The following is a 57,671-nucleotide window of genomic DNA, read 5'->3' as shown; positions in this document are numbered from 1 at the left end:
GTAAGCGAGCGCTGGCGCGAGGCCAGCAGCACACTGGAGCACAAATTGATGGCGTTGGCTGCAGCGGCGTTGTTAATCCGCACCATAAGGGTGGCGGCAATCTCATCCACCGCCGGCGCCAGCCAGCTGGGGCGCTGGGCTTCTATCGGGTCGATGGAATCACGCCACTGCGGCACTTGCTGCGACAGCCAGGTCGCCAGGGGCAGGGGGTCGCCAAAGTTGACATAACCCTGGCCGAGATTGCGCAGCTTGCGCAATCCACGCATCATTTGCCAAAGCCCCTCTTTCTCTTTGGCCGCGCCGCGCAATTCTTTGGCATACGTCGCCACTTCCATCACATGTTCATAGCCGACGTAAATCGGCACCAGCGTAATAGGGCGATTGCCGCCGCGCAACATGGCCTGGATGGTCATGGTCAGCGTGCCGGTTTTCGGCTCCAGCAGCCGTCCGGTACGGGAACGGCCGCCTTCGACGAAATATTCCACTGAATAGCCGCGGGTGAATAACTCGCCCAGGTATTCGCGGAAAATCGTGGAATAAAGCTTGTTGCCTTTGAACGTGCGGCGAATAAAAAATGCACCCAGACGGCGGAAAATCGGCCCTGCCGGCCAGAAATTGAGGTTAATGCCGGCGGCGATATGTGGTGGCACCAGCCCCTGATGGTAAAGCACATAGGAAAGCAGCAGATAATCCATATGGCTGCGGTGGCAAGGCACATAGACGATCTCATGGCCCTCTTCGGCCAGCTGACGCACCCGTTCGGCGTTGCGTACGTGCAGCCCTTGATACAGCCTGTTCCAGGTCCAGCTCAGAACCCGGTCGGAGAGGCGGATCGCTTCATACGAGAAGTCGGCGGCGATTTCTTCCATAAGTTCAATCGCGTTCTGTTGCGCCTTTTCTACCGAGATTTTCTTGCTGCGCGCCTCATCCTCCACCGCTTTTTCAATGGCTTTAGACGCCAGCAGCTTATTGAACAAATCCTGGCGCACCGGTAGGCGCGGCCCCGCCGCCACTAGCCGCTGCCGGGCGAAGTGAATGCGCGCCACCCGGGCCAGTTTCTGGGCGATAGACTTGTCGGTGCCGTGCTCGGTGGCCATATAGCGCAACGACAGCGGCCGCGAAAAACGCACGAAACTGTCGCGCCCGAGCCACAGCACCGCGAAGAACTTTTCGATACCGTTCAGCAAGCGCAACTGCGGCGCCGGCTGGGAGGTTTGCGACTCCCTGCCGGGCGAACGGCCAAACATGACCGATACCGGCACCAACTGTACATCCAGCGCAGGATTGGAGCGGTGCAAATCGAGATAGTTATGAAACAGCGAAACGGACTGTGACTTTTCCGCGTACCACGTCAGCACGCGCGGGCCGTCATGAATAAATACATAACGCGGCAGGGTGACGCCGTCGATATCAAGCGGCGTCAGCGGGTCGGGCAAACCCTGTTTCAGGCATTGCATACGCAGGGTGAGCAGGTCCGCTTTGGAGTTATAGGGCAGCATATACATCATGGGCTGCCGGGGATCGAGGCCGGCTTCAGCGCGCGGATCGGCCGGAATAACTTTACTTCTTACCAGCAACTTTAGCGGTAAATCCAACAACGTATAATAAATTCTACGCCAACCTGACATATCTCTGTGAAGCCTCTTGTTAGCAATACGATGCAAGCATACCAGAAACCGCACGGCGGATCTGTGGCGGCGCCACTGTCCGGGGCCACAGCGGCGGCCGCTGCAGTATCGCGCGCAAAAATGATGCCCGCTGGGTTCGAGTTTTCTGATACTTGCCGGTAATCTGCCGGCGGCGGTGAATAATCCAGGGGCATCTGACCACGGCGTAAACGTTGCCACCTCCCGTGCTTGGGTGCCCCGTTGCCAGAAACGCAACGGCAAGGGGCCTATATTATCGTGAATGACACCCTATTTCGCGCGTTTTCGGTTTTCAATTGGCAATGACCTGTATATACTCTCAGAAAAACTGTATAAACAAACAGGGGGCGGAATGAAAGCGCTAACCACCAGACAAAAAGAGGTTTTTGACCTGATCCGCGACCATATCACGCAGACCGGCATGCCCCCCACGCGTGCCGAGATTGCGTCGCGTCTGGGGTTTCGTTCGCCCAATGCGGCGGAAGAGCATTTGAAAGCGCTGGCGCGCAAGGGCGCCATTGAAATTGTCTCCGGCGCGTCGCGCGGCATTCGGCTGATGATAGAAGAAGAAAGCGGTTTGCCGCTGATTGGGCGCGTGGCCGCCGGCGAGCCTTTGCTGGCAACGCAGCACATTGAAAGCCACTATCAGGTGGATCCCGCCCTGTTTAAGCCCCATGCTGACTTCCTGCTGCGGGTAAGCGGCATGTCGATGAAGGATATCGGCATCATGGACGGTGATCTGCTGGCGGTACATAAAACGCAGGATGCCTGCAATGGCCAGGTTGTTGTGGCGCGCATTGATGATGATGTTACCGTTAAGCGGTTGAAACGCCAGGGTAACATTGTTGAACTATTACCGGAAAACAGTGAGTTTGACCCGATCGTGGTGGACCTGCGGCAGCAAGAGCTGACTATTGAAGGGCTGGCGGTTGGCGTGATACGCAACGGCAACTGGCTTTAATCCGAGCACTGCGGGGGGAGCGTAACGCTGTCCCCGCTTGCGTGTTGCCTTATATTCCCTTCCCTTCATCCTCCACGCCTACAGCCTTAATCCTTTTGATGCTGAAACAGGCGCCGTCGGGTTTATATGCGTCCATTTGGTGTGAGTACTTCCTAACCTTATCCTGCTTGCTGCTGTATCCTTTGTTACAACGTGTTGACCCCGCCAGGTTTTCAGGGCGTTCAGACACATTTGTTTACAGACTTACTGGTCAACTGACCGCTGATTTCTCTCTGTTTTCACAGGCGTTATTTCGATATCTCTGCTCACAGAGGCCATTTGCGATGGAATCGTCTGATAAAAGCTACGTTAACCAAATCCACTGCTATAATTTTTATAAACCATAGCTAATACCCTTTTCGCACGGTTTGGCTGAATCTGCGGATTCAGGCTAGGGCACAAGGTAATTCATAAACTACCCTACAAAGGAGTTATAACATGAATAAAGACGAAGCCAGCGGCAATTGAAAACAGTTTAAAGGTAAAATCAAAGAACAATGGGGTAAGCTCACCGATGATAATTTGACCGTTGTGGAAGGGAAACGCGATCAATTAGTCGGCAAGATACAGGAACGTTATGGTTACGGCAAAGGAGCTGCCGAAACAGAAGTAAAAGATTGGGAAACCCGCAACAAATACCGATGGTAAGCGGTTTCCAGCAACAAAGGTAGAGTGAGTTAATGCCATGTCTACCGAGATGTTCCTACCCAAAGGTACAGGGATGTACCAACTTTTTTATCGCAAGGTATGACCCATCTTCCCCGGGCGTTTCATTGACCAAATTTCAATCCTCTGCCAATCATCAGGTGGCTGCCGCATTGGTACGGTACGTCTGCTGTATTTTCTCTGTGGCGAAGTGTCCGTAAGTGAAAATAAGACAAGTCAGATACCCACAGGTAAAATATTGCTTTCAATACACTGCATGAGCCTAATTTTAACCCCAAAATATCCCTCTCCTGCAACGCTCATCAAGATGGTTTTCGCACCTATCGCTACTCTGAGTCTAGGATTTCATTGCTCCATTCTGCGCCATGAAACGCTTTATTTCCCCTTAAAGCATCTTACCCGCAAAATGTCCTTTGGCGCTTAATTCCACAGGCTCAACGCTAAGTATAGGGAAGACGTGGTGTCTCACTTTTTCGTCGCTGACAACGTTATCTGGCCGTTATCGCTAATTCACCTCATGCCAAGCCACTCTTGTGGTTAACGTTAAGGACTCTCCCGTATTGAGCATGACCTCTTTATTGTCGTGGTAAACCGTTGTCTGATAGATGGCGTTAGTGGCAATTTTTAGTGTTTTGTCTACGTCGGTCAATGAAGGAACAAAAACTTTGGGGTGCCCAGCCACCATTAACCATTTTTATCGATATGTGATCATGTTTTTTCAATGCGGCACGTAATGATGCTTCCGTGATGGCTTTACCATTATTTATGGACAGAAAATAAGCGTTTTTTCGCCCAAATAGTCAATCATGTCCTGCCGTAACGCCTCTATACGCTGCCACGTTTCCTCATCATAAATTTTATCAATATTATAATGACTTTGCCCTTGTTGGGTAGCGTTCCCGTCAGGCATATCATCAACATATTTTTTGTTCATTAACATTGATGCTTCGGCAAGCAGATCCTGGCTTTCACTTGCTTCTATCTCCTTGAGTTCTTTGACCAATACCGATAAGGGTGGCAGCTTAATAACCTGGTTATATTCAGCAAGTTTCTTATTGTCATAAAAATCTCATGCTTCAAACACCATTTCATCCTGGCTCGTTTTTATCAACCAGCCGGTACCCGATGATTTAACGCCATTTTCTCTTCTGGTCAAGCTGGGAATTTCAACCAGCGTGCGGCTTTGTTGAATAAATCAGAACTTGTGACTACGCCTCCCTAGCAGATCGATTGTTATGCGATCCGGATGCTGTTCGGCATTCCTAACAGCGTCATTTTGTTAAGCGCTTTGACCATCGCCATTGCCTCACCTACCTGCGCATCATAGCCATACAGACTTAGATGATCGTCCATAAGCGTTTTGAACCGGAATATAGCTGTTTTAGCCACTGAGCGTCGATGATAGCCCACTTGCTTTTTCCATACATCGTTACTGCCGCTTAGACGCTGATTCGCAACGGTGTAGTTACGCTCATGGTATCGGTCTGGCCAATATTGCGCCCCACCTCGTGGAGGAATAAGAGGCCTTATTTTCTTCCTCAGCAGAGCATCATGACAGTAGCGGGTATCGTAAGCGCCATCAGCCAACACTTCCCTGATTTTCCGCAGGGTTTGGTTTATCAGAGCTGGTAGGGCCTGAGTATCCGTCGTACCGCTGAGCGATAAGTAGCACAGATAATCTCATGCGTTACACTGTCTGCGGCCATATGCAGCTTACGCGACACCCTCCGTCTGTCGGCACCATGCTGTCGGACTTTCCATTCGCCTTCGCCAAAGACCTTCAGGCCGGTTCCGTCAATGACTAGAGGTGAGATTTCACCACGGGTCGGCGTTTTTATGCTGATCTTAACTGTCTTTGCTCGCTTGCTGATCAGCGAGTAGTCTGGGCATCTTAGCGGCAGCACCATCAGTTTAAAAATGGTGTCAACGAAGCCCTGTAAAGCGCTTAACGAAAGGCCAAACACGCGTTTCATCATCAGAACAGTGGTGATAGCCATATCTGCGTAGTGAAGCGACCGGCCACGCCGTTCAGGCGTTGTTTTTTCCGTCCATGCAACAATTGCCGACTCATCCAGCCATATCGTCAGAGCCCCGCGCTGCTTGAGAGCTTTGTTGTAAGTGGACCAGTTGGTTATTTTAAACTTTTGCTTTGCCATGGAGTGCAGATGTTGAAATGACGGTAGTGATCTGAGCAGACGATCACCTAAAAGTTATAGTTTATTCAACAAAGCCCTTTATGCCCGTCTATACAGCGCTTGAGCGAGCTTTAGTCGTGGTTTTTGTGTCTTCGTGGTAATATAGATTGAGAAACCGCAACCGGGGAGCATCATGAAAACAACGACTGAAAACCCTCTTCTCAGCCAGGCCGAAGAATTGTGCGAGCAGCGCAATGTCCGTCTGACGCCGCAACGGCTGGAAGTCCTGCGGCTGATGTCTCAACAAAATGGTGCGATAAGTGCTTATGATTTGCTGGATTTATTGCGTCAATCTGAACCGCAGGCAAAACCCCCGACCGTTTACCGTGCGCTGGATTTTTTACTTGAGCAAGGTTTTGTTCATCGCGTCGAGTCCACCAACAGCTTTGTACTGTGCCATCATTTCGCGGAACCATCCCATGCTTCCGCTTTCTTTATCTGCGACCGCTGTGGTCAGGTGACAGAGCAGACCACGCAGGGGATAGACGAAATTTTACAGCGTATGGCGGCGGCGGCCGGTTTTACTCTCTCCTATAACGTGGTAGAGGCGCATGGCTTTTGTCCACAATGTAGTGAGGTGCAGGCATGTCAACATCCTGACGCCTGTGAACATGACCACAGCGTGGCAATAAAAAAACGCTAGCATCCTCTTGCCGAATTTCTCTTTCCTGTAAAACAGCATGGCTATCCGGGCCATTAGGCTGCTCAATAGCCCGCAAAATGACACAAACTTGTTGCGCATGAATCCTGAGTGGCCGTCTCTTTGACCACGGTGCTTTATCATCGGTTCCAGGCTCTGCCAGCTCTGCTCAATCCAGTGCTTATATTTCCGATGGTAAGTATATAGCTAAAAAAGGGTTAACGCCAGATAAAGTAATTTGGGAAAATGAAACCCTCTAATACTAATCTATTGACGGCTTGTCTTGGCGGCAATTGATTCCTTAACAAGCAAAGTCATCTGCGTTGATTTCACGGGGTTATCTCCGACGTTTGCCATAATGAACCTAAAGAGTGTATTTACAACACAGGTGACAGGTCGCCCCCTATCAGCCGTACTGCGGCGTAATCTACTTTATTCAATCCTGCATCACAAAACAGACTGTTGAAACAACAAGCGATAAAACCGTTATATTTATAATCCATGGCATTCATATTAATGTTAATGCATGACTGTAAGTTCCACTCGACATTAGTTGAAAATCGGCAATCGTAAAGGAGCGAAAAAATGATTATTGGAGTCATCAGTGACATTCATCATGACGGTCAACACGAGAATGACGTGTTAACCACATCATTAAACAATATGGTGAAGAATGGCGCCACAGCATTGATTATGGCAGGGGATATCAGGGATGTGCATGCTAAAAGAGATAAAGCACTATCGATCATAACATGTTGTTTTACAGCATAATTCCATGATGCTTATGTTGGGGAATCACGATGTACGAACAGGTGCCGGAGAAGGTTTTTCTTTAGACCCGGATTTGGTTAACTTATATCATGACTATTTGGATAAATTCGGCATCAAGTATTATGATAATACTATGTGTATTGATGCTTGGTTTAATGACTATCACGTCTTGTGTTTGAATACCGATCTCGGCCTTAAAGACATGATGCATTTGAATGATGATTCAGTAAAATGGTTGAAGGAAAAACTGGCTGAAAACAGCTATATCCATAAACCCATTTTTATAGTCACGCACCAAGCTTTTAACGATTCGCATTGGCGAGCGGGCCTATATGGCGGTTTTGGCGATCAAGATGGAATGTTAAAGAAATTGTTTAGCGATTATCCGCAAATTGTCATGCTTAACGGTCATATACACAATGGCTTTAGCGTGATTGAATTTATTCAACGGCCTTATGGCAAGCTAAGGCTTTGTTGAATAAATATAACTTTTAGGTGATCGTCTGCTCAGATCACTACCGTCATTTCAACATCTGCACTCCATGGCAAAGCAAAAGTTTAAAATAACCAACTGGTCCACTTACAACAAAGCTCTCAAGCAGCGCGGGGCTCTGACGATATGGCTGTTGTTGCATGGACGGAAAAAACAACGCCTGAACGGCGTGGCCGGTCGCTTCACTACGCAGATATGGCTATCACCACTGTTCTGATGATGAAACACGTGTTTGGCCTTTCGTTAAGGGCTTTACAAGGCTTCGTTGACGCCATTTTTAAACTGATGGTGCTGCTGCTAAGATGCCCAGACTACTCGCTGATCAGTACGACGGATGCTCAGGCCCTACCAGCTCTGATAAACCAGACCAGCGGAAAATCAGGGAAGCGTTGGCTGATGGCGCTTACGATACCCGCTACTGTCATGATGCTCTGCTGAGGAAGAAAATAAGGCCTCTTATTTCTCCACGAGGTGGGGCACAATATTGGCCAGACCGATACCATGAGCGTAACTACGCCGTTGCGAATCAGCGTCTAAGCGGCAGTAACGATGTATGGAAAAAGCAAGTGGGCTATCATCGACGCTCAGTGGCTAAAACAGCTATATTCCGGTTCAAAACGCTTAACAAAATGACGCTGTTAGGAATGCCGAACAGCATCCGGATCGCATAACAATCGATCTGCTAGGGGGGCATAGTCACAAGTTCTGATTTATTCAACAAAGCCGCATAAAGATCATCGGTAACGCTTTCAGCAATCTTCAGAATATAATAAATAATCTGTTTATTATCGGCGTTCGTTTTTCGCTTTATATTAATCTTATGTGACGACAGCGTTTTATCCTTAATATTCAGGTGCGCGCAGATGGCTTTCGTGTTCTCGCCAGCCATCCACATGGCCAAGATTTGTCTTTCAGTCTTGCTGAACCGCAGCGGTGCACATCGTTTTACCGTAGGGGCAAGAGGATACTTTTCTTGACCGGAAAAATGGCGCAGCAGTTTACTAAAATCATCAACGGCAAGAAACTTGGAGGTTACGATAACATTACTCTTGATGGGGATAATCGCTTTATAGACAATGTTCTCGTTACCGATGAAAATGATGAAAAACGTGCGCGGCAGCCGTTCGATTAATGCCTTGAGAATACGATCATTATCCTGCATATGCATATACCGCTGACTGATAATGACAATGTCAGGCGTTAATTTTTGGCATAGCATATCTAATTTCAAAACATCATTGAGAGTATAGATATTTTCTCCCAAATCACCTTCATTTAATAATGATCGCATGGCGCTACGGGTAAAAACACAATGATCAAGGATAAAGGCTGTCATAATGCTCAGTCTGGTAACTTTTTCACCATCGGGAAAAAGAGATTATTAGTTGGCTACCATGTCAGACTACTCGTCAGTGCGCGTTGTCATCAATATCGAAAGCGCGCAAAGCGGTGGCGATGATATGAATCGGCCGTTATTAGCAGTCAAAAGTCCTCACAGTGTTGCAAATAGGGTTTCACAATTGACGCATTGGATGGGGTTCTTTGCCCTAGACAACATCGACATGCATTTTCAATGCCCAGCTTTCTTTTGATAGAACAGACTTAGCATTTTGTAAATCCGTCCATTGGGTATTGGGACGCCATGTAAGCAATTTGGGACAAAATGATCTCATCAGCCCCCTGGCCATGGTTAGCCGAAGTTGATGTATACATGCCTTGACCGCGTGATTCCGTAGGGGGGCAGCAACGGTGATAAGGGATGCAGGGCGGCTGTATTACTGACGCTTTGGCCTTACAGGCACTGGATCAAAGTAAACTTTCCCGGGTGAAAAAAGGGAGCATCCGGTTAGCGTGGGTACATATCAGCGTGAGTCGTCAATGATAACTGTTCTAAAAAGACATCCTCTGCAAAGCCATTTCCTTAGCATTGGGTTTTAGGCTCACTGGCCGCAGGTTATCGCCCGTGTCCGTTTTAATACCCATGCATGAGTACAGGTATGAATAAAGGGCGCCGAATGCCTTTCCGCTACATTACACATTAACTGATATCGTTGCCTGACCGAGGCGGGCGCTATGATACCGCGGTGCACTGGCGCCGGGAACTGAGGGCTGTCGTACCCGGAGTGAGCAGCTTAACCGGCGTGAACAATCACTTCATTTCACATCGAGCGCACCGGCGCGCTGCCTGTTTGGCAAAGAGCGTGGCTCATACGGGGCAGTCTTTGCCGCGATTTGAGTCTGCATCCCTATTTGGTAAAGGTTCACCCTCCAGCGGGGACTAAACCCCGGCGATCGCTTTTCTGTGTTAGAATCTAGCGGAAGTTTCCCTGCCGGTGCCCTCTTTCACTGTGCTGAACGGGGATTTAGTTGCTTGAACAGACGTGAAACTATCAGCCATGCTTGAAAACCGCTTTCAACAGAACAGCCAGCCGTCCACTTTAATCTCGGCAGGGCCTATAACGCTTGCACCAGGCCGATTCAGCGTTGCACCTATGCTGGATTGGACCGATAGTCATTGCCGTTTTTTTCTGCGCCAGCTAAGTCGCCGCGCGCTGTTGTACACGGAAATGGTGACCACCGGAGCTTTATTGTTTGGCAAAGGCGATTATTTGGCCTACCACGACGCGGAACACCCCCTGGCGCTGCAACTGGGCGGTAGCGAACCTGATGCGCTGGCGCGTTGTGCCAAGTTGGCACAAGAGCGAGGCTATGATGAAATCAACCTCAATGTAGGCTGCCCCTCCGATCGGGTGCAGAACGGTCGTTTCGGCGCTTGCCTGATGGCTGAAAAGGACCGGGTGGCGGCCTGTATTGCCGCTATGCGCGAGGCGGTGACGCTGCCGATTACGGTTAAAACCCGCATCGGTATTGACGAGCAGGACAGCTACGCGTTTTTGTGTGAATTTATCGATACCGTCGCCACGCACGGCGGATGCGAAACATTCATAATTCACGCCCGTAAGGCATGGCTCAATGGCCTGAGCCCCAAAGAGAACCGCGAAATTCCGCCGCTGGATTATGATCGCGTGTATCAGCTGAAACGGGATTTTCCCGCGCTCCGATTGATGCTTAATGGCGGGATTAAAACGCTGCACGACGCACGGGAACATTTGCAAAAGCTTGATGGTGTGATGATGGGGCGGGAAGCCTACCAAAACCCGGGCATCCTGGCGCGGGTCGACAGTGAACTGTTTGGCGATGCCGATACGTTGCCGAATCAGGCGGCAGTGATTGATGTGATGTTGCCTTATATCGAGCGCGAGCTGTCCCAAGGCGCAGCGCTGGGTCACATTACCCGTCACATGCTTGGACTGTTTCAGGGAATGCCGGGCGCCCGGCAGTGGCGCCGCTATTTGAGCGAGCACGCTCACCGACCTGGCGCAGGTATCGATGTGGTTATTAAAGCGCTATCTTGCATCCAGCATTAATAACTGGCTTAGCGGTTTCAGAAATTTTTGCGGCACATAACGGTCAAAACCGGTGTGCCTACTGTATTCGCTGAACTGCCGTAAACAGTGTACGCCCGCTTTCTGATAAATACCTTGGAGCTTGTTCTCCACTGTGCGGTGCGACAGGCCAAGATGACGGCCAATGACTTTGCTGCTCATGTTTTGCAGAACAAAAAAAATGACGTCCAATTCCCCTTCGGTAAAGATCGGTTCCGGCGGATAAAACAGAAAATAGCCGGGGCTTTTACCGCATAGCTGCTTCTGCAGCGAGACGTCCTCGACTTTGCGCGCATGGAAAATGGAGCCGATACACTCTCGGCTAATCTGGTGATAAAGTGGATATTTATCAAAAAAATAAGGTTGAATAAGCTTTTCCCGGCCGTAACAGTGAATTTCGATGGAACAGAGGCGATCCTGTTGCTTGATAGTGCAGCGGTCGTGGAGTTGAAAATGTGAGGCAAAATCCGCCACCGGTGACGGTAATTCATGATCGAAACGACCAGGAATGGTGAAGAGTGCTGGGTTAATATTCAGCAGATCGTAATAAGCATGGTTGGCATAAAGATAGCGCGAATCAAGATCCTTGACGCCCCAGGGCTCACGGGAAGATTCCCATAGCATTAGCAGCTGCGGTGCTATGACGCTATCTTGAGTATCGCGAGATAGGCAATCGCTGTTCATATAAAGTCCTTTTTGCAAATACCGCATGTCCATTCTATTTTTTACCGCAAATGTTATTTCTGATCCAGCCTGATTTCATGTCAATTTATGTTTAATAGCGTGAAAATATTGCCCAAACTTCTCATTGTGTAATATTACCTCGGCTTAGGTTATTAGTTATTAATGAGGTGATAAATAATTGGTTTTACTACCTGCATTCCACCTTCTTTCGATTATTTATGCGCCGGTAAGTAATATTCCAATAACCAAAAATTGGCAATGTGGATTAAATACTTTATCGACGGAAACTGACTATTAGATTAAATACCGGGTTGACAGCCGCGAAATGAATCAGGTGAGCTTCGTTAAATTGGCAGTGGATAAGGTGTCAGGTGGTTCCAGCCGGAGGAGACATCAATCGATAATCCGGATCGATAAGCTTATAGGGGGTTAAGCTAAGCGCCGACAGGATGTCCTGTCGTGGGCCGTTAAGTTGCTAGGCGGATTATTGGCTGAGTCGCTCAGGCCGGTATTAGAGTGTAGCGGCAAAGGGAAAAAGGGAGCCGTCAGCCCGCAAAGTAAGGGGCATTCGAGGGGGGGGGATTACGTTGAGTGCGTGTGAATACGACTGGTCGCAAATGACGCGAAAGGTTCAAGCCTTGGTAGGATACCCCCTAATTGATGAGTAAGCGGGGAGGCTGAATGAAGGGCGGTGTAACAAGTTACATCGCGGTCGAATTTGTCATACGCTAAGAATGACAGCCGTCGATCGGTAAGGGCCAGGCCAATAATCAGTCATCGTGAGGTGTGGGAAATAATCGGTTGAGCAATAGTATAATTTTGATGACAGACTATGATTATGATATATACAATATTAACATAATATTTATTAATATAAATATTAAATTTTCATTCGTGGATTTATTGCAAAAACTTTGTGAGGTCGAATATATTTATGGTTTAATTTCTCTGTCTTGGAAGGGATTATCAAAGGTGAGAGGGGTTATAGTATGTCTAATATTTATATCATGCCTATTATACGCGCGATGTCGTATATTAACACTATATGTATTTCACCGGAGAATTGGGCGTCGGCGCCTGTGCAGATAATGGGGAGGTCGTGAGATGAAATGGCTGGATCATGAAGCAATTGAGCACATCAGTTACGGCGCCGCTATTCTTGCCAGCGGCGGTGGCGGCGATCCCTATATCGGCAAAATCATGGCTCAGCGGGCCATTGCCCAACACGGCCCCATCCAATTAGTGACACTAGACGAGCTTCAGCCTGAGGCATTGCTGCTGGCGACGGGCATGATAGGTTCGCCGACAATCATGATGGAAAAGTTACCGAGCGGACAGGAATCGCTGCTGGCCTGCCGGTATATCGCTGAGCATATGGGCTGCTCTTTATCTGCCATCTACCCGATCGAAACCGGCGGTATCAATTCACTATTGCCGCTGGCCTCGGCCTGTATTCTCGGGCTGCCGGTAGCGGATGTCGACGCCATGGGCCGGGCTTTTCCCGAATTTCAAATGACCACGTTTTATCTGGATGGCATCAATGCGTCGCCGTTCGCCGTCGTGGATGAAAATGCGAATGCCGCACTGTTCGAGGCACAAGACAGTCTCAAGGCAGAGAAGCTGGCCCGCGCCGTCGCGGTGAAAATGGGCGGCTCCGCCGCCTTTGCCGGTTATCCGGTGACGGTTGACCAAGCGCGCGTTTCGGGAATTACGGGCACGTTGAGGTTGATGTGGCGCATTGGCGTCGAGGTTCAGCAGGCGCGTGATGCCCGCCGCAACGTTATTGAAACCCTGACGACGCTTTTGCAAGGCATCGTGTTGTTTCGCGGGAAAGCCAACCGGGTCAACCAGCGTAGTGAGGGCGGTTTCAACTACGGTACTGCCTGTTTTGTCGGCGTTGATGACGATAAGGGCAGCCGCTTTGACGTACTTTTTCAAAATGAATATCTCTTGGCGCGGCGAGAGGACCAGGCGCTGTGTATGACGCCGGACTTGATTATTCTTCTTGATGAAGAAACGGGGTTGCCGATTCTGGGCGAGAGGCTTTGTTACGGGATGCGTGTGGTGGCGCTCGGCGTTCCCGCTAATGAAAAATGGCGTACGCCGCGGGGAATTGAGGTGTGCGGGCCGAGGTATTTTCACTATCTGGATGACTATACGCCGGTCGAAACGCTGGCGGCCCGCTGCAGTGAGGAGCGCGTATGAGTTGGTCGTTGGGAATTGATGTCGGCGGCACCCATACGGATGCGGTGTTGCTTGATGCGCAGCAAAGAATTATCGCTCATAGCAAACAGCCGACCAGCGCTGATGTCATGCAGGGGATTGATCAGGCGATCGCGGCTGTGTTGGCGCAGGTTGAAGTGGATCGCGGCGCCATACGCCGGGCAATGCTCGGCACCACGCAGTGCACTAATGCTATTGTTGAACATAAAGGCTTGCAGCCGGTGGCGCATTTCCGTCTCGGCGCGCCGGCCTCGCTGGCGGTGCCGCCGTTAACCGATATGCCGGCCGATTTTCGCGCGCGTCTGCCGGTACGGCTCTTTACCCTTGCCGGCGGCTATCAATATAACGGCGAGAAATTATCGGCGTTGGATGAACAGGCCGTACGCCGGCAACTGTTGGCGGTAAGGGGGCAGGTTCGTGCCGTCTCGGTATGCGGTATATTTTCGCCCGTCGTCGCCGAGCAGGAGCAGCGGGTTGCAGCCCTGGCGCGGGAGATACTGGGGGTGAAAACACCGGTGTCCCTGTCATCTGAAATCGGTTCCATCGGTCTCCTGGAGCGGGAAAATGCCACTGTGCTTAACGCGGTGCTAAGTGGAGTGGTGCATACCCTTACCGATGGTTTTCGCCAGACGCTGGCGCGGCAGGGAATTATTGCCGAGCTGTTTTTCGGTCAAAATGACGGTACTCTGATGCCGCTGCATCAGGCGCAGATGTTCCCGATCCTGACTATCGCCTCCGGTCCGACGAATAGCCTGCGGGGCGCAGCCAGACTCTCCAATTTACAAGAGGCCCTGGTGGTCGATGTGGGCGGCACGACTACCGACGTTGGTGCTTTGTGCGGGGGATTTCCCCGGCAATCTGCCATGGCGGCTGAGATAGGCGGAGTGCGTACTAACTTCCGCATGCCGGATATTGCGTCTATCGGCCTTGGCGGCGGATCGGTGGTAACCGTTAACGCCGACGGTGCTATCAGCGTCGGACCCGAGAGCGTGGGTTATGACTTACCGCAGCGGGCGCTGGTGTTTGGCGGTGATGCCCTGACGGTCACCGATATCGCGGTGGCCCGTGGCTGGGCGGACATTGGCGATGCCGCTCTGGTTGCCCATCTGTGTCCTGCAATGGTAACCCGGGCGGCGGAACATTATGTGGCCATGGTTGAAAAATGCCTCGCGCGTATGAATACCAGCCAGAATGATATGCCGGTTATTCTGGTGGGCGGCGGCGCGGCATTACTTCCCATGCACCTCAAAGGCGCTTCTGAAGTCATACGCCCGCCCTACGCTGGCGTCGCCAACGCCACCGGTGTCGCCATTGCTCAGGTCAGCGGCAGCGTAGACACCATTATTTTACCCGGCGATGAATCTCTGGAGTCCTGCCTGCAGCGGGCGGAACATCAGGCACGGGAGGCGGCTATTGCCGCCGGGGCGCTGCCTGATACGGTGGCCGTTATTGAGCTGGATTCGTTGCCGCTGGGGTATATGCCCGCAAATGCGGTCAGGATCCGGGCTCGGGCGGTGGGGACGCTCGCGCCGGAGGGCTAGTCGGCGTCCGCTGACCGGGAGAATTCGTGGCGAATATGGCTAAACAGTGGTTAAAAACGCTAAGTATTAACATCCTGTGGCTGGGCCTAGTTAGTGAAATCAGTGGGTTAGCCGCATTGCAACCTGGCGTGCTTCTTGTATTAACTGATGAGAGCCATTATCACCGCCGCGGTGGGCGCTACCCTGCCATTTGCCATTGAGGAGTCCTTCATGCTGGAAATTTTCTTCGTCGTCAGGTTTTTTCTGATGCTGGTATTGAACGGTATTTCCGTGCTGGTGGCCCTGGGTCTGGCGTGTGCTGAAGAAACCGGCGCCGCCGCGCTCGCGGTTTGATTCCCGCCTGCGCTGCTGACCCAGTGAGCTAGCGATGCAAAAATGGGGAGTGGATCACAGCTTGGAGTTTTCCTGCCCCGGATGATATTTTTTTCTTATGGCGGCTGCTAGGATAAACGCGTTTAGGCTCATTGATTTCATCATTACCGGATAACAATAGCGGTAGTTAGCTGCATGGTCCAGTAATTTCTGCTCTGCCCCTACATTTTTACAGTGTGTAGTGCTATAGCGGTCTGTGACGGGCTTCCTTCGGGAAGCCCATTGTTTATTCAGCAGAAAATCATAGCGGCGATAGGTGTCGGCCCGCGGTCCCGGCGGCGCTTTTCCTCATAGGATCAGCAGCAGCGACCCATTGGTCTGCCGGTTCTCCAGCGCCTGATGCGCCTGCTGTACTTCAGACAGAGCGAATTTTTGCTCTGCCGGCACGTCGACTTTGATCACCCCTCTGGCTATCATGCTGAACAATTCATCGGCGGCGTGTTTCAGGCTGGCGCCATCGGTGATATAGCCATTGATCGACGGACGCGTGACGAACAGCGAGCCCTTTTGATTCAATATCCCCAAGTTCACCCCGGTGACCGGTCCCGAAGAGTTGCCAAAACTGACCATTAATCCGCGGCGGCGCAGGCAGTCGAGAGAGGCTTCCCAAGTGTGTTTGCCCACTGAATCGTACACTACGTTCACTTTATTTTCATCGGTCAGGGTTGCGACGTGTTCAGGCACATTTTCCTCGCGGTAATTAATTGTTTCCCAGGAGCCGGCCTGTTTTGCCAACGCCGCCGGCGGCCGCATGAAACAGGAAAATCTCGTTCGGCTTGATTTCATAGATTTGGCGCAGCAAATAAAACACCGTCAGGCCTTTTAAAAATGCGGCGGCCGCCTGTTCAAAGGAGATAGCGTTAGGTAATTGGGCCAGTTTATCCGCCGGCACATTGTGCACGGTGGCATAGGCGCCCTGTGGGGATTGGGAGTAGACCACCCGGTCGCCGGGCTGAAGATGTTCTACGCCGGGGCCGAGTTTGCTCACCACGCCAGCCGCCTCGGTTCCAAGACCAGAGGGCAGCGATGGCGTGGGGTAAAGGCCGGAACGGACATAGGTGTCGATATAATTGATAGCGATGGCTTTATTTTCTACCTGCACCTCGCCCGGACCGGGATCCGACGGCGTGAAATCCACATACTCCATAACTTCCGGTCCGCCGTGGGCGGCAAACTGTATACGCTTAGCCATCACTCTTCCTCCTGTTGAGATATCTTTAATAACCATAAGCCCTGCGGCGTGGTTTGCAAAGCGCATAGGATCTCGACACGAGAGAGGATACAATGCGCCTTTATTCGAGGACTTCTAGATAGGTAAAGTACTCTTTCATGTCAGAAAAAAAGCCGTCTAACAAAGCAAATTTTACCCGCGACCGCCAGGTTGAAGGTCTGAAGATGCCGCCCCATTCGCTGGAAGCGGAGCAGTCGGTGCTGGGCGGTTTGATGTTGGATAACGAACGCTGGGACAATGTCGCCGAACGAGTAACCGGCAACGATTTCTTTAATCGTCCTCACCGCCTTATCTTCGGCGAGATGCAGCGTCTGTTGGAGCTGAACAAGCCTATTGACCTGATCACGCTTTCGGAATCCCTGGAGCAAAAAGGGGAGCTGGACGCGGTCGGCGGGTTTGCTTATCTGGCGGAGCTATCGAAAAATACTCCTAGCGCCGCCAACATTTCCGCTTATGCCGATATCGTGCGCGAACGGGCCGTAGTACGAGAAATGATAAGCGTCGCCCATGAGATCGCGGATGCCGGTTACGATCCTCAGGGACGCAGCAGCGAGGATCTGCTGGATCTGGCGGAGTCGCGGGTGTTCCAGATAGCTGAGAATCGCGCCAGTAAGGATGAAGGTCCGAAAAGCATCGACCGTATTCTTGAGGATACGGTGGCGCGCATCGAACAGCTTTACCAGAAGCCGCACGACGGCGTGACCGGCGTGTCCAGCGGTTATCTCGATCTGGATAAAAAGACCGCCGGACTGCAAAAGTCGGATTTGATCATCGTGGCCGCCCGCCCCTCCATGGGGAAAACCACCTTTGCTATGAACCTGTGTGAAAACGCCGCTATGACCGAGGCCAAACCGGTGCTGATCTTCAGCCTGGAGATGCCCGGCGAACAGATCATGATGCGTATGCTGGCGTCGCTGTCGCGCGTCGATCAAACCCGGATTCGTACCGGTCAGCTTGACGATGAGGACTGGGCACGGATATCCAGCACCATGGGGATTCTGCTGGAAAAGCGCAATATGTACATCGATGACTCATCGGGCCTGACCCCGACAGAAGTGCGTTCCCGCGCGCGACGGGTATTCTGCGAACATGATGGCCTGAGTCTGATTATGATCGACTATCTGCAACTGATGCGGGTGCCATCGTTGTCCGACAACCGCACGCTGGAAATCGCCGAAATCTCCCGTTCGCTGAAGGCGCTGGCTAAAGAGCTGCAGGTGCCGGTGGTGGCGTTATCGCAGCTAAACCGCAGCCTGGAACAACGCGCCGACAAGCGCCCTGTCAACTCCGACCTGCGCGAGTCCGGCTCTATCGAGCAGGACGCCGATCTAATTATGTTTATCTACCGTGATGAGGTCTATCACGAGAATAGCGACATGAAAGGTATCGCTGAAATTATTCTTGGCAAGCAGCGAAACGGCCCGATTGGCACCGTGCGGCTGACCTTCAACGGACAGTGGTCACGATTCGATAATTATGCTGGTCCGCAATATGACGATGAGTGATTGCACCCGATGCGCTATTTTCCTATAGTGCTTCCATTTTTGACGCTTTTTGTTAACTTATTCGCCCTTCAAATCTCTTTATTTGATGTTGTGATGAAGTGGGTGCACTTTTGCACCCGTAAATCCAGGAGAGCTGCACCGTGTTCCGAAATGTTGATGCTTATGCGGGAGATCCTATCCTTACGCTGATGGAAACCTATAAACAGGATCCGCGACCTGACAGGGTCAATTTAAGCATCGGCCTTTATTATAATGAACAGGCGATCATTCCCCAACTGCAGGCCGTCGCCGAGGCGCAAGCCATGCTGCTCGCCCGGGCGACGTCAAGTTCGTCGTCCTATCTGCCGATAGAAGGCTTGTCAACCTACCGCAGCGCCACCCAGGCGTTGCTATTTGGTGAAGATCATCCGATGCGCAATGCGTTGCGTATCGCCACGATTCAGACCGTGGGCGGGTCAGGGGCGTTGAAAGTCGGGGCGGATTTTCTCAAATGTTATTTCCCGGATTCGCAGGTCTGGGTCAGCGACCCGACCTGGGAAAACCATGTGGCGATTTTTTCCGGCGCCGGATTCCAAGTGAACCGGTACCCTTATTTCGATGATGAGAAGCTGGGTGTTAACTTCAGCGCGATGCTGGCCTGTTTCCAGCAATTGCCGCCGCGCAGCATTGTGTTGCTGCATCAGTGTTGCCATAACCCGACCGGCTCGGACCTGACACGTTCCGAATGGGAGCAGATTATCGCGGTGGTGGCAGAAAGGCAGCTCATCCCCTTTCTGGATATCGCCTACCAGGGGTTTGGCGACGGGTTGGAGGAAGACGCCTTTGCGGTGCGCGAAATGGCGCGGCTGGGCCTGCCTTGCATGGTAACTCATTCTTTATCAAAGATTTTCTCTCTTTATAGTGAACGTGTGGGAGAGCTATCGATAGTTTGCGATAGCGCGAGCGAAGCCGAGCGGGTGCTGAGTCAGCTGAAGGCGACCGTGCGCCGCAACTATTCCAGTCCGCCAAACTTTGGCGCTCAGGTTGTGGCGCAAGTTCTGAACGAACCGGCGTTGAATACCCTGTGGCGTGAGGAAGTCGCGGCAATGCGCCAGCGTATTCTGGCAATGCGCCATAGCCTGGTGGCGGCATTGAAAGTCGCGCTGCCGGACCATCAATTCGATTATCTCCTGCGTCAGCGCGGCATGTTCAGCTACACCGGTCTCAGCCCGGCGCAGGTGGCGGATTTGCGCGATACCTTCGGCGTGTATTTAATCGACAGTGGCCGGATGTGTCTGGCCGGCCTGAATACCGCCAATGTCGCTAAAGTGGCCGAGGCCTTCGCGGCAGTGCAGTAATCGCCCTGCCGTGACCGGTTTTCACCTGTTCCCGCGTTGCCACTATACTAAGTGATCAACAAAGGAGCAGGATTACGTGGCACCAACAGACCCTGAAAGCCCGCCGTGCACGTGCAGCTTTCATTTGGTCACGGATGAAATCGTTTCTCAACTGACGTCGCTAAGCGCAGTCCGCACCGGGTTGCTGCATTTATTGCTGCAGCATACTTCCGCATCTTTGACGCTCAATGAAAATTGCGATCCCACCGTCAGAACCGATATGGAAAACCATTTTTTACGTCAGGTTCCGGAATCGGCCCCCTATCTGCACGATGATGAAGGGGCGGATGATATGCCGGCGCATATCAAATCTTCTCTGCTTGGCAGCTCACTGTTATTGCCCGTCGGGCATGGCACGCTGTTGTTGGGTACCTGGAAAGGTATTTGGCTGGACGAACATCGTAACCGTGGCGGCCGCCGCCGTATTGTCTCCACTTTACAGGGAGAATAATTCATGGACCAATCGACGCTATTGAGTTACTGCATGACAAAACCGGGCGCTGTGCAGAGCGTTCGTCAAGAGTGGCAGGCTAACCAGGTGAAAGTCGGGGAAGTGATGTTTGCCATGACTCATACCGTGGACGGCAGACCGGCGGTGTCATTGAAAAGCAGCGCCGAAATGGCTGAGGTATTACGCAGCGCGTTTGCTGCGGGGCGGTATCGGGCGAACGGCTGAATAAAGCCCATTGGAGCACGTTGTTTCTCGATGGTGATATCCCCGATTCCCAGTTGTATCAACTGGTAGACGCTTCCTGGCAATGGGCGGTGGCCGGTCTGCCTGAAGCGACGCGTCAGACGCTGAATATCTGAGGGGCGGTGTCTGACGGCAGAGGGATGCAGACGCGCAATGGCGTCCGGGCGCCGAGAGTTGAGTAATGGTCTGGCAGCGTCATGCCGGCGTCGCGTCAGCGTCTGGTGGCACATCAGTGCCGATAAGGCTGGCGAGTGCCCGCAGCGTCTCGCCATGAAGTGTGCCGCACTCTGACCTGCCAGCTTTCCTATGCTTTTTGTAGCGCGCGTTCCAGGATCGGCCGCAGGAAGCGCGCGGTATGGGAAGCTTTGCAGGCCGCCACCGTTTCCGGCGTGCCGGCGACCAGAATTTCGCCGCCGCCGTTACCGCCTTCCGGGCCGAGATCGACGATCCAATCCGCGGTTTTGATGACATCCAGATTATGTTCAATGACCACGATGGTATTGCCCTGATCCCGCAGCTGATGTAGCACAGCCAGCAATTGCTGAATATCGGCGAAATGCAGACCGGTCGTCGGTTCGTCGAGGATATACAGCGTTTGCCCGTTGCCGCGTTTGGACAGCTCCCGCGCCAGTTTCACCCGCTGCGCCTCACCCCCGGACAGCGTGGTGGCGGACTGGCCCAAACGGATGTAGGATAGTCCGACATCTATCAGCGTTTGCAGCTTACGCGCCAGGGCGGGAACGGCGTCGAAAAACTCGCGCGCTTCCTCGATGGTCATCTCCAGCACCTGATGGATATTCTTGCCTTTATATTTCACTTCCAGCGTTTCACGGTTATAGCGTTGGCCCTTACAGTGATCGCAGGGGACATAGATATCCGGCAAAAAATGCATTTCCACCTTGATGACGCCATCGCCCTGACAAGCCTCGCAACGTCCGCCGCGTACGTTGAAGCTAAAACGGCCCGGCGTATAACCGCGGGCGCGGGATTCCGGCACGCCGGCGAACAGCTCGCGTACCGGCGTAAAAACGCCGGTGTAAGTCGCGGGATTGGAACGCGGCGTCCGGCCGATCGGACTCTGGTCGATATCGATGACCTTATCGAAATGCTCCAGGCCCTGCACATCGCGATAGGGCGCCACTTCGGTAGTGGTGGCGCCGTTAAGCTGGCGCTGCGCCACCGGGAAGAGTGTGTCGTTAATCAGCGTCGATTTGCCCGAGCCGGAAACGCCGGTGATACAGGTAAACAGCCCCACCGGCAGGGTCAGTGTCACGTCCTTGAGATTATTACCGCGCGCGCCGACCAGCTTCAACACCCGTGTGGGATACGCCGGAATACGCGCCTGCGGAATGGCTATTTCCTGCTTGCCGCTGAGGAACTGGCCGGTGAGCGACGCCGGGTGAGCCATGATTTCCTCGGCGGTACCTTCGGCTACTACCTCACCGCCGTGGACGCCGGCGCCAGGACCGATATCGATAATGTGATCGGCGGCGCGGATGGCGTCTTCGTCATGCTCTACCACGATGACCGTATTGCCCAAATCGCGCAAATGTATCAGCGTTTCCAGTAACCGCTCGTTATCGCGCTGGTGCAAACCAATGGACGGCTCATCCAGCACATACATGACCCCGACCAGACCGGCGCCGATCTGGCTGGCTAAACGGATACGCTGCGCCTCGCCGCCGGACAAGGTTTCCGCCGAGCGGGACAAGGAGAGGTAATTCAGCCCGACGTTGACCAAAAATTTGAGCCGGTCGCGAATCTCTTTGAGCACTTTTTCCGCAATCTTGGCGCGCTGACCGCTCAGTTTCATGTCGTCGAAAAACGACAGCGCGTGGCCGATGCCCATTTCGGAAATCTCCGGCAGGGTGGTGTGCTCCACGAAGACGTGGCGGGCTTCACGCCGAAGACGGGTGCCGCCGCAATGGGTGCAGGGACGGTTGCTGATATATTTGGCTAGCTCTTCGCGCACCGCGGTGGATTCGGTTTCCTTATAGCGGCGCTCCATGTTCGGCAGCACCCCCTCAAACGGATGACGGCGCACCGAGGTGTCACCTCGATCGTTGATATACTTGAATTCGATATTTTCCTTGCCGGACCCGAACAGAATTTTTTGCTGCACCGTCGGACTCAGCGCGTGGAACGGCGCCTCGACGTCGAATTTATAGTGCTCGGCCAGCGAGCGCAGCATTTGGAAATAGTAGAAATTACGGCGATCCCAACCGCGAATGGCGCCGCCGGCGAGGGATATATCCTGATTTTGCAACACCCGGTCGGGATCGAAGTACTGCTGCACGCCGAGGCCGTCGCAGGTGGGGCAGGCGCCGGCCGGATTGTTAAAGGAAAAAAGCCGGGGCTCCAGCTCGGGCATACTGTAGCCGCAAACGGGGCAGGCAAAGTTGGCGGAAAACAGCAACTCTTCCGCTTTCTCGTCATCCATATCTGCCACCACCGCGGTGCCGCCCGAGAGGCCGAGAGCGGTTTCAAAGGATTCTGCCAGGCGTTGCGCAAGATCCTCGCGCACTTTGAAACGATCAACAACCACTTCAATGGTATGCTTTTTTTGCAGCTCGAGTTTCGGCGGATCCGACAGATCGCAGACCTCCCCGTCGATACGCGCCCGGATATAGCCCTGCGCCGCCAGGTTTTCCAGCGTTTTGCTGTGCTCCCCTTTGCGCTCTTTAACAATGGGTGCCAGCAGCATAAGCCGCTTGCCCTCCGGCTGCGACAGCACATTGTCTACCATCTGGCTAACGGTCTGCGCCGCCAGCGGCACATCATGATCCGGACAGCGCGGCTTGCCGACGCGGGCGAACAGAAGACGGAGATAATCGTGGATTTCGGTTATCGTTCCCACCGTTGAACGCGGATTATGGGACGTGGATTTTTGTTCAATCGAAATGGCGGGCGACAGCCCTTCGATATGATCAACATCCGGTTTTTCCATCAACGACAGAAACTGCCGGGCATAGGCGGAAAGCGATTCAACATAGCGACGCTGGCCCTCGGCATAGAGCGTATCGAACGCCAGCGATGATTTTCCGGAGCCTGATAGGCCGGTAATGACTATCAATTTATCGCGGGGTATTACTAGGCTGATGTTTTTCAGGTTATGGGTACGAGCACCACGAACTTCAATCTTATCCATTCAACTAATCCCAACACCGGATGAACGAGGGTGGCCTGCGCGATTGACAAAACCGCTGCGGCGCGAAATGGTCAATTATGGCACAAAAAAATCTGAATGAATATCCAGTATTGATTGTAACAAACAATTCTGCTTCACAGGCTTTCTTGATGGACAGTCCAAGTTTCAAAACATGTTCTTTAAGCGTTGGCAATGGTAAACTTGAGCGATTAAACTTAGTCATTCATCTTATCATTATCAGGAGACCCCCATGGCCAGCAGAGGCGTTAATAAAGTGATTCTAGTCGGAAACCTGGGCCAGGATCCAGAAGTCCGCCATATGCCTAATGGTGGTGCGGTAGCCAACATTACGCTGGCCACCTCGGAGAGCTGGCGCGACAAGCAGACCGGCGAGACCAAGGAGAAAACGGAATGGCACCGCGTGGTGCTGTTTGGCAAACTGGCCGAGGTGGCGGGCGAATATCTGCGTAAAGGCTCCCAGGTGTATATCGAGGGATCGCTGCAAACTCGCAAGTGGCAGGACCAGAGCGGTCAGGATCGCTACACCACCGAAGTCGTGGTCAATGTGGGCGGCACCATGCAAATGCTCGGGGGCCGTCAGGGCGGCGCGGCGGCCAGCGGCGGCCAGCAGAGCGGCTGGGGCCTGCCTCAGCAGCCGCAGGGCAATAATGCGCAGTTCAGCGGCGGTAATGCACCGGCGTCGCGCCGCGCGCAGAACAGCGCTCCGGCGCCCAGCAATGAGCCGCCGATGGACTTTGATGACGATATTCCATTCTGAGGTTAACCTTAGACAACCTTGTCAAAGCTGCGAAAAAAAACCTCCTATGAGCATGAGGTTTTTTTGACGAAAGAGCCTCCGTATGTAGACGCGGACGTTGATTCAGATCTATGGCCTGAAGAAGGATGTGACCTGCCTGCGGCGTGTGTCTGCAACGTTCATGGTATTATTGGAGCGCGAAAAAGCGTCATGCCTGGTTGCGTTTAGAAGAGGATGCGTTAATTGATGAGTGGCGGTGTTTCGTCAGTATTCGCTGCGCCTACGTCTTTCGGGGTTGAAGCTACAATGTTTAATGTGCCGCTGGAGCGTTAAATACGGGTTTTCAGCACGGCATTTGTATTATTACCGCACCAATTAAGTTGGAATAATGTCCATACCGATTGATTAATGGCAGCGTTTGATTTTTCTCGCGGTTGGCGCCGATAGTTGCATGATGAATAGCGTTATGAAAAGATGTTATGCATGTTAAATATTTACCTTATTAAAACGTTACAGAGCGATTGATGATAGGAAATGGCTATAAATCAGGGTAACCAATATTTTTACATTCAGTCAGTAAATTCCTGCCGCCTAAACTGACTTTAGGCGATTTATTTATTTTTAATTTACCCCATGTTCAGAATTTTTTATTTATTGCGCCATGGAAGCTTATTGATTCTGGATGAGCATTCTATAAAATTTCGATACCGTATAAATTTGGCCTTTGCATCTCAAACACGTACAATCCTTGCATATATGATTGCCTATGCTCGTGTACACGTTATTTCCGTCGAGGGGCTCACAATGATGAAGGTATTTAATCCCTCGCGCTGTGCACCTGATTAAGCTACTCAGTTCAAGAAAAAGTGAAGGGTGGCATATTGACGATGCCATTTACCTGGTTGCAGGTTGTTAACGGGTGTGAAATGGGGCCATTCATCGCTTGATGTCATTGGCAACCATTTTAGTGGAGCAGGGCCCTGTGATTACAGGCGAGGTACGCGGGCAGAACAGGTGCTTTTGCCCGCGTTTTGACGTCATCAGCCCGGTCTGAAATCCACGGGCTGATGACGTGCGCCACCGACTAAGGCAACAACAAGCGTCCTTTTCTCCGGGCTAAACTTGGCGGGTTATGATAAGGCCTGTTCCGTTGCCGCGATGCGCGCGCGCAATAACGGGATCAGTTGTTCACCATAGCGGTGTGCGTCTTCGGCGATATCCCAGCCTCGCAGATACCAGGCACAGACCCCCAGTTGACGGTAACGCATAAACGCTTCTGCGACCTGCTCCGCCGTGCCGACCAGGTCCGCCCACTTTCAATACGCGGGCATATTTCATCCATAATCGTTCATCATAGATATCTCGCCGGGCGGCGAGTTCGTTTGCCAGCACGGCCGGGCCGCCAATTGTTCATCGCTCGTGGGGGATGAAACCTGCACGGTGTAGCGGACATTTTGCGGCCATACCGGTAAGTGTTAGAAGGCTTCCTGCGTGGCGCGATGATCTATTTCCGCCGTGACGTGTACCGATAGGGAATCCAGCAGTACCGATTGTAGCGCCGCCTGGGTCAGGTAGACATGGGTGAGGTAGCTGCCTAGGACGCCGAGCTGCACTTCCTGCGAGCCCGGGCCGAGGCCGTAGCCTGCCAGTTCGGGCGGGCTGGCTGTCGAGGATAATTTGATGATCCTTGATACGAATACGCCGGACGCCGCTGCGACCTTCGGCCGTCACCTGCGCGGAAATCGTGCTGGGCTGACTGCCGTCCTCGCTGATTTTTTTGCGCCAGGCAACATTTTTTCGCGTTTAACCTGCAAATATTCACGTAAACCGGACATTATTTCTTCTCCTGGAGCTGTTGCTGCAAAAAGGCGGAGTAACGCGCGTCAAACACCGGGCTGACGTCGGTGGCATGATCAATGATCCCCAGTCGGTAAAAGTTATCGGCGATGGGGTCTGTCGCGTTGTCCAGAGCAGCGTCGACCGGTACAAATTGCCCGCCGACCCGTGAGGCCGCGAGGCGCGCCACGTCGGGGCTGATATTGGCCTCTTTGGCCTGCAGTTCGGCCCACCGTTGCGGGTGCGCGCGCAACCAGGCGGTGGCGCGGTAGCTGCGTAATAAAAAGTCCTGCAGAGTCTGTGATTTTGCTTTATCCGCCAGGGTTTTCTGCGAGGCAAACTGTAAACCGAGGCTGAAGGACGCGGTATCGCCAGAATGCGGGTGCCGAAGGTTTTCTCGGCGATGGCCGCGTTAGGTCCCAGATGCCCCAGGCATCTACGCGGCCTTGAGTCAGCGCGGCCAGTCCTTCCGCCGGCGCCAGATAGCGCAACTGCACGTCGTCAACGGACAAACCGTGATCGCGCAAGATGGACAACAGGCTATTATGGAAACCTGAATCGCGATAAACGGCGATTTTTTTCCCTTTTAATTGCTCGACCGTCGTGATGGGGGAGTTTTTCGCCACAAGTAATGCGCCAAACAGGCCCTTTTCGCTGGCCGCCACGACTTTTGCATCGCGCTGATTTTAGGAGAGGAACACGGCAGGGGTATCACCGCCCCAGAAGGTATCGATAGAATCCGCCAGCAGGGCATCCATCGCCGGTGGCGCGGCATCGAAATTGACCCATTGCAAGGTGTAGGGTAAGTGCTGGTCCTCTCCGGAAACGCGGAACCACAAATCCTGACCCAGCCGGCTGGCTACGCCGACGCGGAGTACCGTCTGCGGCTCTGCGGCCACCGGTGCGGTGGCGAACATGGACGTCATGCAAAGCAGACTTATCCCTAGCAGCCACGCGCTGCGCCAGTAGGATGGAGAACGCAAATAAGCCAATAACCTCATGGAGCACATCCCCTGTAAAAAAGATCAACGTAACCGGCCTGTTGATTGAAAAAAACAACTTTTTTGCGTATGCTTAGCGAATAATGTGCTTTTGCACGGGCAGCAGGGCACGGGGTTGTGATACTCGTGTCGCTGACGGCAAGCGTGACGCGTTTACTACGCCGGGGGCTGGGGGACGCGCAGGACGGGACGTTGCTGCGGCGCTTATTGGGACAATGGCCTATCGGTAACACAATAGGTTATCGGTAACAAAAGACCGCGTGACGCTAGCTGTCGCCCGTGGCCGTCCTGTGTCATACTATGGCAGCGAGACCGGCAGCAAGCTTATGCCCGTGTCGCCGCTGCCGGCTATCTTCAAGCGGCAGTAAAGGTGCGCACTGTCTGGCAAGTCGCTGCGTCGACCGTTAACTTTATCTCTTGGATGGTCATGGAATAACGGCCGCCGCCCCGGACGGCGCGGCAAACGAAGCGGCTCCCCCTGATGCCGGCGGCGCCAATGGATATGCCAATGCGCCAGGAAGTGGGGGATGAGGTTAGCGTGTACACCGGCCCCGACGGGATAGATGTCCTGGTGTTGCGTTATGGGTCGACACGGGTCAGTGAAGCGCTGGTGCAATTCAGCGGCACTAAGCATGCCTGGGACGGCAAGATCCAAAAGCTTGAAGTAAAAAAAACGCCTCAGAAAACCTTTACTGGCTCAACTTGCAGGGCAAACGATTTGTCGCGCTGACGCTTGCCAAAGACGGCTTAGGACGCATCACCCTGCCGGGTGAGCCACAGGCCTATCCTGTCACCTATGATGCGGCACTGTCGGCGCAGCTTAACCCGCAATACTTCTTGGCCGATTACCTAAGCCGCAATTAACGTTGCCCGGCACGGCGGGTGGTCGCCGCGGCGCTGAAGGTCACTGCGCTGCATTGGGTGATACCGGGCAAACGCACGGGGCAATCAGGTCCGCCAGCCAGTCTATAAACACCTTTACCCGCGGAGGTAGATGGCGCCGGTGGGCATAGAGCAGGGTGATATCCATAGGGGGAGGCAGGTAATAGGGCAAAATTTCCACTAATTGACCGCTGGTGAAAAGCCCGATATATCGGGCAACCGGCACCTGAATAATTCCCAATCCGTTTAGGCAGGCCGCTTCATAGGCATCGGCATTATTCACCGTGACCCGGACGGGCATTTGGCGGCTGACCATGCGGCCGTGTTGCTGATAAACGAACCCTTCCGATTGGGAGCCTAGTACCTGCACGTAATCAATCAACACATGGCGATCAAGATCGGCGGGGGTGACGGGCACGCCATACGCCCGCAGGTAGGCCGGACTGGCGTAGTTGATCATGCGCAGTTTTCCCAGGCGGCGCGCGACCAGATTATCGTCGTTTAATTGCCCGATACGTACCACGCAATCAAATCCCTTACGAACCACATCGCCCCGTCTGTCGGTACAGCTTATCTCTACTTGAATCGCCGGATGTGCCTGCAAAAACTCGCCCAGGCGCGGGAACACCTCCAGCCGGGCGAAGGCGGTTGGCATATCGACGCGCAGCCTGCCGTCTGGTACCGGTCCTTGCTGACGGAATAAGCCGTCCAGTTCTTCCATGGAAGCGAGCACGTCTCGCGCCCGGTCATAGAGGACCAGACCATCCTGAGTCGGCGTAACCCTGCGGGTAGTACGATGCAGCAAGCAAGCGCCAAGCACGCCCTCCAACGTTTGAATATGCTCGGCCACGGTAGATTTAGGCAGACCAAGCGTGTTGCCCGCCTGAGTAAAACTTGCCAGTTCCACCACCCAAACAAAGCTTTGTAGCAGCGCCAGTTTATTCATCGTCGCTCTTATGATTGTTTGCTGATAGTGAACAGTCTTTCCGGTTTAACGCTTTTTATACAATTGGCACCTATCACTCCCACAAAGAGGAAGCGCAGGCGCTGGTAAAGGAGATTGAATGGAGCGGCGGCAACGCGGCCATGCTGCAACTGGATACCGGCGATAGTCGCCGTTTTGGCGATTTCGCCAGCGATTTGCAGCAGTTGTTGAGTGATAAGTTCAACCAGACGCAGTTTCACCATCTGGTCAACAATGCCGGGATTGGTATTCATGCTCCTTTTACCGCAACCGACGAAGAGCAATTCGACCAATTGATGCGCATCAATTTCAAGGGCCCGTTTTTTCTGACCCGGGCGTTACTGCCGCTACTGGCCGACGGCGGCAGTATTTTGAATATGTCGAGCGTGCTTACTCGATTCACCACGCCTGGTTTTGCCGCCTATGCGGCGACGAAAGGGGCGATGGAAGTGTTGACGCGTTATCAGGTCAAAGAGCTGGGGGGCCGCGGGATTCGGGTCAATATTCTGGCGCCCGGCGCGATAGAATCGGATTTCGCCGGTGGCACGGTACGGGATAACAAGCAGGTAAATCAGGTCATCGCCGACAATACCGTTCTCGGACGTGTCGGGTTGCCCGATGATATCGGCGCGACGCTCGTCGCGCTGCTGAGCGATAACTGTCACTGGATGACCGCTCAGCGCGTTGAAGCGTCGGGCGGGATGTACCTATGATGGGGTGCGGTCGGTAGCGCCAGAGTGAGCCGTCAGGCCGCACGGCTCAGTCAGGGCGGTGCGTCGCTCTGATCTTCGCAATGCATGCCGGGTCAATGCCAGCCTTATCAAGTCCAACCTAGGCGATATCCATCATGGTGATACCAATCTTGGCAATACCCGTCGGTGCTCACCCCCGACATTCACGGGCCCGCGCAACCCCTTTGTACCTTAGGCCGGCGCCTGTCCCTGTCGATATCTGCCAGCGTGCCTATCGCGACGCGGGCATGCTCGTACTGAAGCGATACCGTCCCGGTCCCTTTGGCCGGGACGTCTGCACCGGCCCGCTTTACGCTTTATTAACGCCTTTCCTTTTCCCGCAGTAAAACTTTTTATTAAAAATAGTTAATAACCTCTTGCAATGTTGACCTAAATTTACATAATAAATAACTATAATAACTATAATAACTATAATAACTATAATAACTATAATAACTATAATAACTATAATAACTATAATAACTCACATTTGACCTGGTAATAAATATATGTGCACCGCGCGTCTCGTTTTTCCTGCGGCCAAGGTCTCCTCGCCGCGCCTGCTGGCGTTATTCATCAGCGCCTGCTGTGGTTCTGTGGCCGTACCGGTTTATGCCGCGACCACCGCTGCGAACACCAGCACGACTGCAGCTCCGGCGGCTACCGGCGGCGCTCCCGCTGCTGCGACCGGTAACGGCACGGAAACCATTACCGTCGTGGCGAAACCGGACAACGGCTTCACGCCAGGCGGCGATCGGCTGGTGCCGGCCTATCTGGATGGTCAAATCGCCAACGGTGGCCGGTTGGGTCTGCTGGGTGAGCAGTCGGCGCAAGATGTGCCGTTCAACGTCGTCGGCTATACCTCCAAGCTGATGCAGGATCAGCAGACGCGCTCTCTGACCGATGTATTGCGAAACGACGCCTCGGTGCAGACCACCTGCAGCTACGGCAGCACCCAGGAGTCTTTCCGGGTACGTGGGTTTGATCTTTAATAGCGAAGATATTGCCTACGGCGGCCTCTATGGCGTTCTGCCGCGCCAGTTTGTCGCCACCGAGCTGGCGGAACGCGTGGAATTGCTCAAAGGTTCCAGCGCCTTCCTGAACGGGGTACCCCCCGGCGGTACCGGCGTGGGGGGCACCGTTAATATTGAACCGAAACGGGCCGGCGACGAGCCGCTGAACTGTGTTTCTGTTGACTATACCTCTAAATCCCAGGTCGGCGGCGCCTTTGACGTTGCGCGCCGTTTCGGCGACAACAACCAATGGGACGTGCGGGTGAGTGGCGTGCATCGCTAGGGCGAGACGGCGGTCGAAAATCAAAAGCGCCGTTTGACGCTTTGTACCATTGGCCTGGATTACCGCGGCGACCGTTTCCGCGCCTCACTGGATGCGGGCGCCGAGAAACAAACGGTGCATGGTGCGCGTTCGGTGGTCTATACCTCCGGCATGGATAAAATCCTCGAGGCACCTTCCGCAACGAACCAACTAGGGTAAAAGTAGGCGTTTACTAACATTAAAAGCCAGTTTGGCGCGCTGCGTGGCGAATACGACCTGACCGATGACTGGACGGTCTATGGTGCGGTCGGCGGCAACCATACCCATGAATACGGTTCCTACTCCAACGCCACCCCTTTAACGATTATGGCGACGCCACCATGGGCCAGATGCAGGTACCTTACTTTTCCGACAGCATCTCCAGCCAGGCGGGCATTCGCGGTAAATTTGACACCGGTTTTATCGACCACAGTGTCAATCTTGGTTATTCTAGCACCTACCGTCGTGTACGTACCGCCTATCAAATCTCGTCCAGCAGCCTCGCCACCAATATCTACGATCCGAGCTATTCCGATGAGCCAACGGACGCGACCTATGCTGGCGGTAAGATGGGCAACCCCGGCGTCACCAATGCACCTACAACAGCGGCGTGAGCCTGTCGGATACCTTGTCGATGCTTGACGATCGCCTGAAGCTGATAGCCGGTCTGCGTCGCCATAGCGTCAATGTGACCAACTACGCCTACACCGGCGAAGAGACCACCAAGTTTGAGCGCACCAAAGTGACGCCGGCCTTCGGTCTGATGGTCAAGCCTTGTGAGCACATCTCCCTTTACGCCAACCATATCGAAGCTCTACAGGCAGGGGAAACCGTTGGCAGTACCTATAATTCCGGCACCGTGGTCAACGGCGGCCAGGTTACCGGTGTCGAAACCTCGAAGCAAAATGAAGTGGGTGTGAAAGCGGATTACGGTCGTATCGCCGGCTCGCTGGCGGTCTTTGAAATTAAAAAACCGGTGGCCGCCTATCGCTATTTGGGCACCAGCAACGGCAACGCGCAGTATGAATACGGCAACTACGCCGAGGAACGCAACCGCGGCATTAAGCTTAACCTGTTCGGTGAGCCGGTGGTCGGCGTGCGCCTGAACGGCAGCGCGACATGGATGGATCCGGAGTTGACTAAAACCCAGGACGGCACCAATGACGGTAACGACTCCATCGGCGTGCCGCGCTATCAATTCGTGCTGGGCGGCGAATGAGATCTGCCGGGGCTCAGCGGTATCGCCGCCACCGGACGTGTCATTCGCACCGGCTTGCCGGTGCGTTTTTTTTGCCTGATCAACGGCGAGGCGACGGTTGTTATCTTTAACGGTTAAAAATTCTGTTACGCAGGCCGATAGTTGATAACGGATTTTTAACTGCCGGGAAAATGATCTACTATCATCTCGGGGTTCGCGTTTGCGGGGAGCTATTCTCGCGCGTCCTGCACATTGCTGCAAAAGCTAGAGACTAAGGAAAGCATGGAAATCTTTTTTACGATTCTTATCCTCACTCTTATCGTGTCCCTTTCCGGGGTAGTGACACGTATCTTACCGTTTCAAATACCGCTGCCGCTGATGCAGATAGCGCTCGGAGCGCTGCTTGCCTGGCCAAAGTTCGGCCTGCACGTGGATTTTAATCCTGAGCTTTTCCTGGTGCTGTTTATCCCGCCGCTGTTGTTTTCCGATGGCTGGAAGACACCCACGCGCGAATTTTTGCGCCACGGCGGCGAGATTGTGGCGCTGGCGTTGGTGTTGGTGATTATCACGGTGGTCGGTATCGGTTATCTGATTTACTGGATGGTGCCGGGTATCCCGCTGGTGGCGTCGCTGGCGCTGGCGGCCGTGCTATCGCCCACCGATGCGGTCGCGCTGTCGGGGATTGTTGGCGAAGGGCACATCCCGAAAAAGTTGATGGACATTTTGCAGGGCGAAGCACTGATGAATGACGCCTCCGGTCTGGTGTCGCTTAAATTTGCCATCGCGGTGGCGATGGGGACGATGGTGTTTTCCGTCGGCGGCGCTTCGCTCGAGTTTGTCAAAGTGGCGGCGGGCGGTCTGCTGGCCGGCGTGGCGGTGACCTGGGGTTACAGCAAGTCCCTGCGGCTGATTACCCGCTGGAGCGGCGACGACGCCGCGACGCAGACGGTATTGCTGCTGCTGCTGCCGTTCGTCGCCTATCTGATCGCCGAGCATATCGGCGTTTCCGGCATCCTGGCCGCGGTAGCCTCCGGCATGACCATCGGTCAGTCGGGCATTATCCGCAATGCGCCGCTGGCAATGCGGCTGCGCGGCAATAGCGTCTGGGCGATGCTGGAGTTTGTCTTCAACGGTATGGTCTTTATCATGCTGGGACTACAACTGCCGGACATTCTGGAGACCTCCATTACCCAGGCGGAACTGGATCCCACCATCCAGACCTGGATGCTGTTTACCGATGTCATTCTTATCTATGCCGCCCTGATGGTGCTGCGTTTCGGCTGGCTGTGGCTGATGAAACGCATAAGTTTGCGCTTTATGACCAAGCGGCCAATGGTCTTCGGCGACTATAGCACGCGCGAAATTCTGATAGCCTCTTTCGCCGGCGTGCGCGGCGCCATTACGCTTGCGGGCGTGTTGTCGATTCCCTTGCTGCTCAGCGACGGTTCAGCGTTTCCCTCGCGTTACCAACTGGTGTTTATCGCCACAGGCGTGATCCTGTTTTCCCTTATCTGTGGCGTGATTGTTCTGCCGCTGCTGCTGCGCGGTATTCAGGTGTCTGACAAAGCGCAGCACCGTCAGGAAGAACGTATGGCCCGTGCGGCGGCGGAAGTGGCCATTGAAAGTCTGCATAAAATGGAAGAGCGGCTGGTCAATAGCCAGGAAGAGAATATCGACAGTCAAATTCTCAACGAAGTCAGCGCCCGGGTTATCGGCAATTTACGCCGCCGCATTGACGGCAATGACGACGCGGACAGCGCCCTGTTGATTGAGAATCTGGAGCGGCGCATGCGGCTTAACGCGTTGCGCGCCGAGCGCGGCGAATATTATCATTTGCGCGCGCAGCAAAAAATCAGCAATGAAACGCTGATGAAGTTACTGCACGATTTGGATCTGCTGGAAGCGCTGCTGGTTGAGCACGAATAGGCCGCGCCGCCGGCACGTGCCTGGGGAGCCCTTCGCGCGGGTCCTCAATCGCGCGGCAGGGACGTAACCACGTTGGTAAGGCGAGGGCGGTTAGGTACTAAAGGGGGAGTCGCTCTCCAGGAGCAACGCTTGCGGTTGGGGGATGAACCGCATCCACGTGACTAGGGCGCTTTTGGCGCGATGACTCGTTGGCGCTCGCCTGGGAGCCAGCGTTCGCGGCAGGCGACGATCCACGCCTGCGCGCCATGGGACAGATAACTGTTCTGGCGCCAGATAAGCTCCAATTGCCACAGCATTTGCGGCATCAGCGGCAACCACAGCAGACGTTGGCCATCCAGCCTTCGGCAAAGTGGTTCCGGCAGCACCGCTATACCAATGCCCGTCGCCGCCATCGCCGCCAGAAAATCCCACTGGCCGCTGCGGACCGCAATTTGCGGTTCAATCCCGGCCACTCGCCCAACAGCGTAAACGGGACTTCCCGCCGCGTTAACCAGGGCGCGCGCCGCGGCACGACTGCACACAACGGGTGGCTAAATAGCGGCAGCGCGGCCAGCTCGGGGTCGACCTCGGCAGTCAGCGCGGTCAGCGCCAGATACAAATCGCCGGCCAGCACCGCCTGTTTCATGGTGACGCCGCCAAATTCCGCTATCTCCAGCGCGATACCCGGGTAGTGCTGGCGGAAATCGCCGATAAGCTCCGCCATTTGTATCCCCACCATAGGGGGTATACCCAGCCGCAGCCGCCCCCTTGCGCAGGGCGTTAATATCCTCAAGTTCCGCCTGTAATTGCCCGAACTTATTGAGGATCGTCAAACCGCGCTGATAAACCGCCCGGCCGCTATCGGTCATCTTTAGCGTGCGCCCTTCACGTACGATCAGCCGGCAATCCAGCTCCTCTTCCAGATGTTTGAGCATTTTGCTGATGGTGGGTTGGGTCACATAGAGTTTGGCGGCCGCCCGGGTAAAGCTTTGTTGCCGGATTACCTCAACAAAATAGCGCAGCGTACGAATGTCCATGAACTATTCCTACAGGGCATGATTCTCATGATATTAATTCATTTTCAGCAATATTTACCAGCCGCCTATACTGTGAGAAATCTCACATTATTAGGGTAGTGCCATGTCGCTAACCGGGCGCCGCGTTGGTCTTGCGTGCAGGTACCGCTGCAGGTCGCGCTATACGTCGGATTATTTTTGTTGCCGCAGTAACTGGTGCTGCGCTTCCATTTACCGCTGCCGGCTAATATCGTCGGCATGTTCCTGTTGCTAGCCTTGATTTTACTGCGCATTCTTCCCCTCGGCTGGGTGCGCGACGGCGCACGCTGGTTACTGGCGGAAATGTTGTTGTTCTTTGTGTCGGCGGTGGTGGCGGTGGTGAATTACAGCCAATTATTGCGCGTGGAGGGCTGGAGTATCTTTCTGGTTATCGCGTTGAGCACCGCGCTGGTAGTGGATCGGGTCTACCGTTTTGAGCTGTGGCTGGCGCGCAGGAAACGACATGAACAGTGATTTCATGCTGGGCGCGCTGTGTCTGCTGGTGACGCTACTGCTGTATTTCTTCAATAAACCCCGGTTTATGAAAATATGGCCATTATCCGCCTCCACTGGCTTTCGTTAAGCCCCGGCGTCATTACCTCGACCGTGGTAGCAGTGGCGAGTTCGGTATGGCTGGCGCTGCCGGAAGTGGTGCAACGCAGTTTGTCGGTGCGCTCGATTACCATGCCGTTTGCGCTGGCCGCGGCGGAGCAAGTGGGCGGTCAACCGGATCTGGTGGTGCTGTTCGTGGTGATAACCGGCGTATTCGGCATGGCGGTTGGCGATATCTTGTTTTTGCGTCTGGCGGTACGGGCCGGCGTGGCGCGGGGAGCGGGGTTAGGTGCGTCGTCCCACGGAGCCGGTACCGCCCGCGCTTATGAGATGGGGCAACGGGAAGGGGTAGTGTCCAGCCTGGTGATGATGCTGGCTGGGGTAGTTACGGTGCTGTTGGCGCCGTTGATCGGCCATATCATGTAGTAGTGGTCGATTGAGTCATTCCGGTGCGGGTACCGATACGCTACGGTGTTATCTATCATCCTCCAGCCCATCCCCCGCTATGATCCCGAGTGACGCATCGCCAGCCATCGCGCCTTCCTCAACGAACGTGACCCTTACGCTACTCCGCCAGACAGAGTAAACGCTGCCAAGCTCCTTATCGAGGCCGCGCCGGTGGAAATGCCGATACCGGTCTGGGAACGTATAAATTGCGGTATAAACAACTCACGCTCCCTGGCACCCTGCGCCGAATGATCGGTAATGGAAAACAGCCAGGTCCCGATAAACGCCACCAGCATTGAGAATAATGCCGGGTATTCATAAGGGTAAATCTGTTTGGCATGACCCAACACCTGCACCCAGATGGTCGGACCGATGATCATCAGCACCACCGCGGTGATGAGCCCCAGCCAGCCGCCGATCACCAATACATCGACAGCAAAATGATGGGGAAATTACAGATGGAAAACGCCAGACCGACCATAAAGGCGATGTTTTGATTCTCAAACAAAATGCCGAGACCGATAGCTACAAAACCCAGCACCACGACGGTAATTTTCGACACCCTCAGCTCGTCGCGCCCCGTTGCTTTCCCCGCTTTTATTACGCTGGCGTACAGATCGTGCGACACCGCCGAGACGCCGGCCAGCGTCAACCCCGCCACTACCGCCAAAATAGTGGCAAAAGCCACCGCCGAGATAAAGCCCAGGAAGAAATTGCCGCCGACCGCGTTAGCCAGATGCACCGACGCCATATTGTTGCCGCCGAGCAGCGCGCCGGCGCTGTCTTTGAAGGCGGTGTTGGCAACCACTAACAAAATTGCACCGAAGCCGATGATAAACGTCAGAAAGTAGAAGTAGCCCATAAACCCGGTGGCATAAAACACGCTTTTACGCGCCTCGCGGGCATCACTGACGGTGAAAAATCGCATCAGAATATGCGGGCCCGCCGTGCCGAACATCAGCGCAGCCCCAGCGACAGCGCCGAGACGGGATCGGCCACCAGGCTGCCGGGGCGCATAATTGCCGCGCCTTTGCCGTATACCGCCATGGCGTCGGCAAACAGCCGGTTAAAGCTGAAACCGACGGTCTTCATCACCATCAGCGCCATGAAACTCGCCCCGGCCAGCAGCAGCCCCGCCTTGATGATTTGTACCCAGGTCGTGGCCAGCATGCCGCCGAACAGGACATACAACACCATCAGGATGCCCAACAGTACCACGGTGATGTGATAATTGAGGCCGAACAGCAGTTGTATCAGCTTGCCGGCGCCTACCATCTGGGCTATCAGGTACAGCGCCACCACCAGCGAGCCGCAGGCGGACAGGGTGCGGATCGGTTTCTGCTGCAACCGGTATTAGGCGACGTCGGCGAAGGTATAACGCCCCAAATTGCGCAGATGTTCGGCTATCAAAAACAAAATGATTGGCCAGCCCACTAGAAAGCCGAGGGAATAAATCAGCCCGTCATAGCCGGACGTATACACCAGCGCCGAAATGCCTAGGAACGACGCGGCGGACATAAAATCGCCGGAGATGGCCAGGCCGTTTTGCAGCCCGGCAATATTGCCGCAGGCGTTGTAATAATCGCTTCCGCGAGCGGGTGCGTTTTGACGCCCAATAGGTGATATAAAGCGTGGCGGCGACGAACAGTACAAACAGAATGATGGCCTGAATGTTCAGCGGCTGGCGATCGACCGCGCCATTAACCGTTTCCGCCTGGATCAGCAGCGGACAGGCCGCCAGCGGCGGCGTCAATGTCCAATGGGCGTTATTGATCATGCTGCACCTCGCGCAAAAGCTGTTGGGTCAGACGGTCGAACTCGCCGTTGGCGTGAATGACGTAAACACCGGTCAGAACGAAGGAGGCCACAATCAACCCGATGCCGAGCGGTATACTGGGGGTTACGCTGGTGCCCGGATGCAACGGCGTTCCCAGCCAATCTGGCGCGAAAGCAATAAGCAGGATGAAACCGTAATACAGCACCAGCATGATAAGGGCAAGCAACAAGGCGAAACGCTGGCGTTTGCTCACCAGTTTCTTGAAAAAGCGGATTGCTCTGTATCCGTTGATAAATGATCGCATTCATCAGGGATTCTCCAGTAGGGTCAGAGGTACGGTAGAAAAAGCCACCCGAAGGTGGCGGAGGATTACGAAGGCAAGGTCAGAGTGTGTTTTTCTTCCAGCAGTTTTTCGACCACGCCAGGATCGGCCAGCGTGGAGGTGTCACCGAGATTGCCGGTGTCGCCGGCGGCAATTTTACGCAAGATGCGGCGCATTATCTTGCCGGAGCGGGTTTTCGGCAGCGAATCGGTCCAATGCAGAACATCGGGGGTGGCGATTGCGCCGATTTCTTTACGCATCCAGGCGCGGACTTCGTTATACAGCTCAGGCGTCGGGGTTTCGCCCGCGTTGAGCGTAATATAAGCGTAGATCGCCTGGCCTTTGATGTTGTGCGGCATCCCCACCACCGCCGCTTCGGCAATTTTCGGATGGGCCACCAAAGCCGATTCGATCTCGGAGGTGCCGAGGCGGTGGCCGGAAACGTTGAGTACATCATCGACGCGGCCGGTTATCCAATAATAGCCGTCCTCATCGCGCCGGGCGCCGTCGCCGCTGAAATACATGCCTTTAAAGGTGTAGAAATAGGTCTGCTTGAACCGATCGTGATCGCCATAGAGGGTACGCGCTTGACCGGGCCAGGAGTCGGTGATGACAAGATTGCCTTCCCCGGCGCCGTCGACAGGCGTGCCGACGTTATCTACCAGAGCGGGCTGGACGCCGAAAAACGGCAGCGCCGCCGAGCCGGGTTTTAACGCCATGGCGCCCGGTAGCGGAGTGATCATGAAGCCGCCCGTTTCGGTCTGCCACCAGGTATCGACGATCGGGCAGCGGCCGTTGCCGATCTTATGGTAATACCACTCCCAGGCTTCAGGGTTGATGGGTTCGCCCACAGAGCCCATGATCCGCAGCGACGAACGATGCGTACCGGTTATCGCCTTGTCACCTTCGGCCATCAGCGCGCGAATGGCGGTGGGCGCGGTGTAGAGAATATTCACCTGATGTTTGTCCACCACCTGCGCCATGCGGCTGGCGGCTGGCCAGTTGGGCACGCCCTCAAACATCAGGGTAATGGCGCAGCAGGCCAGCGGGCCGTACAGCAGATAGCTGTGCCCCGTTACCCAGCCGACGTCAGCGGTACACCAATAAACATCGCCGGGGTGATAGTCGAATACATATTTAAAGGTCGTGGCGGCGTAAACCAGATAGCCGCCGGTAGTGTGCAGCACCCCCTTGGGAGTGCCGGTGGAGCCGGAGGTATAGAGAATGAACAGCGGATCTTCCGCCCCCATCGCCTCGGGCGGGCAGGTATCGTCGGCGCCGTCGATGGCGTCGTGCCACCACACATCCCGCTCAGGTTGCCAGTCAATTGCATTGCCGGTACGGCGGAAGACGATGACCCGGTTGACGCTTTTCACCTCCGGATGATTTAACGCATCGTCGATGTTTTTCTTCAGGGGGATTTTGCGTCCAGCGCGAAGCCCCTCGTCGGCGGTTACCACCAATTTGGCGCTGGAATCGATGATGCGGCCGGCGATCGCCTCCGGCGAAAAACCGGCGAAAATGACCGAGTGAACGGCGCCGATGCGTGCGCAGGCAAGCATCGCCACCGCGGCTTCCGGCACCATGGGCATGTAAAGGGCCACCACATCCCCTTTGCCGATACCCTGCGCCTTCAGGACATTGGCGAAGCGGCACACCGCCTGATGTAATTGCCGGTAGGTCAGGGTTTTGCTTTGACTGGCGTCATCCCCCTCCCAGATAATGGCAGTCTGGTCGCCCCGCTCCTGCAAATGCCGATCGAGACAGTTGGCGGCCACATTCAGCGTGCCGTCTTCAAACCAGCGAATATTGACATGGCCAGGATCGAAGGTCGTATTTTTCACCGTCTGGAAAGGGGTTATCCATTCCACAATCTGGGCGTATTCCCGCCAAAAGGAATCGGGATCGTTGATGGACTGCTCATACAATTTCCGATATTGCTCCGCAGAAACCAGCGTACGTTCCGCGAGGCTAGCGGGAATCGGGTAACGATGGGGTTGGCTCATAGTTTCCTCCTTCTATTTGTTAATTATGTGTTAACCCTTAGTTAATTACACCTCCTTGAATTGGCTTTGTTTCTTTTTTGCGCGACAGATCACGCATCACCTTTAGGATCACTCCGCCAGCGAAAAAAACATACCCCCGTCAGCACTGGGATAACAGGCGCTAATGACCTTCTCAAGACATTTTCAGCGATATTTATCATTTTCTTCTGTTTAAAAAGCGTATATAAAGACGGGTAGCGCAGCTGATGGCTGAGTTTTCAGCGCGTTTTCTATTACTTAACCCTTTAATAAAAAAGAGTTAAAGTTAATCTCTTGTAAAATGCAGGAAATAACAAATTAAATTGTCGAAAGCTCTTATAAATCAAGTCTTAAGCAGACACGTGCAGGTACGGCGTTTTTGAGATTTTCGATTTATACCAACTTTTTTGAGCGCCCCCGCTTCGCATGATCATAAGAGGTGAATAAGTGAAGCCGGTGACGGAGATGGACAGGTGTTCGTCACGGTGGGGCCAACTATGGAAAGCACTATTGTTATGAAAAAGTTAAAAGTAACGCTCGCCTGGCAAATTCTTTTTGCCTTGATACTCGGCATTCTCCTTGGCGCGGTACTCCATAACCAGGGCGAATTACGTGATTGGATGATGGCCAATATACTTTCGCCGGCCGGGGATATTTTTATCCGCATGATTAAAATGATCGTGGTGCCCATTGTGGTGGCTACGCTGGTTGTCGGCATTGCAGGAATTGGCGATGCTAAAAAGCTCGGCAGTATCGGATTCAAAACTATCTTGTATTTCGAGATAATCACGACCCTGGCGATTATTCTGGGGATTACCCTTGCCAACGTGTTCCATCCCGGCTACGGGATCGATATGTCAACGCTGGCGGTAGTTGATATCTCAAAATATGAACAGACCACTGTCGCAGTGCAATCGGGTGGCCATAGTCTGGTCGACACGATCTTATCGCTTATTCCGGCGAATATTTTTGCCTCGATGGCAAAGGGCGATATGCTACCGATCATCTTCTTCTCCGTGTTATTCGGCCTGGGCCTGGCCTCATTGCCGGAAAATACCCGCGCGCCATTACTCAATGTGTTTAATGCGGTGGCGGAAACGATGTTCAAAGTCACACATATGGTGATGCGCTATGCGCCGGTAGGGGTATTTGCGCTAATTTCGGTCACCGTGGCGACCTTTGGTTTCGCCTCGCTGCTGCCTTTGGCCAAGCTGGTGCTGCTGGTGTATGGCGCCATTATCTTTTTTGCTCTGGTGGTGCTGGGCGCCGTGGCGCGGCTTTGCCGATTGCGTATCTGGACATTGATTTGCATCTTGAAGGAAGAGTTGATTCTGGCCTTTTCCACCGCCAGTTCGGAAAGCGTATTGCCGCGTATTATCGAAAAAATGGAGGCCTACGGCGTTCCGGCGGCCATTACCGGCTTCGTGGTACCGACCGGCTATTCGTTCAATCTGGACGGCTCGACGCTGTATCAGAGCATTGCCGCCATCTTCATTGCCCAGCTCTACGGCATTGAACTGTCTTTGGGGCAGGAAGTGGTGCTGGTGCTGACGCTGATGGTGACCTCCAAAGGGATCGCGGGGGTACCAGGCGTGTCCTTTGTGGTGCTGCTGGCGACCCTGGGTAGCGTGGGTATTCCGCTGGAGGGGCTGGCGTTTATCGCTGGTGTCGACCGTATTCTGGATATGGCGCGCACAGCGCTTAACGTGGTAGGGAATGCGCTGGCGGTATTGGTGATAGCCAAATGGGAAAATCAATACGATAGTGTGCAGGCGCTGGCGTATGAAAAAGAGATGCTGGAATCCCGGGACTGACCCTTAAGCTCCGGCAAACGACCCTTGCGCTTCGGCAAACGGGGGCGATGATCCCCCCCTGTCAGCCGGACGCGGAGCCGGGGCCTGCGTGAGAGACCCCATGGCGCGACGCGGTGCAGTGCTGCGGCCGAGAAGCAGAGGCCTGCGGTAGAAGGGTTGCTGTGTCGGCCTGGCGACGCGAACGCGGCACCGACAAGCCTGATGTTGATGACATCAGGCTTTTTTCGCTGCGCCGCCGGTGAAGATGTACGGCGGTAGGGGCTTTCACAGCGGATGTTTCACCCGCCGGCCTGCAAGCTTCCATCGCGTCTTTCAGCCATGGCGATGCAACAGCTTATACAGCGCGAGAATGACCAGCATCGACAGCAGCGGCGCGCTGACCATCCCACCGACCATCGGTGCGGCGATGCGCTGCATGGCCTACGAGCCCACGCCGCCGCCTCACATGATCGGCAACAGACCGGCCATGATGGTCGCCACGGTCATCACTTTCGGCCGCACGCGCAGTACCGCGCCCTCGCGGATAGCCGTCAGCAAAGCCTGCTCGTCCAGCCGCCCGTTTTCATCTCGGTACTTGACCAGCGCATGGTTAAGATACAGAACCATGATCACGCCAAATTCCGCCGCCACGCCCGCCAGCGCAATAAAGCCCACCGCGGCAGCCACCGACAGATTATAGTGCAGCAAATAGAGCAACCACACGCTTTCTATCAACGCAAACGGCGGCGTGCCCATGATAAGCAGCACATCGCGTACCCGGCTAAAGGTGATATACAGCAGAACAAAGATGATCGCCAAAGTGAAGGGCAGCACAATTTTCAGTTTAGCGCTGGCGCGCTCCAGATACTCAAACTGCCCGGACCAACTTAGCGACACGCCCTCGGGCAGCTTAACCTATTGCGCTACCACGTTTTGCATCTCCAGGACGGCCGATTTTAAATCCCGGCCGCGTAGATCCAGTTCGAGAGCCGGGCATTCTCGCTTTTCAACATCGGCGGCCCGTCATTGACGCGGATAGAGGCCAAATCACCCAAGGTTACCTGTGCGCCGGCGGTGGTAATCACGGGAAGATCGCGCAGCTTTTGCACCGAGTCCCGCAGCTCGCGCGGATAACGCTCGCGCCCCTCGATCGTTTGGCCGATATTCTCCCCGCCGACGACCGCGGCGACCAACGATTGCAGCGCCTGCACCGTCACGCCATAGTGTGCCGCGTTCACCCGGTCGATATCCACATCAATATAGCGGCCGCCCTTCAATCGTTCAGCCAGGGCTGAAGTGATGCCCGGCATCTGGTGTACTCGCTCGGTTTGCTGTGCCACCGCTTCTATCTGGTCAATGTTATTGCCGTTGACCTTGATGCCGACCGGGCTATTTATACCGGTGGCAAGCATGTTCAACCGGTTGCGGATGAGTGGCACCCACACGCTGGAAATGCCGGGCAGTGAGACGGTGTTATCCAGTCCGCGCACCAGTTTTTCCATGGTCATTCCCGGGCGCCACTGATCTTTGGGTTTGAAATTGATCGTTGTTTCCAGCATGGTCAGCTGCGCCGGATCGGTAGCGGTGTCGGCCCGCTTTGCCGAACACTGTCTCCACTTCTGGCACGGTTTTGATAAGCCGGTTGGTTTGCTGCAACAGCCGCGCGGCTTCGCGCGCCGAGATGCCGGGAAGGGTCGAGGGCATATACAGCAGATCCCCTTCGTCCAGCGGCGGCATGAACTCGCTGCCGAGCCGACTGAGTGGAAAGAGGGTAATGATCAGCAGCGCCAGCGACAGGCCGAGCGTGGCCCAGGGCCAGGTCAGCGCCAGATTGAGCACGGGACGATAAAGTGCTATCAGCCAGCGGTTGAGCGGATTGGCCCCCTCGTCGGGAATACGGCCGCGGATAAAATACCCCATCAGTACCGGTACCAGAGTAATGCCGAGCCCGGCGGCGATTGCCATGGAGTAGGTTTTGGTGAACGCCAGCGGGCTGAACATCCGGCCCTCTTGTGCCTCCAGCGAGAAAACCGGTATGAAAGATAACGTGATGATAAGCAGGCTACTGAACAACGCCGGACCCACTTCGGTAGCGGCTCGGGCGGAGATCTGCTAATAGTCCTCGTTTGATGGCGTCTTACCGGGATGGTTATGGCGCCATTGCTCCAGCACCTTATGCATATTCTCGATCATCACGATGGTGGCGTCGACCATGGAGCCGATGGCAATAGCAATACCGCCGAGCGACATGATATTGGCGTTGATCCCCTGATAGCGCATGACGATGAATGCGCCAAGTATGCCGAGTGGGAGCGTGATTATCGCTACCAGCGCCGAGCGGAAGTGGAACAGAAACAGGCTGCACACCAGCGCCACGACAATAAACTCTCCCAGCAGTTTATGTGATAAAGAGTCAATCGCCTGCTCAATCAAGTGGGCGCGGTCATAGACCGGCACAATCTTGACGCCCGGCGGCAGGCTGCGGCGGATTTCCGCCAGCTTGTTTTTGACTCCGTTGATGGTATCGAGGGCGTTTTTGCCATAGCGCATAACCACGATACCGCCGGCGACCTCTCCTTCGCTGTTCAGCTCCGCGACGCCGCGTCGCATCTCCGGCCCGAGCCGGACCTGCACGACATCGGATAGCAATACCGGCACACCGCCGCGGGCGTCAATGACAATGTGGTTAAAATCATTCAGCGTTTTGAGATAGCCGGAGGTGCGCACCATATACTCGGCTTCGCTCATCTCAAGCACCGAGCCGCCGCCTCTGGTTGGCCTGCTGAACCGCCTCGATGATTTGCTAGTGGCTGATATTCAGCGCACGCATTCTGTCCTGCAGCAACACGATTTGATACTGCCGCACCATCCCGCCCAGGCTGGCGACTTCCGCCACGTTGGGCACGGTTTTAGCTCAAATTTTATTACCCAATCCTGTAATGCGCGCAGCTCTGCCAGATTATGCCGGCCGCTGCGGTCCACCAGCGCGTATTCATAAACCCAACCGACGCCCGTGGCATCAGGCCCAGGCCGGCACGGGCCTCCGCCGGCAGCGTCGCTTGCGTCTGACTCAGGTATTCCAGCGCCCGCGAGCGCGCCCAGTAGGGGTCGGTTCTATCGGCGAATAGCATGTAGATATAGGCGTCGCCAAACATGGAAAAGCCGCGCAAGGTGGTCGCGCCCAGGCACCGACAGCATGGTGGTCGTCAACGGCCAGGTAACCTAATCCTCGACGATCTGCGGCGCTTTGCCGGGATAATTGACCCGGACGATGACCTGGACATCGGACAAGTTCGGCAGCGCGTCCACCGGTGTCCGTTGCAAAGACCAGATGTCTCAGACCGCCAGCAGTAGCGCCGCCAAGATGACCAGGAGCCGATTACGCAGTGACCAGCTAATGATAAAGGCGATCATTGGCCGCTCCTTACCTGTACGATGTCGGTAAGTTGTGCGCCGTTGTCGTCCAGCATAAATGCGAATTGCACCGGCTACCGGCGTGGATTGCCGGCGGCATATCGCTCTTGGGCAAAATAAAATCCATGGTCATCGCCGGCCAGCCCAGCGCCGCGATGGCGCCGTGGGCGAGGGTAACCCGTTGGCCGTGCTGCGCTTTCAGGGTGCCCTCCCCCCGGTAGATTTGCGGCGTCGCCGCGGCCTGGTAGTCCGCCTATTGTGGCGTGGTTATGCCACTGTGGCCGTCGTCGCCGGAGGACTCTGCTGGCGCCGCTGCGCCGTGGCTGCCGGCCTGGTGGTCTGCCTGCTGTGGTGTGGCTATGCCACCGTGGCCGTCGTCGCCGGAGGGCTCTGTTGGCGCCGCCGTGCCGTCATTGGCGGCCGTCGGGCCTGCCAGCTGCGGTAAAGCGCCACGCAGACTGGCTTCGGAGTCAATCAGGAATTGCCCGGCGGTGACCTCGATTGGCCGGAAATAACCGTTACCCTCGGCCAGCAGCACGGTATTACGGCTGCCGATTTGCACCAGCGTGTCCTGCGGAATCGTCAGTACGGTTTCCCCTTGACCGCGGCCGTCGGCCCGCTATACCCGCATGTACATACCCGGCTGCAGGCGAGCGTCATGATTATCGATGGCGATGCATGCCCGGTAGGTACGGGGACTGTTCTCCACGAGCGGTAGCAACTCCTCGACGCGTCCGTGAAAACGCCTGCCCGGCGCGACGGCGCTGGCCTGCGCCTGCGGAAAATCGGCCACCAGCCACAGCGGATCCAAAGACGCCAGCTCAAACATCGGCTGCGCGGCGGTGACCTGGCTGCCTTCGCGAACCGACAATTTGTTGATGAAGCCGCTGGCCGGTGCGCGCAGCGTGAGGTAGATCTGAGGTTATCCGCTGCGCTCAACCGCGCGGACGACATCTTCTGGCGGCTCTGTTGAATAAATCAGAACTTGTGACTACGCCCCCCTAGCAGATCGATTGTTATGCGATCCGGATGCTGTTCGGCATTCCTAACAGCGTCATTTTGTTAAGCGCTTTGACCATCGCCATTGCCTCACCTACCTGCGCATCATAGTCACGCAGACTTAGATGATCGCCCATAAGCGTTTTGAACCGGAATATCGCTGTTTCAGCCACTGAGCGTCAATGATAGCCCACTTGCTTTTTCCATACATTGTTACTGCTGCTTAGACGCTGATTCGCAACGGTGTAGTTACGCTCATGGTATCGGTCTGGCCAATATTGCGCCCCACCTCGTGGAGGAATAAGAGGCCTTATTTTCTTCCTCAGCAGAGCATCATGACAGTAGCGGGTATCGTAAGCGCCATCAGCCAACGCTTCCCTGATTTTCCGCTGGGTCTGGTTTATCAGAGCTGGTAGGGCCTGAGCATCCGTCGTACCGCTGAGCGATAAGTCAGCACAGATAATCTCATGCGTTACACTGTCTGCGGCCATATGCAGCTTACGCCACACCCTCCGTCTGTCGGCACCATGCTGTCGGACTTTCCATTCAAGACCTTCAGGCCGGTTCCGTCAATGACTAGAGGTGAGATTTCACCCCGGGTCGGCGTTTTTATGCTGATCTTAACTGTCTTTGCTCGCTTGCTGATCAGCGAGTAGTCTGGGCATCTTAGCGGCAGCACCATCAGTTTAAAAATGGCGTCAACGAAGCCCTGTAAAGCGCTTAACGAAAGGCCAAACACGCGTTTCATCATCAGAACAGTGGTGATAGCCATATCTGCGTAGTGAAGCGGCCGGCCACGCCGTTCAGGCGTTGTTTTTTCCGTCCATGCAACAATTGCCGACTCATCCAGCCATATCGTCAGAGCCCCGCGCTGCTTGAGAGCTTTGTTTAAGTGGACCAGTTGGTTATTTTAAACTTTTGCTTTGCCATGGAGTGCAGATGTTGAAATGACGGTAGTGATCTGAGCAGACGATCACCTAAAAGTTATATTTATTCAACAAAGCCGTGAAAAAGTTGCGCTGCTAAGTTTAGAACTGCCATGAATAAATAAATTCAAACATGTGTTTTTATCTATTACCCATAGTCCATTTATTTTTCCATAATTAGTCGTATAGGTTGTGAAGTGGTCCTCTCTCCCTTTCTCTGGGTACCAAGTTTCTTGAGATTTATTTACAACAAAAGCTTTGTCATTTATTTTTCTCATAAAATCAGCCATATGATCGTCTTCATCAAATTCTAAATGGAATCTGAATGAAGAATAATCAGTAAGCATAACCTGCCTTCCTATATCACAATACCCAGATGTCCGCCATCTATATCGAAACCATTTTTCAGCCTCCTTTTCATCGCCATCTTATAAAAATAAATAAGCGCTAAGTTCAGATACCATCAAGCATAAATCAATTAATCCCAATGATGCATAATGTAAAATATCATCCGTTTTGCAATTTAGAAAATCTGCGGCTCGTTGGATTCTGCAATATTTAAAATAAATATTGGGATTCATTTTCCCTCCTTATTTAAAGATAGTTGGCGATCTAAAAAATCAGAATACCACTGCATCATTTCTCGATGCTGTTCTAAATAAAGTGCATGATTGTATATTCCTCTTATTGCATTCTTATCAACGTGAGCCAACTGTAACTCAATATGACGAGAATCAAAATTATTCTAATGTAAAATCGTGCTCATTGTATGTCATAAAACTATGACCACATATTCTTCCTGTGTAACCAATATAATTTATTACTTAGTTAATGCTTGTCCTTGCCATTGGTTTTTTTAATGTATTTCTGCTTTAATATTTATAATAATATTAATTATATGCCTTGATAGCGGAACAGTGTGTATTCTTCTTTTTTTCATTCTTTCTGCTGGTATCGTCCATGTTTTCTTTTCAAAGTCTATGTCACTCCAAAGAGAATCCACTAATTCATCGGGTCGTAGGCCTGTATGCATAATTAACATAACTGCACTTTTGGTAATTGGACTCCCCTTGTAAGAAAAAAGAGCTTGAATGAAATGAGGTAACTCCTCTGCTGACAGAAATGAATAATGATTGCCTACCTTTGTGTTAAGTATTTCTCCAAGTTCAGAGGCTGGATTAACTTCCGCTCTTCCTGTAGAAATGGCATATCTGAAGATATTATTACACCATTGACGTGTTTTTTTGCTGGCTGAGCAGCCCCCTTTTTTCTTGTTTTTGCAAGATTCTTAAAATATCTAGCGGCTTAATTTCAGACAAGTTTTTCTTACCAATGACGGAAAAAACATCTGAACGTATATAAAGAACAATAGCCTTTCTGTAACTGAGGCTCCATTCACTTTTGTTAGAGTCGAACCATTCTTTTGCTATCTTTTCAACATTCTCTCTGGAGTTTTTCTTTTTTTCTTGCTGTTTTAATACACAGGGATCTTTACCTTGAGATAAAAACCATTTTGCTTTATTGTGCGCTTCTCCGGCTTGTTTGAGCGATACATGAGGATATTTACCAATAGATAAACTCTTCTCTTTTCCCATAAATCTAAAATTGAAACGCCACAGTTTTGATCCAGAAGGCGTAACCATTATAAGAAGCCCTCCTCCATCACTGCGCCTATAGCAACGTCCACACGCCTCTAACCTTATGATTTCTAAGTCAGTTAATGCCATTTTTAAACCTCAAGTGGGGTATTTTCTAAATGTAGTAAAGTTGGCGACTGCTAACTTTACTAAAATACCCCATAAAAGCATCAAGATTTAATTATACTATTTTATACTTATTAATATATTAATATTAACTAAGTTTTTATTTTATTGTTATTTTTAAAATAATGTGTTATTTTACATCAACTGTCACTCTGCATGATGCCCACGCGCTTCATGGTCATGCCTTCCCGAGTAAAGCGGCGATCGTTACTGCCGCCCCGCCTACCGGGACATTTTCAATACCGAATTTGAGCTTCGGATCCGGCAATTGTTGGCTGGCGGTGTCGGCCTGCTTCTCCAGCGCCTGACGTTGATAAACGGTGGCGGATAAATCCGCTGAGTAGCGTTCGGCACTGACCAGTGACTCAGACAACCCCATCTCTTCGGTGTCGGCAGCCGTCGAGAACAGGAGCGCGAGAACCAGCCATGCCCGAGAGTATCGGCACGGTAATAGCATGATTTTCCTCGTTCAGGGCTGGACAGGCTGAATAGCGCTAACGGTATAGGTACCGTCCTGCAGGCGGAAACTGAAGTTCACCGCGGTACCCTTGGCGAGCGGCCTGGACGCCAGCGCGTCCGGCAGCGCAAAGGTCATGGTCATCGGTGGCCATTTGAGGGCGGGGATCGCGTGGTGGGCGATGGCGACTTCGTGATCTCCCCAGCGCGCGATAGCGCCCTAGGCGCTATAGGTGGCAGCAGCGGTATCGACATCGGCCTGTTGCATCGCTCGGGCGTCGGCGGTGGTCATGGGAGGAGTGGTGAGGGTAGCGGGGTGGTCGTGCATCATCTGCGCCATGTCGGAGGGGTGGTTGTGCACCGTCTGCCCGGCAGCATTATCGGCGCAGGCGGGTGTAATGGCTGCGGCTACGGTCAGCGGTGAAAAAACAAAAAACAGGCTTACAACAGCGTTAGCGCTGAGCAATAAAATACGCATGAGAATAATTCCTGAGCAAAAGTCATTTCCTGCCGGCGCAAAGTTTGCGACGGCAACCCGTGGCGTTTTGTCAGGTGGTTATTCCCGGTAACGGCAGAATTTCTCTTCCGCCGGCGGTCCTGCAATGGGAGGCATTAGCCAGGCAACGGTATGCAGCTGCGGCGGCCCATGCCGATCGATAAGACTGAGTCTGGCGCTGTTCGGCAATGTGATCAGCGGGGCGTGTTGATTATCCTGCTGCACCGAATCCGGTACGCAGTGTTTATCACAGATCGGTTCGGAGGTCAGGGTGTGGCCCGGCTGCGGAATGACACTGTGTATCATGCCTTCGCTATGCTGAATACTGGGCGGCAGCGAGATGGGTTTCAGATTGCAATCGTGGCTGGACAGCGCCAGTTGCGCGTTCATCCACAGCCAGATAAACAGCATGCACTGCCAGGCAATCCGCCGGCGGCGGCTGCGAAGCAGGTGGCTGAATCGGTTGGGACGAACTAAAGCGAGCATAAGGTTCCTGTTTCAGGTGACCAACATCAGGCTGGGCAGACTTCAGTGAACGCGAAAAGTACGCCTGGATTATTGATGTGTATAAATGTTATCGTGATAAACATATTCTGCGGGAGCAAATTTGCGCAAATTGACAATTTGCGGCGCAGGCGGCAAATCGGGGTGCCGGCGCACGCGCTGCAATAACCGGCTAACCGGTGCAAGATTCGCCGGGTGCCGCGGATCGCCGCCCGACAGGGAAAGTCCCTGCCGCCTGACGCGTGTGTCCTGCAAATGGCAAATAATGAGATCCTCCATTTGCGTGGTAAACGGCTGACCGGAATTAAGCCGCCAGGTGATTTTGTTGTAACACCCCGGACACTGATGTTCGCAGCCGGAGACAAACAGCGTACAGCGCGTACCGGAGCCGTTGATGACATCCACCGGGTAGTACTAGTGATAATTCATTGCCGCTTAGCCCAGCTCACCGGTCGAAAGATGCTTAACGCGCCGTTTGACTTCCTCCTGCTTACCGGCATTGAAGGGGCGCGCATCCGGGCTGCCCAGATAGCTGCAGACCCGCCGGGTTATGATTGCCGCATTTTGGACAGGTAAAGCCCTTGCTGGTACAGGCGAATTCCCCGGTAAAACCGCACTCGTAACATTCATCGATAGGTGTATTGGTACTGTAGTAAGGCACGCGCTGATAGCTGTAATCCCAGACATCTTCCAGCGCCCGCAGATTGTGCTGCAAATTGGGATACTCGCCATAACAGATGAAACCGCCGCTCGCCAAAGGGGGATGGGGCGCCTCAAAGTCCAGTTTGTCATAAGGGTTGACCTTCTTTTCCACATCCAAATGGAAACTGTTGGTGTAGTACCCTTTATCGGTCACCCCGTCGATAATACCGAACTGGGCGGCGTCCAGCCGGCAGAAGCGGTCGCACAGGTTTTCGCTCGGGGTGCTGTACAGGCTGAAACCATAATAGGTTTCCTTCTTCCAATTGTCGGTCGCCGCCTGCAACCGTGCGACGATCGCCAGCGCTTTTACCCCGTCCAGGCGGGCGATGCGTGTCATTAACGCGTTTTAGCAGCTCGGTGGTAATGGGCCGTTTTTCGTCGTTGAAGACCATCGCGCCAAGAAGTGCCGTAAAGGCGGATGAGCGCACCAGGGCCATAATGAAATCCGCCTCCGCTTCCTCACGGCAAGGCAGGAAATAGAGAGTGTCGTCCAACACCACAGGTTTGTTATTCATCGGTCCGACTTTCATGAAATTGAGCGATTTATAGAAACCGGAGATGGCGACTTTCCAGGGCGCAAAGGTATAGGCACCGACGCCAAAGACCGAAAAGCGTGGCTTGCCCCGATAAATAACGCTGCACCGGGCATCGAATCTGTCCGCGTGATCCAGAAGGTAGCGCCACGTTTTCGGCACGGTGTCGGCAAGTAGGGCGGTGTTTTCCCCGATCTGTTTTTGGGTGACAATCATGAAGCGATCCGCTCTCGTCCTCCCTTTCGCCACATCCGAGCTTTTTAGCAGCGGGAACAGGAGGTCAGGCTCGAGGTGTATCTGCTCCCCAAGCCCATTGGTCAGCCAGTCGTCAGCCGTTATTGCTAGCTCCATTACTTTTGAGCAATCGTGCTTTACCCCCGAGCGCCAGACGTAATGCGCGTTGATGGCAATCAGGTCGCGGTGCGGGTGTACGACTGCACATTGGATACCAGGAAACCGTCGTGGAAACCAATGGTGGATTCAGGATCCGCAGCCTGCAGGCTGGCGAATACATCGCAATCTTGCGAGGGGTTCACTTGGGCTACCGGCAAAATAAAAAGGCATGCCTCGACGGCCGCGCCAAAATGCTGCATGGCGTCGATCTTGTAGATAGCGGCTCATCCCACCGGATCAGCCCGCCGCCACGCCTGGCGTAGAAGCTTGCGCGCTACCGACGTCTTGACGAGCATCGCGATCCAGCCGGCACGTTCGCGAAGCCATTCAAGCTGATTAAGCAGCATCCATTCGGAAATATCGAATTCGCCTTACCCGTAAGTGCTTCCAGTCCCTTATGGCCCTGGAAATTGCTTTTGGTGGGCAGGTTGGTGCTCTTGAGCAGACCCAGTTCGGCGTTGGTAACCCAAGGCGGGTTGCCCAGCACCAGCTAGGGTCCCGGATCGCTAGCCAGCAAAGCGTCCCAGTCGACGCTGAAGAAGTCGTCTTGCTCCACCCGGGCGGCATTCTTCAGGCGCAGCCGGGCATCCATTACGTGCGCCGCGTTAATCTCCACGCCCAGCATGTGCCGCGCTGCGGTGAAATGCTCGGCGGCGGCCTGCAGGAAAGCGCCCTGACCGCAAGTGGGTTCCACGATCGCCCCCGGTGAGATACCGCGGCGAGTTAGAACGGCACAAACGTCGCGCGCCAGGTCAAGCGAGGTTTGAAAATCCCCAAATTGCAAGACGTTTTGCTCCTTTCTCCGGCCATCGTCAGCGCACCCGTTCCAGGCTGTCCACGGCGCCCGCCTGTGAGATAATCTGGCCCGCCATTGCAGCGCGTTTGAAATGGTGAGATAGCCTTGCAGAGGGGGCTCGTGCAGTACCGCTTCCACGATGTTGCGCGCCTCTATTTCGTCAACGGGCAGGTTCTTATCCTGGATGAAAGCGACGATATCGTCCGCATTGCCGTCATTCTCAATAATTTGACGTAGCCCCCGTGTCATCTGGAAGTCAGCGGTACGGTGCTTATCGACGAAAATCGTGTGCAGCATATTTAGCCGGCCGGTGCGCGCGTCAGGATCGTCTGTTTTCTCATAGACGAACACAATGAGATGATAGCCGAGCCCGTATATCTTCTGGAGCGCTGACTTATCGGGGCAGGAGGATTGCGGTTGCCGGATACTCGTAACCTTGATGTCGACGTTCAGGCTCAGGAGATCGATGCCGTTGGCCGAATTACCCGCCCCAAAGCGATAGCGTTCCATAAGATGGAAGGTGAATTTGTGCTCAAAATAAGTGCTGACCGCCTTACCGTCCGTCACCCCGAATAGCGCCGGTTCGTCGTACATGCTTTCCACCGCCGTGAAGTTGGCAGTTTCTGCCCACAGATGTTCAAGTATCAGTTCTATTTTCTCGGCGAACACGGATTTTCCATTAATATTGTCGCATGTGGCGTTCAACCACCGCAGAGCGTGCTGCCGCTCCATCTTGTTTCAGGGGCTAACCGTGGCTGCTGTTCGGGGAGCGTTAGGCGCGCGCCGCCTGACGCCTAACGCCCATCGCCAGGGCAAACGGCCCGGGGGGTGTCCTGGCCGGGCATATAGCAAAGCGTGGCGGCATTGACGCTGTGGCTGAAATGCGCATTGGGTGCCCAGGTGAAGAAAGCGAGCAGGCGCTGATACTCTCTAAAAACGATCGTTAACGCCGGGCGGGCATCGGACCTCTGAAGCGCCGCTACCAGTAGGCGCGCCAGGGCTGGCTCATTCGTACCAGCGCCTCCACATAAAAGTAATCGCCCCAGCTGCAGCATTCGTCCACTCCTTTGTTGCTGGCGAGATGGTAAACCGAGTGCTTGAGCAAGCCATTGCCGGGCTCGTCTGGTCGGGCCAGATAGTGGCGGCTCAATGAAGATAGGATTGCCATCGCCGCCTGCTGGTAGTTTTCCCGGTCTGGATCGGTAAGCGGTAAATGTTTGACCAGCTCCAGCAGCCCGCATACCGCAATCGCCGCCGCCTAGCTATCGCGCAGCGCATCCGTGCCAAGTAACGCCAGATCCCAATGGCACACGCTGTCCGCCGGCAGACGGTTGAGGAAATAATTTTCCAGCCGGCGAGAGAGTTCCAGAAATTGCCTGTCGCCGGTATAGTTATAGCTGAGCAGGAGGCCGTAAATGCCCCAGGCCTGGCCGCGCGACCAGCAGGAATCGTCGGCATAGCCCTGCTGGGTATTGCCATAACGCGGCTCGCCGCTGACCACATCCATATAATACGTATGCCAGGTAGACGCGTCCGGGCGCACCAGATAGCGAGCCGCCTGCGACGCATGACGACGGGCGGCATCGGCGAAGCGGCAATCGCCGGTCTGCTCGCTGGCCCAATAGAGCAGGGGCAGATTCATATTGCAATCAATGATCATTCGCCCGGCCTGCTGCGGGTCGGTCAAATCTCCCCAGGCTTGGATGATCCCGGCACGCGCGTGAAACCGTTCCAATAGCGCTTGTGCCGCGAGCAACGCGAAGCCGCGCGCCTTGGCGTTGCCGGTCAGGCGCCAGCCGCTGACGCAGGAAAGCGTATATAAAAAGCCCAGATCATGGGTGTCGGTGTCCTGGCGACCGGCAATCCGCACACCAAAGGAGCGCACCTGCTGCAGGGCCGCTTGCCGGTAGGAGTCTTTGCCGCTCAATTCCCAGGCCAGCCAAAGTTGGCCGGTCCAGAAGCTGGTGGTCCATTCGACATTTTCCGTAAGCGGATAGTAACCGTTAACACAGGCTTCGGCCGGAAACCGCTCGCCAAACTCGGCGAGATTGAGATCGATGATGCTCAGCGTCCGGCGGTGCGCTTCGATGAGCTCGCTCGACAACTGCCGGCCTTCGAGGGGGCACCCGCCGAAGACGCGTAAGGGTTCTTTAACAACTGCGATAGTCATGGTGTTCTCCCTGGGACAAAACGGCATCAATGTTTGACGGTACGGGCGTCATGTAAAAGAGGGGGCGACGTGACCTCGGCCGGCGTGCCGGGACGAGGCTGACGGCGGCAGGCGGATAAGGTAAACAGCGAGATAAAGGTAAACATTAGCGCCGTGCCTCCCATCAAGATATAGGTATAGGCAAAGCCGATGCGCTCATACAGGTAACCCACCGGCGAGGCAATGGCGATAGAGCCTACGTAGATCATGGCCTGATAGCCCAGAAGGTACATGTGGCGTTGACCCGTCGGTCGAAATGTTCAGCGATATACTTAAACACCGAAATCAACAGCAGTGACATCTCCAGACCGTACAGGGGCTTGATGATGGAAATGATCAGCGGATCGCTGGTTACTCCGGACGCCATCAGCCGCAGACCGATCACCAAACCGGTCAACAGCAGCCCGGTTTTGGCACCGATTCGGTTCACCAGTAGCGGAATGCCCATCATCATGACAAATTCGGTAGCGGACTGGACGGTGCTCAGATAGCCGAAGAGCGCGTTGCCCTGATGTACGTCTCTGAAAAACGAAACGAAGTAGCGTGAAAATTGCTGCTCGGCGATAAACATCATCCACACCACGCCCGCCACATACAGACAGAATGCCCAGAATTTACGGTTGCGCAGCAGATGGCCGACATCGGCCAGGACGATTTTCTCGCGTCCGATCACCGCGTTTATTTCGGCGCTGGGCGCGGCGACTTTAAGGCTGAGCAGCACTACCAGCATGATAAGCGAGGCGACGCTACCGAGCAGAAAATTGATGGCGGGCGAGATGTTAAATAACACGCCGGAGAAGGACGCGGCCGCCGCCCAGCCCAGCGATCCCCACATGCGGATTTGGCCGAATTCAAAACCGTTAAGGCGGCTGAACCGATCAGCATAAGACTCACAGGCCGCCACGCCGGCATACCAGGCGAAACTCAGATAGATACCGCCGACGATAATGCTTGCCGTCACATGGCGCAGCAGCAGCGTCTGATAAACATAGATGAAAAACGGCGCCATCAGGGCGGGGACATCGCCACCACAAAATAGAGCAGCGCTTTGCTCATGCCGATTTTATCCATGATATAGCCGTACACCGGCTTCAACAGCACGGCAAACACGCCGTTGACGGCAAAAACGGTACCAATCATGGAGCTGCTCAGGCCGGTTTGTTGACCCAGCCAGATGGCGAACAGCCCGATACTGGCGGATCAGGTAAAGAAATAGAGAAAAATAAAGGCGCTGATTTTGTAATAACCGCTTCTGTTTTCAGAGTGAATAAACATCGTGGAAGCCTCGGAATGATGCAAAAAAAGAAATCATTAAAGGGTGAGGACAACTATCTGGTCCTGGAGCGGGTCGATAAGCCGCAGGCAACCATCGCCGCGTATTGCCACGGGTGGCTGGTGCGGCGGCGGAGAGTGCGGACTGGCGTATGCCGCGCAGTAAAGCCAATGTTCGCCGGGCGCGAGCGGGCCGTCAGGGTGGGGATTAGGGCGCAATCGGCAAACATGATGCTGCTGTTTGGCGGTGTAGTGACATGATCCGGTTGGCGTGGCGTACCCGCGCTGATATCCTCGATGAGGCTGAAACCGTTATCGGCGTCGGTGCGCAGATTGCATGCGCACCTGCCAGGGGCCGAGGGGGATAAGCCAACTGGCAATCTCCACGTCTGGCCAGGGCGTCCAGCGGCAGAAAATGCCTTTTGCGCTTACCGACATATCGCGACAGTCGCGCCGGCCGCGTGTTTTAAACCAAATCGGCCGCGTTCGACGGTAAAGCCGAAGTGGCTGGAATAGTCGAACTTGGTGTATTTGGCCTCGGTGTTAACGTAATTATTTAGCTCAAGCTGGCCGGCGGTAAGCATAGACACGTGCCGGGACCCGGCGTCATGCAGGAGAATTTGCCCGGCCTCGGGCACCGTTCTTTGGCGCGCGAGCGCGGGCAGGGACTCCTCCGGCGCTTGCCAGAACGCATAGGACGCCGGTAACGCCAGCACCAAAAAGAGTTTGAATGCCCAATAGGGGGAGCCGGGGGAGTTGTAGTCCTCCGCCATGACAAGGTTCGGGTAGTGATACCCGATGGTCAGGATGCCATCGCGGTCAAAGATCGACTGTGCCAGCCAGTAACGCAAATGACGCATGATGAGCCCTTTCATCTGGCCCGGCGTGAGCGTTTTCAAGCCGGCAAAGGCAGCGGCGCCCCAAAATGCTGCTTCGGCGAAGCGATAAGTCAGGCTGCGGCCGAATGGTACCGCCGCGCCGTCGGCCGCGAACATATAGATGAAATCTTTGGTAAAGCG

The 57,671-nt window shown here is 54.1% G+C and carries 44 protein-coding genes and 19 pseudogenes (2 of these 63 only partly in view); 28 read left to right on the top strand and 35 right to left on the bottom strand.

Annotated features, from left to right (window positions below):
• On the bottom strand, positions 1-1,628 hold the 5' portion of the coding sequence (plsB, locus tag SGP1_RS19760) for a glycerol-3-phosphate 1-O-acyltransferase PlsB (protein WP_011411954.1). The gene continues 832 nt to the left of window position 1, outside the view; the window shows 1,628 of its 2,460 coding nt (coding positions 1-1,628); its start codon is at positions 1,626-1,628; the stop codon falls past the left edge of the window.
• Between the two features lie 370 nt (positions 1,629-1,998).
• Here plsB and lexA point away from each other — a divergent pair, with 370 nt between their 5' ends.
• Both lexA and SGP1_RS28410 read left to right on the top strand, forming a co-directional pair.
• Complete coding sequence (gene lexA / locus SGP1_RS19755; protein WP_011411953.1) at positions 1,999-2,607, top strand: transcriptional repressor LexA; 609 nt, start codon at positions 1,999-2,001, stop codon at positions 2,605-2,607.
• 525 nt (positions 2,608-3,132) lie between these two features.
• Positions 3,133-3,294, top strand: a complete 162-nt coding sequence (locus tag SGP1_RS28410) for a CsbD family protein (protein ID WP_243466311.1) — start codon at positions 3,133-3,135, stop codon at positions 3,292-3,294.
• A 781-nt stretch (positions 3,295-4,075) separates the two neighbouring features.
• On the opposite strand, the gene SGP1_RS19750 is transcribed toward SGP1_RS28410, so the two are convergent.
• Both SGP1_RS19750 and SGP1_RS28405 read right to left on the bottom strand, forming a co-directional pair.
• The gene (locus SGP1_RS19750) at positions 4,076-4,315 is read right to left on the bottom strand and encodes a hypothetical protein (RefSeq protein WP_041867238.1); all 240 of its coding nucleotides are present in this window, start codon (positions 4,313-4,315) and stop codon (positions 4,076-4,078) included.
• A 230-nt stretch (positions 4,316-4,545) separates the two neighbouring features.
• A pseudogene (locus SGP1_RS28405) lies at positions 4,546-5,468 on the bottom strand (IS5 family transposase).
• Positions 5,469-5,640: 172 nt separating this feature from the next.
• On the opposite strand from SGP1_RS28405, the gene zur reads away from it, so the two are divergent.
• The 4 genes and pseudogenes from zur (at position 5,641) to SGP1_RS28400 (ending at position 8,082) form a co-directional block, all read left to right on the top strand.
• Complete coding sequence (gene zur, locus SGP1_RS19735; protein ID WP_011411951.1) at positions 5,641-6,150, top strand: zinc uptake transcriptional repressor Zur; 510 nt, start codon at positions 5,641-5,643, stop codon at positions 6,148-6,150.
• A gap of 582 nt (positions 6,151-6,732) precedes the next feature.
• Complete coding sequence (locus SGP1_RS19730; protein WP_041867236.1) at positions 6,733-6,918, top strand: hypothetical protein; 186 nt, start codon at positions 6,733-6,735, stop codon at positions 6,916-6,918.
• A gap of 4 nt (positions 6,919-6,922) precedes the next feature.
• On the top strand, positions 6,923-7,396 hold the full coding sequence (locus SGP1_RS19725; RefSeq protein ID WP_011411950.1) for a metallophosphoesterase family protein: 474 nt from the start codon (positions 6,923-6,925) through the stop codon (positions 7,394-7,396).
• Between the two features lie 64 nt (positions 7,397-7,460).
• Positions 7,461-8,082: pseudogene (locus SGP1_RS28400) on the top strand (transposase).
• An 11-nt stretch (positions 8,083-8,093) separates the two neighbouring features.
• On the opposite strand, the gene rcsA reads toward SGP1_RS28400, so the two are convergent.
• A complete protein-coding gene (gene rcsA / locus SGP1_RS19715; RefSeq protein ID WP_011411949.1) occupies positions 8,094-8,747 on the bottom strand; it encodes a transcriptional regulator RcsA in 654 nt (217 codons plus the stop codon).
• 1,060 nt (positions 8,748-9,807) lie between these two features.
• Between rcsA and dusA the strand changes: the two genes are divergently transcribed.
• On the top strand, positions 9,808-10,839 hold the full coding sequence (gene dusA, locus SGP1_RS19710; RefSeq protein WP_011411948.1) for a tRNA dihydrouridine(20/20a) synthase DusA: 1,032 nt from the start codon (positions 9,808-9,810) through the stop codon (positions 10,837-10,839).
• Here dusA and SGP1_RS19705 read toward each other — a convergent pair.
• On the bottom strand, positions 10,819-11,541 hold the full coding sequence (locus SGP1_RS19705) for a helix-turn-helix transcriptional regulator (protein ID WP_011411947.1): 723 nt from the start codon (positions 11,539-11,541) through the stop codon (positions 10,819-10,821). The two genes, dusA and SGP1_RS19705, sit on opposite strands and share 21 nt — an antisense overlap.
• Before the next feature lie 1,104 nt (positions 11,542-12,645).
• On the opposite strand from SGP1_RS19705, the gene SGP1_RS19700 reads away from it, so the two are divergent.
• The 3 genes from SGP1_RS19700 (at position 12,646) to SGP1_RS19690 (ending at position 15,638) form a co-directional block, all read left to right on the top strand.
• Positions 12,646-13,746 (top strand): DUF917 domain-containing protein, encoded by a 1,101-nt coding sequence (locus tag SGP1_RS19700; protein ID WP_011411946.1) that lies wholly within the window; start codon positions 12,646-12,648, stop codon positions 13,744-13,746.
• Positions 13,743-15,305: a hydantoinase/oxoprolinase family protein gene (locus tag SGP1_RS19695; protein WP_011411945.1), complete on the top strand. Its 1,563-nt coding sequence runs from the start codon at positions 13,743-13,745 to the stop codon at positions 15,303-15,305. Before SGP1_RS19700 ends, SGP1_RS19695 begins: the two co-directional genes overlap by 4 nt.
• Before the next feature lie 147 nt (positions 15,306-15,452).
• Positions 15,453-15,638, top strand: coding sequence for a hypothetical protein (locus SGP1_RS19690; RefSeq protein WP_041867235.1), 186 nt, complete (start codon positions 15,453-15,455; stop codon positions 15,636-15,638).
• Between the two features lie 327 nt (positions 15,639-15,965).
• Here SGP1_RS19690 and SGP1_RS19685 read toward each other — a convergent pair.
• A pseudogene (locus tag SGP1_RS19685) lies at positions 15,966-16,869 on the bottom strand (alcohol dehydrogenase catalytic domain-containing protein).
• Positions 16,870-17,006: 137 nt separating this feature from the next.
• Here SGP1_RS19685 and dnaB point away from each other — a divergent pair.
• The 4 genes and pseudogenes from dnaB (at position 17,007) to SGP1_RS19665 (ending at position 20,599) form a co-directional block, all read left to right on the top strand.
• Entirely contained in the window at positions 17,007-18,413 is a 1,407-nt protein-coding gene (gene dnaB, locus SGP1_RS19680) for a replicative DNA helicase (RefSeq protein ID WP_011411944.1), read from the top strand.
• Between the two features lie 140 nt (positions 18,414-18,553).
• Positions 18,554-19,750 carry an amino acid aminotransferase gene (locus SGP1_RS19675; RefSeq protein WP_011411943.1) on the top strand — a complete coding sequence of 399 codons (1,197 nt, stop codon included), beginning with the start codon at positions 18,554-18,556 and terminating at the stop codon, positions 19,748-19,750.
• Positions 19,751-19,821: 71 nt separating this feature from the next.
• A pseudogene (locus SGP1_RS19670) lies at positions 19,822-20,240 on the top strand (secondary thiamine-phosphate synthase enzyme YjbQ).
• Between the two features lie 3 nt (positions 20,241-20,243).
• Positions 20,244-20,599: pseudogene (locus tag SGP1_RS19665) on the top strand (MmcQ/YjbR family DNA-binding protein).
• Between the two features lie 188 nt (positions 20,600-20,787).
• Here the strand turns inward: SGP1_RS19665 and uvrA are convergent.
• Positions 20,788-23,631 (bottom strand): excinuclease ABC subunit UvrA, encoded by a 2,844-nt coding sequence (gene uvrA, locus SGP1_RS19660; RefSeq protein ID WP_011411941.1) that lies wholly within the window; start codon positions 23,629-23,631, stop codon positions 20,788-20,790.
• A 250-nt stretch (positions 23,632-23,881) separates the two neighbouring features.
• Between uvrA and ssb1 the strand changes: the two genes are divergently transcribed.
• Positions 23,882-24,409 (top strand): single-stranded DNA-binding protein SSB1, encoded by a 528-nt coding sequence (gene ssb1 / locus SGP1_RS19655; RefSeq protein ID WP_011411940.1) that lies wholly within the window; start codon positions 23,882-23,884, stop codon positions 24,407-24,409.
• A 1,109-nt stretch (positions 24,410-25,518) separates the two neighbouring features.
• Here the strand turns inward: ssb1 and SGP1_RS31005 are convergent.
• The 5 genes from SGP1_RS31005 to SGP1_RS25030 all read right to left on the bottom strand — a co-directional run bounded on the left by SGP1_RS31005 (position 25,519) and on the right by SGP1_RS25030 (position 27,225).
• The gene (locus tag SGP1_RS31005; protein ID WP_158302458.1) at positions 25,519-25,656 is read right to left on the bottom strand and encodes a hypothetical protein; all 138 of its coding nucleotides are present in this window, start codon (positions 25,654-25,656) and stop codon (positions 25,519-25,521) included.
• 207 nt (positions 25,657-25,863) lie between these two features.
• Positions 25,864-26,001: a hypothetical protein gene (locus SGP1_RS31000; protein ID WP_158302457.1), complete on the bottom strand. Its 138-nt coding sequence runs from the start codon at positions 25,999-26,001 to the stop codon at positions 25,864-25,866.
• A gap of 221 nt (positions 26,002-26,222) precedes the next feature.
• The gene (locus SGP1_RS19645; protein WP_041867234.1) at positions 26,223-26,477 is read right to left on the bottom strand and encodes a hypothetical protein; all 255 of its coding nucleotides are present in this window, start codon (positions 26,475-26,477) and stop codon (positions 26,223-26,225) included.
• A 58-nt stretch (positions 26,478-26,535) separates the two neighbouring features.
• Entirely contained in the window at positions 26,536-26,889 is a 354-nt protein-coding gene (locus SGP1_RS19640; protein WP_050747864.1) for a TAXI family TRAP transporter solute-binding subunit, read from the bottom strand.
• Positions 26,890-26,910: 21 nt separating this feature from the next.
• Positions 26,911-27,225 (bottom strand): hypothetical protein, encoded by a 315-nt coding sequence (locus SGP1_RS25030; protein WP_158302456.1) that lies wholly within the window; start codon positions 27,223-27,225, stop codon positions 26,911-26,913.
• A gap of 496 nt (positions 27,226-27,721) precedes the next feature.
• On the opposite strand from SGP1_RS25030, the gene SGP1_RS28395 reads away from it, so the two are divergent.
• Together SGP1_RS28395 and SGP1_RS30995 are read left to right on the top strand one after the other, a co-directional pair.
• Entirely contained in the window at positions 27,722-27,955 is a 234-nt protein-coding gene (locus SGP1_RS28395; RefSeq protein ID WP_050747862.1) for a hypothetical protein, read from the top strand.
• Complete coding sequence (locus tag SGP1_RS30995) at positions 27,928-28,089, top strand: hypothetical protein (protein ID WP_158302455.1); 162 nt, start codon at positions 27,928-27,930, stop codon at positions 28,087-28,089. Before SGP1_RS28395 ends, SGP1_RS30995 begins: the two co-directional genes overlap by 28 nt.
• A 40-nt stretch (positions 28,090-28,129) precedes the next feature.
• Here the strand turns inward: SGP1_RS30995 and SGP1_RS19630 are convergent, their stop codons facing one another.
• Positions 28,130-29,053, bottom strand: a complete 924-nt coding sequence (locus SGP1_RS19630) for a LysR family transcriptional regulator (RefSeq protein WP_011411939.1) — start codon at positions 29,051-29,053, stop codon at positions 28,130-28,132.
• Positions 29,054-29,067: 14 nt separating this feature from the next.
• Here SGP1_RS19630 and SGP1_RS19625 point away from each other — a divergent pair, with 14 nt between their 5' ends.
• From SGP1_RS19625 to SGP1_RS19615, 7 genes are all read left to right on the top strand, one after another.
• Entirely contained in the window at positions 29,068-29,784 is a 717-nt protein-coding gene (locus SGP1_RS19625; protein ID WP_011411938.1) for an SDR family NAD(P)-dependent oxidoreductase, read from the top strand.
• A 527-nt stretch (positions 29,785-30,311) separates the two neighbouring features.
• Positions 30,312-30,794, top strand: a complete 483-nt coding sequence (locus SGP1_RS34490; RefSeq protein WP_050747861.1) for a TonB-dependent receptor plug domain-containing protein — start codon at positions 30,312-30,314, stop codon at positions 30,792-30,794.
• Positions 30,784-31,098 (top strand): hypothetical protein, encoded by a 315-nt coding sequence (locus tag SGP1_RS34485; protein ID WP_243466110.1) that lies wholly within the window; start codon positions 30,784-30,786, stop codon positions 31,096-31,098. The genes SGP1_RS34490 and SGP1_RS34485 overlap by 11 nt, the downstream gene beginning before the upstream one ends.
• A 33-nt stretch (positions 31,099-31,131) precedes the next feature.
• On the top strand, positions 31,132-31,296 hold the full coding sequence (locus SGP1_RS34480; RefSeq protein WP_243466109.1) for a hypothetical protein: 165 nt from the start codon (positions 31,132-31,134) through the stop codon (positions 31,294-31,296).
• Between the two features lie 161 nt (positions 31,297-31,457).
• Positions 31,458-31,730, top strand: a complete 273-nt coding sequence (locus tag SGP1_RS34475; protein WP_050747859.1) for a hypothetical protein — start codon at positions 31,458-31,460, stop codon at positions 31,728-31,730.
• Entirely contained in the window at positions 31,727-32,335 is a 609-nt protein-coding gene (locus tag SGP1_RS34470) for a TonB-dependent receptor domain-containing protein (protein ID WP_050747858.1), read from the top strand. Before SGP1_RS34475 ends, SGP1_RS34470 begins: the two co-directional genes overlap by 4 nt.
• A 261-nt stretch (positions 32,336-32,596) precedes the next feature.
• Positions 32,597-34,240, top strand: a complete 1,644-nt coding sequence (locus tag SGP1_RS19615; RefSeq protein WP_011411937.1) for a Na+/H+ antiporter — start codon at positions 32,597-32,599, stop codon at positions 34,238-34,240.
• Between the two features lie 161 nt (positions 34,241-34,401).
• Here SGP1_RS19615 and SGP1_RS19610 read toward each other — a convergent pair.
• Positions 34,402-35,256, bottom strand: a pseudogene (locus tag SGP1_RS19610) (LysR substrate-binding domain-containing protein).
• A gap of 135 nt (positions 35,257-35,391) precedes the next feature.
• Here SGP1_RS19610 and SGP1_RS19605 point away from each other — a divergent pair.
• Positions 35,392-35,748 (top strand): annotated as a pseudogene (locus tag SGP1_RS19605) (CidA/LrgA family protein).
• Positions 35,749-35,808: 60 nt separating this feature from the next.
• Positions 35,809-36,252, top strand: a pseudogene (locus tag SGP1_RS19600) (LrgB family protein); the annotation flags it as partial.
• Positions 36,253-36,386: 134 nt separating this feature from the next.
• Here SGP1_RS19600 and SGP1_RS19595 read toward each other — a convergent pair.
• From SGP1_RS19595 to acs, 3 genes and pseudogenes are all read right to left on the bottom strand, one after another.
• A pseudogene (locus SGP1_RS19595) lies at positions 36,387-38,050 on the bottom strand (cation acetate symporter).
• Positions 38,040-38,358, bottom strand: a pseudogene (locus SGP1_RS19590) (DUF485 domain-containing protein). Before SGP1_RS19590 ends, SGP1_RS19595 begins: the two co-directional pseudogenes overlap by 11 nt.
• Before the next feature lie 61 nt (positions 38,359-38,419).
• A complete protein-coding gene (gene acs / locus SGP1_RS19585) occupies positions 38,420-40,378 on the bottom strand; it encodes an acetate--CoA ligase (protein ID WP_011411934.1) in 1,959 nt (652 codons plus the stop codon).
• A gap of 533 nt (positions 40,379-40,911) precedes the next feature.
• Between acs and gltP the strand changes: the two genes are divergently transcribed.
• Complete coding sequence (gene gltP, locus SGP1_RS19580) at positions 40,912-42,210, top strand: glutamate/aspartate:proton symporter GltP (protein ID WP_011411933.1); 1,299 nt, start codon at positions 40,912-40,914, stop codon at positions 42,208-42,210.
• A 312-nt stretch (positions 42,211-42,522) separates the two neighbouring features.
• On the opposite strand, the pseudogene SGP1_RS19575 reads toward gltP, so the two are convergent.
• From SGP1_RS19575 to nrdD, 14 genes and pseudogenes are all read right to left on the bottom strand, one after another.
• Positions 42,523-45,603 (bottom strand): annotated as a pseudogene (locus tag SGP1_RS19575) (efflux RND transporter permease subunit).
• 10 nt (positions 45,604-45,613) lie between these two features.
• Positions 45,614-45,736 (bottom strand): hypothetical protein, encoded by a 123-nt coding sequence (locus tag SGP1_RS36830; RefSeq protein WP_424141127.1) that lies wholly within the window; start codon positions 45,734-45,736, stop codon positions 45,614-45,616.
• Between the two features lie 120 nt (positions 45,737-45,856).
• Entirely contained in the window at positions 45,857-46,165 is a 309-nt protein-coding gene (locus SGP1_RS25000; protein ID WP_050747857.1) for a hypothetical protein, read from the bottom strand.
• A 57-nt stretch (positions 46,166-46,222) separates the two neighbouring features.
• Positions 46,223-46,474 carry an efflux RND transporter periplasmic adaptor subunit gene (locus tag SGP1_RS24995; RefSeq protein ID WP_050747856.1) on the bottom strand — a complete coding sequence of 84 codons (252 nt, stop codon included), beginning with the start codon at positions 46,472-46,474 and terminating at the stop codon, positions 46,223-46,225.
• A 145-nt stretch (positions 46,475-46,619) separates the two neighbouring features.
• Positions 46,620-47,532 (bottom strand): annotated as a pseudogene (locus SGP1_RS28380) (IS5 family transposase).
• Between the two features lie 64 nt (positions 47,533-47,596).
• A complete protein-coding gene (locus tag SGP1_RS30290) occupies positions 47,597-47,875 on the bottom strand; it encodes a hypothetical protein (protein ID WP_148203599.1) in 279 nt (92 codons plus the stop codon).
• A gap of 509 nt (positions 47,876-48,384) precedes the next feature.
• Positions 48,385-48,621, bottom strand: coding sequence for a tyrosine-type recombinase/integrase (locus SGP1_RS34465; protein WP_243466310.1), 237 nt, complete (start codon positions 48,619-48,621; stop codon positions 48,385-48,387).
• Between the two features lie 129 nt (positions 48,622-48,750).
• A pseudogene (locus SGP1_RS34460) lies at positions 48,751-49,255 on the bottom strand (tyrosine-type recombinase/integrase); the annotation flags it as partial.
• Positions 49,256-49,443: 188 nt separating this feature from the next.
• A pseudogene (locus SGP1_RS19545) lies at positions 49,444-49,748 on the bottom strand (TolC family protein); the annotation flags it as partial.
• 12 nt (positions 49,749-49,760) lie between these two features.
• The gene (locus SGP1_RS28375; RefSeq protein WP_083764973.1) at positions 49,761-49,961 is read right to left on the bottom strand and encodes a copper-binding protein; all 201 of its coding nucleotides are present in this window, start codon (positions 49,959-49,961) and stop codon (positions 49,761-49,763) included.
• Between the two features lie 6 nt (positions 49,962-49,967).
• Entirely contained in the window at positions 49,968-50,225 is a 258-nt protein-coding gene (locus SGP1_RS19535) for a hypothetical protein (RefSeq protein WP_041867231.1), read from the bottom strand.
• Positions 50,226-50,303: 78 nt separating this feature from the next.
• On the bottom strand, positions 50,304-50,729 hold the full coding sequence (locus SGP1_RS19530) for a hypothetical protein (RefSeq protein WP_041867230.1): 426 nt from the start codon (positions 50,727-50,729) through the stop codon (positions 50,304-50,306).
• Positions 50,730-50,897: 168 nt separating this feature from the next.
• Positions 50,898-51,152: pseudogene (locus SGP1_RS19525) on the bottom strand (4Fe-4S cluster-binding domain-containing protein); the annotation flags it as partial.
• A gap of 30 nt (positions 51,153-51,182) precedes the next feature.
• Positions 51,183-51,756 (bottom strand): annotated as a pseudogene (gene nrdD, locus SGP1_RS28370) (anaerobic ribonucleoside-triphosphate reductase); the annotation flags it as partial.
• Positions 51,757-52,443: 687 nt separating this feature from the next.
• Here nrdD and SGP1_RS30990 point away from each other — a divergent pair.
• Complete coding sequence (locus SGP1_RS30990; protein WP_158302454.1) at positions 52,444-52,638, top strand: hypothetical protein; 195 nt, start codon at positions 52,444-52,446, stop codon at positions 52,636-52,638.
• Positions 52,639-52,865: 227 nt separating this feature from the next.
• Here SGP1_RS30990 and SGP1_RS31775 read toward each other — a convergent pair whose 3' ends face one another.
• From SGP1_RS31775 to SGP1_RS36825, 4 genes and pseudogenes are all read right to left on the bottom strand, one after another.
• A complete protein-coding gene (locus SGP1_RS31775) occupies positions 52,866-53,840 on the bottom strand; it encodes a type II restriction enzyme (protein ID WP_011411932.1) in 975 nt (324 codons plus the stop codon).
• Positions 53,841-54,150: 310 nt separating this feature from the next.
• Positions 54,151-55,341, bottom strand: a pseudogene (locus SGP1_RS19510) (glycoside hydrolase family 88 protein).
• Between the two features lie 26 nt (positions 55,342-55,367).
• Positions 55,368-56,655: pseudogene (locus SGP1_RS19505) on the bottom strand (oligosaccharide MFS transporter).
• A 36-nt stretch (positions 56,656-56,691) separates the two neighbouring features.
• Positions 56,692-57,671: pseudogene (locus tag SGP1_RS36825) on the bottom strand (DUF2264 domain-containing protein); it runs 693 nt beyond the window's last position.

The organism is Sodalis glossinidius str. 'morsitans' (assembly GCF_000010085.1).
Lineage (GTDB): Bacteria > Pseudomonadota > Gammaproteobacteria > Enterobacterales > Enterobacteriaceae > Sodalis > Sodalis glossinidius.
This window is presented reverse-complemented; position numbering and strand designations above follow the sequence as displayed.

Coding starts and splice junctions, on each gene's coding strand:
- SGP1_RS36830 (WP_424141127.1), bottom strand. CDS start 45,736: ATGACCATGGATTTTATTTTGCCCAAGAGCGATATGCCGCCGGCAATC.
- SGP1_RS19535 (WP_041867231.1), bottom strand. CDS start 50,225: ATGCGTATTTTATTGCTCAGCGCTAACGCTGTTGTAAGCCTGTTTTTT.
- SGP1_RS19700 (WP_011411946.1), top strand. CDS start 12,646: ATGAAATGGCTGGATCATGAAGCAATTGAGCACATCAGTTACGGCGCC.
- SGP1_RS30290 (WP_148203599.1), bottom strand. CDS start 47,875: ATGCTTACTGATTATTCTTCATTCAGATTCCATTTAGAATTTGATGAA.
- SGP1_RS19725 (WP_011411950.1), top strand. CDS start 6,923: ATGATGCTTATGTTGGGGAATCACGATGTACGAACAGGTGCCGGAGAA.
- SGP1_RS19705 (WP_011411947.1), bottom strand. CDS start 11,541: ATGAACAGCGATTGCCTATCTCGCGATACTCAAGATAGCGTCATAGCA.
- SGP1_RS19690 (WP_041867235.1), top strand. CDS start 15,453: ATGAGAGCCATTATCACCGCCGCGGTGGGCGCTACCCTGCCATTTGCC.
- lexA (WP_011411953.1), top strand. CDS start 1,999: ATGAAAGCGCTAACCACCAGACAAAAAGAGGTTTTTGACCTGATCCGC.
- SGP1_RS34475 (WP_050747859.1), top strand. CDS start 31,458: ATGGGCCAGATGCAGGTACCTTACTTTTCCGACAGCATCTCCAGCCAG.
- SGP1_RS31005 (WP_158302458.1), bottom strand. CDS start 25,656: ATGCGTTACCGTCAACTGGGGGTCTGTGCCTGGTATCTGCGAGGCTGG.
- SGP1_RS34490 (WP_050747861.1), top strand. CDS start 30,312: ATGTGCACCGCGCGTCTCGTTTTTCCTGCGGCCAAGGTCTCCTCGCCG.
- SGP1_RS19630 (WP_011411939.1), bottom strand. CDS start 29,053: ATGAATAAACTGGCGCTGCTACAAAGCTTTGTTTGGGTGGTGGAACTG.
- dnaB (WP_011411944.1), top strand. CDS start 17,007: ATGTCAGAAAAAAAGCCGTCTAACAAAGCAAATTTTACCCGCGACCGC.
- SGP1_RS19695 (WP_011411945.1), top strand. CDS start 13,743: ATGAGTTGGTCGTTGGGAATTGATGTCGGCGGCACCCATACGGATGCG.
- ssb1 (WP_011411940.1), top strand. CDS start 23,882: ATGGCCAGCAGAGGCGTTAATAAAGTGATTCTAGTCGGAAACCTGGGC.
- dusA (WP_011411948.1), top strand. CDS start 9,808: ATGCTTGAAAACCGCTTTCAACAGAACAGCCAGCCGTCCACTTTAATC.
- SGP1_RS19530 (WP_041867230.1), bottom strand. CDS start 50,729: ATGCTCGCTTTAGTTCGTCCCAACCGATTCAGCCACCTGCTTCGCAGC.
- SGP1_RS19730 (WP_041867236.1), top strand. CDS start 6,733: ATGATTATTGGAGTCATCAGTGACATTCATCATGACGGTCAACACGAG.
- SGP1_RS28395 (WP_050747862.1), top strand. CDS start 27,722: ATGGATATGCCAATGCGCCAGGAAGTGGGGGATGAGGTTAGCGTGTAC.
- zur (WP_011411951.1), top strand. CDS start 5,641: ATGAAAACAACGACTGAAAACCCTCTTCTCAGCCAGGCCGAAGAATTG.
- gltP (WP_011411933.1), top strand. CDS start 40,912: ATGAAAAAGTTAAAAGTAACGCTCGCCTGGCAAATTCTTTTTGCCTTG.
- rcsA (WP_011411949.1), bottom strand. CDS start 8,747: ATGACAGCCTTTATCCTTGATCATTGTGTTTTTACCCGTAGCGCCATG.
- uvrA (WP_011411941.1), bottom strand. CDS start 23,631: ATGGATAAGATTGAAGTTCGTGGTGCTCGTACCCATAACCTGAAAAAC.
- SGP1_RS25030 (WP_158302456.1), bottom strand. CDS start 27,225: ATGAGGTTATTGGCTTATTTGCGTTCTCCATCCTACTGGCGCAGCGCG.
- acs (WP_011411934.1), bottom strand. CDS start 40,378: ATGAGCCAACCCCATCGTTACCCGATTCCCGCTAGCCTCGCGGAACGT.
- SGP1_RS19615 (WP_011411937.1), top strand. CDS start 32,597: ATGGAAATCTTTTTTACGATTCTTATCCTCACTCTTATCGTGTCCCTT.